At 52.9% G+C, this 57,671-nt stretch carries 44 protein-coding genes and 2 pseudogenes (1 of these 46 running past the window's edge); 21 read left to right on the top strand and 25 right to left on the bottom strand.

The features are described from left to right. The 11 genes from kdnA to L1D47_RS02445 form a co-directional block, all read right to left on the bottom strand. Positions 1–445 carry the 5' end (the start) of an 8-amino-3,8-dideoxy-alpha-D-manno-octulosonate transaminase KdnA gene (gene kdnA, locus L1D47_RS02495; RefSeq protein ID WP_239882423.1) on the bottom strand. The gene continues 743 nt to the left of window position 1, outside the view, so only the first 445 of its 1,188 coding nucleotides appear in the window; the start codon lies at positions 443–445; the stop codon falls past the left edge of the window. Between the two features lie 218 nt (positions 446–663). Further along, positions 664–1,275 (bottom strand): carbonate dehydratase, encoded by a 612-nt coding sequence (gene can / locus L1D47_RS02490; RefSeq protein WP_239882422.1) that lies wholly within the window; start codon positions 1,273–1,275, stop codon positions 664–666. A 106-nt stretch (positions 1,276–1,381) separates the two neighbouring features. Beyond that, on the bottom strand, positions 1,382–2,215 hold the full coding sequence (locus tag L1D47_RS02485) for an alpha/beta hydrolase (RefSeq protein WP_239882421.1): 834 nt from the start codon (positions 2,213–2,215) through the stop codon (positions 1,382–1,384). Positions 2,216–2,221: 6 nt separating this feature from the next. Next, entirely contained in the window at positions 2,222–2,920 is a 699-nt protein-coding gene (locus L1D47_RS02480; protein ID WP_239882420.1) for a M15 family metallopeptidase, read from the bottom strand. Beyond that, positions 2,914–4,044, bottom strand: a complete 1,131-nt coding sequence (gene dapE, locus L1D47_RS02475; RefSeq protein WP_239882419.1) for a succinyl-diaminopimelate desuccinylase — start codon at positions 4,042–4,044, stop codon at positions 2,914–2,916. The genes L1D47_RS02480 and dapE overlap by 7 nt, the downstream gene beginning before the upstream one ends. Next, positions 4,041–4,400 carry an ArsC family reductase gene (locus L1D47_RS02470; protein ID WP_239882418.1) on the bottom strand — a complete coding sequence of 120 codons (360 nt, stop codon included), beginning with the start codon at positions 4,398–4,400 and terminating at the stop codon, positions 4,041–4,043. Before L1D47_RS02470 ends, dapE begins: the two co-directional genes overlap by 4 nt. 262 nt (positions 4,401–4,662) lie before the next feature. Beyond that, a complete protein-coding gene (gene crr, locus L1D47_RS02465) occupies positions 4,663–5,172 on the bottom strand; it encodes a PTS glucose transporter subunit IIA (RefSeq protein ID WP_041511344.1) in 510 nt (169 codons plus the stop codon). A gap of 66 nt (positions 5,173–5,238) precedes the next feature. Further along, the gene (ptsP, locus tag L1D47_RS02460; RefSeq protein ID WP_239882417.1) at positions 5,239–6,945 is read right to left on the bottom strand and encodes a phosphoenolpyruvate--protein phosphotransferase; all 1,707 of its coding nucleotides are present in this window, start codon (positions 6,943–6,945) and stop codon (positions 5,239–5,241) included. A gap of 11 nt (positions 6,946–6,956) precedes the next feature. After that, positions 6,957–7,214, bottom strand: a complete 258-nt coding sequence (locus L1D47_RS02455) for an HPr family phosphocarrier protein (RefSeq protein WP_011865664.1) — start codon at positions 7,212–7,214, stop codon at positions 6,957–6,959. Between the two features lie 32 nt (positions 7,215–7,246). Further along, on the bottom strand, positions 7,247–7,639 hold the full coding sequence (locus L1D47_RS02450; RefSeq protein WP_239882416.1) for an ACT domain-containing protein: 393 nt from the start codon (positions 7,637–7,639) through the stop codon (positions 7,247–7,249). A gap of 203 nt (positions 7,640–7,842) precedes the next feature. Further along, positions 7,843–9,480 carry a methyl-accepting chemotaxis protein gene (locus tag L1D47_RS02445; RefSeq protein WP_239882415.1) on the bottom strand — a complete coding sequence of 546 codons (1,638 nt, stop codon included), beginning with the start codon at positions 9,478–9,480 and terminating at the stop codon, positions 7,843–7,845. A gap of 380 nt (positions 9,481–9,860) precedes the next feature. Here L1D47_RS02445 and L1D47_RS02440 point away from each other — a divergent pair, with 380 nt between their 5' ends. Beyond that, positions 9,861–10,553 (top strand): DUF3334 family protein, encoded by a 693-nt coding sequence (locus L1D47_RS02440; protein WP_239882414.1) that lies wholly within the window; start codon positions 9,861–9,863, stop codon positions 10,551–10,553. Between the two features lie 64 nt (positions 10,554–10,617). Continuing rightward, on the top strand, positions 10,618–11,646 hold the full coding sequence (locus L1D47_RS02435; protein ID WP_239882413.1) for a LacI family DNA-binding transcriptional regulator: 1,029 nt from the start codon (positions 10,618–10,620) through the stop codon (positions 11,644–11,646). On the opposite strand, the gene L1D47_RS02430 is transcribed toward L1D47_RS02435, so the two are convergent. The 6 genes from L1D47_RS02430 to L1D47_RS02405 all read right to left on the bottom strand — a co-directional run bounded on the left by L1D47_RS02430 (position 11,643) and on the right by L1D47_RS02405 (position 23,843). Beyond that, positions 11,643–12,257 (bottom strand): 3'-5' exonuclease, encoded by a 615-nt coding sequence (locus L1D47_RS02430; RefSeq protein ID WP_239882412.1) that lies wholly within the window; start codon positions 12,255–12,257, stop codon positions 11,643–11,645. The two genes, L1D47_RS02435 and L1D47_RS02430, sit on opposite strands and share 4 nt — an antisense overlap. A gap of 95 nt (positions 12,258–12,352) precedes the next feature. Next, on the bottom strand, positions 12,353–14,437 hold the full coding sequence (gene fusA / locus L1D47_RS02425; RefSeq protein WP_239882411.1) for an elongation factor G: 2,085 nt from the start codon (positions 14,435–14,437) through the stop codon (positions 12,353–12,355). Positions 14,438–15,125: 688 nt separating this feature from the next. Then, positions 15,126–17,624, bottom strand: coding sequence for a glucan 1,4-alpha-glucosidase (locus tag L1D47_RS02420; protein WP_239882410.1), 2,499 nt, complete (start codon positions 17,622–17,624; stop codon positions 15,126–15,128). 105 nt (positions 17,625–17,729) lie between these two features. Continuing rightward, positions 17,730–19,274 carry an MFS transporter gene (locus L1D47_RS02415; RefSeq protein ID WP_239882409.1) on the bottom strand — a complete coding sequence of 515 codons (1,545 nt, stop codon included), beginning with the start codon at positions 19,272–19,274 and terminating at the stop codon, positions 17,730–17,732. 889 nt (positions 19,275–20,163) lie between these two features. Continuing rightward, a complete protein-coding gene (locus L1D47_RS02410; RefSeq protein WP_239882408.1) occupies positions 20,164–21,612 on the bottom strand; it encodes a M28 family metallopeptidase in 1,449 nt (482 codons plus the stop codon). A gap of 227 nt (positions 21,613–21,839) precedes the next feature. After that, a complete protein-coding gene (locus L1D47_RS02405) occupies positions 21,840–23,843 on the bottom strand; it encodes a glycoside hydrolase family 97 protein (RefSeq protein WP_239882439.1) in 2,004 nt (667 codons plus the stop codon). Between the two features lie 473 nt (positions 23,844–24,316). On the opposite strand from L1D47_RS02405, the pseudogene L1D47_RS02400 reads away from it, so the two are divergent. From L1D47_RS02400 to L1D47_RS02380, 5 genes and pseudogenes are all read left to right on the top strand, one after another. Next, positions 24,317–24,636, top strand: a pseudogene (locus L1D47_RS02400) (GFA family protein). Positions 24,637–24,721: 85 nt separating this feature from the next. Then, positions 24,722–25,822 carry a nitronate monooxygenase gene (locus L1D47_RS02395; RefSeq protein WP_239882407.1) on the top strand — a complete coding sequence of 367 codons (1,101 nt, stop codon included), beginning with the start codon at positions 24,722–24,724 and terminating at the stop codon, positions 25,820–25,822. Between the two features lie 5 nt (positions 25,823–25,827). Further along, positions 25,828–26,286 (top strand): GNAT family N-acetyltransferase, encoded by a 459-nt coding sequence (locus tag L1D47_RS02390; protein ID WP_239882406.1) that lies wholly within the window; start codon positions 25,828–25,830, stop codon positions 26,284–26,286. Between the two features lie 50 nt (positions 26,287–26,336). Continuing rightward, a complete protein-coding gene (locus L1D47_RS02385) occupies positions 26,337–26,768 on the top strand; it encodes a hypothetical protein (RefSeq protein WP_239882405.1) in 432 nt (143 codons plus the stop codon). A gap of 63 nt (positions 26,769–26,831) precedes the next feature. Beyond that, the gene (locus L1D47_RS02380) at positions 26,832–27,227 is read left to right on the top strand and encodes a DUF3465 domain-containing protein (RefSeq protein ID WP_239882438.1); all 396 of its coding nucleotides are present in this window, start codon (positions 26,832–26,834) and stop codon (positions 27,225–27,227) included. Position 27,228: 1 nt separating this feature from the next. Here the strand turns inward: L1D47_RS02380 and L1D47_RS02375 are convergent, their stop codons facing one another. Then, on the bottom strand, positions 27,229–28,515 hold the full coding sequence (locus tag L1D47_RS02375; protein WP_239882404.1) for an HD domain-containing phosphohydrolase: 1,287 nt from the start codon (positions 28,513–28,515) through the stop codon (positions 27,229–27,231). 488 nt (positions 28,516–29,003) lie between these two features. Here L1D47_RS02375 and L1D47_RS02370 point away from each other — a divergent pair, with 488 nt between their 5' ends. Continuing rightward, a complete protein-coding gene (locus L1D47_RS02370; RefSeq protein ID WP_239882403.1) occupies positions 29,004–30,470 on the top strand; it encodes a DEAD/DEAH box helicase in 1,467 nt (488 codons plus the stop codon). A 723-nt stretch (positions 30,471–31,193) separates the two neighbouring features. Beyond that, positions 31,194–31,721, top strand: a complete 528-nt coding sequence (locus tag L1D47_RS02365; RefSeq protein ID WP_239882402.1) for a hypothetical protein — start codon at positions 31,194–31,196, stop codon at positions 31,719–31,721. A gap of 40 nt (positions 31,722–31,761) precedes the next feature. On the opposite strand, the pseudogene L1D47_RS02360 reads toward L1D47_RS02365, so the two are convergent. From L1D47_RS02360 to L1D47_RS02340, 5 genes and pseudogenes are all read right to left on the bottom strand, one after another. Beyond that, a pseudogene (locus L1D47_RS02360) lies at positions 31,762–32,059 on the bottom strand (transposase); the annotation flags it as partial. A gap of 131 nt (positions 32,060–32,190) precedes the next feature. Further along, positions 32,191–34,053, bottom strand: coding sequence for an alpha-amylase family protein (locus L1D47_RS02355; RefSeq protein ID WP_239882437.1), 1,863 nt, complete (start codon positions 34,051–34,053; stop codon positions 32,191–32,193). 140 nt (positions 34,054–34,193) lie between these two features. After that, positions 34,194–36,125: a glycoside hydrolase family 13 protein gene (locus L1D47_RS02350; protein WP_239882401.1), complete on the bottom strand. Its 1,932-nt coding sequence runs from the start codon at positions 36,123–36,125 to the stop codon at positions 34,194–34,196. A 14-nt stretch (positions 36,126–36,139) separates the two neighbouring features. Continuing rightward, positions 36,140–37,642: a tryptophan halogenase family protein gene (locus tag L1D47_RS02345; protein ID WP_239882400.1), complete on the bottom strand. Its 1,503-nt coding sequence runs from the start codon at positions 37,640–37,642 to the stop codon at positions 36,140–36,142. 134 nt (positions 37,643–37,776) lie between these two features. Beyond that, positions 37,777–40,515: a TonB-dependent receptor gene (locus tag L1D47_RS02340; RefSeq protein WP_239882399.1), complete on the bottom strand. Its 2,739-nt coding sequence runs from the start codon at positions 40,513–40,515 to the stop codon at positions 37,777–37,779. A 486-nt stretch (positions 40,516–41,001) separates the two neighbouring features. On the opposite strand from L1D47_RS02340, the gene L1D47_RS02335 reads away from it, so the two are divergent. From L1D47_RS02335 to L1D47_RS02320, 4 genes are all read left to right on the top strand, one after another. Further along, entirely contained in the window at positions 41,002–42,627 is a 1,626-nt protein-coding gene (locus L1D47_RS02335; protein WP_239882398.1) for an alpha-glucosidase, read from the top strand. A gap of 124 nt (positions 42,628–42,751) precedes the next feature. Continuing rightward, the gene (locus L1D47_RS02330) at positions 42,752–44,017 is read left to right on the top strand and encodes a sugar MFS transporter (RefSeq protein WP_239882397.1); all 1,266 of its coding nucleotides are present in this window, start codon (positions 42,752–42,754) and stop codon (positions 44,015–44,017) included. A 159-nt stretch (positions 44,018–44,176) separates the two neighbouring features. Next, on the top strand, positions 44,177–45,397 hold the full coding sequence (locus L1D47_RS02325; RefSeq protein WP_239882396.1) for an RsmB/NOP family class I SAM-dependent RNA methyltransferase: 1,221 nt from the start codon (positions 44,177–44,179) through the stop codon (positions 45,395–45,397). Positions 45,398–45,559: 162 nt separating this feature from the next. Next, positions 45,560–49,048, top strand: a complete 3,489-nt coding sequence (locus tag L1D47_RS02320) for a DEAD/DEAH box helicase (RefSeq protein WP_239882395.1) — start codon at positions 45,560–45,562, stop codon at positions 49,046–49,048. Positions 49,049–49,096: 48 nt separating this feature from the next. Here the strand turns inward: L1D47_RS02320 and L1D47_RS02315 are convergent, their stop codons facing one another. Beyond that, complete coding sequence (locus L1D47_RS02315; RefSeq protein ID WP_239882394.1) at positions 49,097–49,516, bottom strand: secondary thiamine-phosphate synthase enzyme YjbQ; 420 nt, start codon at positions 49,514–49,516, stop codon at positions 49,097–49,099. Positions 49,517–49,692: 176 nt separating this feature from the next. On the opposite strand from L1D47_RS02315, the gene L1D47_RS02310 reads away from it, so the two are divergent. The 8 genes from L1D47_RS02310 (at position 49,693) to L1D47_RS02275 (ending at position 57,246) form a co-directional block, all read left to right on the top strand. After that, positions 49,693–51,771 carry a VRR-NUC domain-containing protein gene (locus L1D47_RS02310; RefSeq protein WP_239882393.1) on the top strand — a complete coding sequence of 693 codons (2,079 nt, stop codon included), beginning with the start codon at positions 49,693–49,695 and terminating at the stop codon, positions 51,769–51,771. A gap of 274 nt (positions 51,772–52,045) precedes the next feature. Continuing rightward, positions 52,046–52,525, top strand: coding sequence for a TlpA disulfide reductase family protein (locus L1D47_RS02305; RefSeq protein ID WP_239882392.1), 480 nt, complete (start codon positions 52,046–52,048; stop codon positions 52,523–52,525). After that, a complete protein-coding gene (locus L1D47_RS02300; protein WP_239882391.1) occupies positions 52,515–52,748 on the top strand; it encodes a DUF4266 domain-containing protein in 234 nt (77 codons plus the stop codon). Before L1D47_RS02305 ends, L1D47_RS02300 begins: the two co-directional genes overlap by 11 nt. Positions 52,749–52,783: 35 nt before the next feature. Next, positions 52,784–54,367 carry a DUF3570 domain-containing protein gene (locus tag L1D47_RS02295; protein ID WP_239882390.1) on the top strand — a complete coding sequence of 528 codons (1,584 nt, stop codon included), beginning with the start codon at positions 52,784–52,786 and terminating at the stop codon, positions 54,365–54,367. After that, positions 54,364–55,341 carry an FAD:protein FMN transferase gene (locus L1D47_RS02290; RefSeq protein WP_239882389.1) on the top strand — a complete coding sequence of 326 codons (978 nt, stop codon included), beginning with the start codon at positions 54,364–54,366 and terminating at the stop codon, positions 55,339–55,341. Before L1D47_RS02295 ends, L1D47_RS02290 begins: the two co-directional genes overlap by 4 nt. A 256-nt stretch (positions 55,342–55,597) precedes the next feature. Continuing rightward, positions 55,598–56,083 (top strand): hypothetical protein, encoded by a 486-nt coding sequence (locus L1D47_RS02285; protein ID WP_239882388.1) that lies wholly within the window; start codon positions 55,598–55,600, stop codon positions 56,081–56,083. 150 nt (positions 56,084–56,233) lie between these two features. Then, the gene (locus L1D47_RS02280) at positions 56,234–56,644 is read left to right on the top strand and encodes a hypothetical protein (RefSeq protein ID WP_239882387.1); all 411 of its coding nucleotides are present in this window, start codon (positions 56,234–56,236) and stop codon (positions 56,642–56,644) included. 155 nt (positions 56,645–56,799) lie between these two features. Beyond that, complete coding sequence (locus L1D47_RS02275) at positions 56,800–57,246, top strand: DUF2971 domain-containing protein (RefSeq protein WP_239882386.1); 447 nt, start codon at positions 56,800–56,802, stop codon at positions 57,244–57,246. Positions 57,247–57,252: 6 nt separating this feature from the next. On the opposite strand, the gene L1D47_RS02270 is transcribed toward L1D47_RS02275, so the two are convergent. Beyond that, the coding region (locus L1D47_RS02270; protein ID WP_239882385.1) for a transposase at positions 57,253–57,671 on the bottom strand (419 nt) is incomplete at its 5' end.

The following is a 57,671-nucleotide window of genomic DNA, read 5'->3' as shown; positions in this document are numbered from 1 at the left end:
TTTCACAGACAGCCTTGATCTCATCCATCTTAGCCATAGAGCCACACATGTGGACTAGGTTAACGGCTTTGGTGCGTGGCGTGATAGCCGCTTCAATGCCTTCTGGTGACAGACACAGAGTCTCGTCGATCTCGGCAAATACCGGGACGGCACCAGCCATGAACACGGCTTCGACAGAGGCCACGAAGGTAAATGGAGGAACGATCACTTCATCGCCTGCGCCAATGCCTGCGGCGGCTAGCGCGGTTTGCAGTGCAGCGGTGCCGCTCGAGAGCAGGTGGGCGTGTTTGACATTCATCTTCTCACAGAGCAGTTGCTCCATTTCACGCGTCTTCCAGCGGTCATTACGCATGTGATCAAAGTTGTAACGGAAGGTAAAACCGTTTTCCATTACGTCAGCAACTTCCTGTTTCTCTTCAGGACCAAATAATTCAAAACCAGGCATGGAATAGTTCCTTAGCATTCGCTGCGCCCGCGGCGCGAAAAATAAATCAATGCGAATTATAAACGCGATGGGTGTAAAACTGCGATGTTTATTAAGGAATATTTACTGAAATAGGAGGCTTTTTTTTGCTTTTACGTGAGGGGGCCTGACGATAGCGCATGATTTGACCATCATGCGCGCTGTGGCTTGCCTTAAAGGGGAGGTGATGTGTCTGGGAGCTATCTGCTGCGAAAGGTATCTATGTCTACGGTAACGTCGAGATCCGACAGCAGGCCGTTGTCGACGCTGTAGATCCAGCCGTGCACCGCTACCTTATGGCCACGTTCCCAGGCATCTTGCACTATGGTGGTACTGGCAACATTGCCCACCTGTTCGATGACGTTGAGCTCACACAGGCGATCGAAGCGGGTCTTGTTATCAAGTTCGGCGAGTTCCTTGGCGTGTAGACGATGGATGTCGCGAATATGCCCCAGCCAGTTGTCGATCAGTCCCAGGCGCTCCTTACCCATGGAGGCCTTGATACCGCCGCAGCCGTAATGGCCCACCACCATGATATGTTTCACCTTGAGCACCTCGACGGCATATTGCAGCACTGAGAGGCAGTTGAGATCCGTATGGATCACCATGTTGGCGATGTTCCTGTGTACGAATACTTCGCCGGGCATGAGATCGATGATCTGGTTCGACGGTACCCGGCTGTCCGAGCAGCCAATCCACAAATACTCGGGATTTTGCTGTTGGGCCAGTTGTTCGAAGAACTTAGGGTTCTCTTCCAGGATGCGGTTGGCCCAGCGGCGGTTGTTGTCGAACAAAGGTTTAAGTAGTTTCATTTAGTTAACATCATGTCGATGAAGAAGATTTTTGCAGGGCTGCATTCTAGCATCAAAGGTTTGCCCTGCTGGTCTACTCAGTCTAGGCCAGGGTTTCTTTGCTGGCTTAGCTCAAATGTTTGGCGAAAAAATCACTCAGGTGCTGATTGATCCACCCACTCTGTTCCAGGGTTGAGATATGGCCCGCCTCCGGAATATGCAAAAACTCGCTGCCATCGATAGCATCATGCATCAGATAGCCCTCCAGCACGGGTCTGGGCTTGTCCTGGGTGCCTGTCATGATCAGCGTCGGCAGGGTAAACTGCGCGGCATCTTCCATGATGTCACGGCGCCCGAAGATGATGCGGCCGAGGCGAGAGATACTCTCCAGCCGCTCTGGCGCCAAGTTCGCGAGTGAGGTCTTAAAGGCGGCGATGAGATCAGGTTGTTTTTGTTCGACCTTATCGGCAAAGAATAGCGGCGCTATCTGGTCGATCAGCGGCGGCGGTAACTGCCCGGCGGCCATCATGGCATCGAGCATGGCGTAGTATTTGGCGCGGCTTACTTCGGGTTCGAAGCCGAGGAAACAGCCCATCATCACCAGCGTTTTTACGCGGCGTGGCGCCAGCAAGGTTAACTCTGCGCCCCACATGCCACCAACAGATAACCCAAGTATCGAGAATTCATCCACTTCCAGGCTGTCCATCAGCGCCAGATAATGCTCGGCGAGATGCTTAAGTGAACGGCAATTATTTGGTAGCAGATCTGACTGACCATGGCCCCAGAGATCCGGCACTATGCAGCGGTAATGCTGGCTGAGGTGGGCGATTTGCGGCGCCCACATGGCGCTGTCCCAGAGATAGCTGTGGCCGAGCAGTAACACCGGGCCCTGGCCGACATCCAGATAGCTCATCTGGTGGCCGTTGAGATTGAAACTATGACGAAAACTGTAGAGGTTCATGTGAGATCACTCATTGATAATTGGGTTAACCGGCCCGTTGGGCGAAGGGGCAACGAAGTAGACATAGCGTGATACTAGCGCCTCCAGCCGGGCGAGAATAGGGGCCTTTAGCGCGATATCCGCCTGCTCGAGCCGAGTCTTTAATGCCTGGCTATCGAAGCTGGCCAGATGGCTATCGGCCAGTGGGTAATAACTCAGGTGCCAAGGCTCTGGGCTGACGCCGCTGAGACCTGCCTGATAGGGAAAGTAGAAACCAAAGTCAGCCGCGTGTGCCACTAGCCACTGATGCAGCCCATGACAGGGACCACCTAGCTGATACTCGCTGTCGACAAGCTCGAGGGATGCTTGGCTGATGGCGTTTGCGTCGAACAGGTCCAGATCTGTGCCCCAATGATGGCGCGACATGCCGGGCAATGCCGACCAGCGCAGTATGGCATCTAGCAGCTCATTGTCACTTAACGTCTTGATGTCCATTGGCCGAGAGGCTGCGTCCAATACCGGCCGCTTACCGCTCGCCTTGGCATTCCATATCCCGAGCTGGCGATTGAAATCACGATAGCTGGAGCAGATGGCGATGTTAAATCCATCGCCAGCGGCGGCGCCTTGCATCTTAGTAAGCTGCGCGGCGCACTCGGGGGCCAGCCTGTGGCCCTGGTGCTCCCCGAGTGTTGGCTCATCAAAACCATAGATTGCCGGTTCTAGCACAGCAGCTTTTCCAGGATACGTTCATACACCTTGGCGAGCTGCTCGATATCCTCGACCTTGACGCACTCATTGACCTTGTGAATGGTGGCGTTAACCGGGCCAAGCTCGATCACCTGGGCGCCAGTCGGGGCGATGAAACGTCCATCCGAGGTGCCGCCAGAGGTTTGCGGGTCTGTCTCTGTGCCAGTGATCTCATGGATCGCCTCGCGGGTGGCATCCAGCAGCGGGCCCGCATCGGTGAGAAACGGCAGGCCGTTGAAGATCCAGTTGATCTCATAGTCCAGCCCGTGAGCGTCAAGAATATTGAGTACCCGCTGAATTAAGATCTCGGCGGTAACTTCGGTGGAGTAACGGAAGTTAAACATCACCTCCAGGCTGCCCGGGATCACGTTTGAGGCGCCCGTGCCGCCATTGATATTGGCGATTTGAAAACTGGTGGGCGGGAAGAATTCGTTGCCGTTATCCCACTTCATGCGTGCCAGCTCATCGAGCGCAGGCGCCGCCTTGTGGATGGGGTTGTCGGCCAGATGTGGGTAGGCGACATGGCCCTGAATGCCTTTGACGGTGAGGTTACCCGTGAGGCTGCCCCGGCGACCGTTCTTGACGATATCCCCTAGCTTATGGGTAGAGGAGGGCTCGCCAACCAGTGACCAGGTGATCTTTTCGTTTCGGGCCTCAAGGGTGTCGATCACCCGGGTGGTGCCGTTGATGAAGGGGCCTTCCTCGTCGCTGGTGATCAGGAAGGCGATAGAGCCCTTATGATCTGGATGCTTGTCGACGAATCGCTCGGTGGCAACTACCATGGCGGCGAGCGAACCCTTCATGTCGGCGGCGCCGCGGCCGTGAAGATAGCCGTCGATCACCACAGGCTCGAAGGGCGGTGTGTGCCAACGGTTGAGATCGCCAACCGGCACCACATCTGTATGGCCGGCAAAGCAGAATAGCGGACCTTCTGAGCCGCGCCGCGCCCACATGTTGGTGGTATCTTCAAATACCATAGATTCGATATTAAACCCCTTGGCCTTGAGGCGATCGGCCATTAGCGGCTGACAACCTTCGTCTAGCGGGGTGACCGAGGCTCTGGCGATCAGATCCTGTGCCAGTGTGAGGACTTCCTGGCTCATCGGCTGAAGATCTCCTCGTATTGAGCGGGCTTGAAGCCGACGCTTACCTGTCCCTGATGATCCAGCACGGGGCGTTTGATCAGGGTGGGATAGGTGAGCATGAGGGCGATAGCCTTATCCTTGCCGATATCGGCTTTTTCTTCATCGCTCAGGTTGCGAAAACTGGTGCTGCGTTTATTAAACAGGCTTTCCCAGCCGACTTGCTCGACCCAGGCGTTAAGGTGTTCCTCGGTGAGGCCGTCGACGCGAAAGTCGTGAAAGGTCACTGCTTGTTGGTTGGCGTCTAGCCACTTGAGCGCTTTCTTGACTGTGTCGCAATTCTTAATACCGTATAGGGCCAAAATTTGATTCTCCATGTGGGGCAAAGGCCATTTAGCGTAACGTGAGTGCTTCTGTAAATTAGGGCCTTTGTAATACTTTAGCCGCTTCGCTGGCGACCACTTCTACTTGCTGCTCATTGTGGCACCGAGTCGAGTTCGCCTCAAGGGGTAACCACAGGGCAAGTGTCTGTTTGAAAAAAAATCACTCAGCTGATGGTGAGTCTTAGGCTAAGGGTTAACGAGTTGCTGAAGTGATTAAAGGCAACCCGGCACTGAATGCGCCGGGCGATAGTGCGCGTTAGAGCTGAACTGAGAAGATCACGTCTTTCCCGGCTTCGATACTGCCGTGGCGCTTGTCGAGCCCCTGAATATCTTCCATGTTGGCCAGCACCACGGGGGTGAGTAGGCTCTCTACATGCTCCTTAAGATAGTCGAGATCGAACTCGAGTATGGGATCGCCGGCCTTGACCTGCTGACCTTCTTCGGCCAGGCGGGTGAAGCCGTTGCCCCTGAGCTCGACTGTACCGACACCGAAATGCACGAACAGCTCGAGGCCTTGGGGCGACTCTATGCTAAAGGCGTGGTTGGTTTCGAAGATCTTGCCTATGGTGCCATCGACCGGTGCTACTATCTGCTTTCCTTTTGGGGCAATCGCGATGCCGTCGCCGACTATCTTCTCGGCAAAGACCACATCCGGCACTTTTTCGATTGCCACGATCTCGCCCGACACTGGCGCATAAACATCAATGCCGCCCGTGATGGGTGGCTGACCAGAAATTAAACGTCTTATGCGGCTCAAAAATCCCATTAATTTGCCCCTGTGTTAGCACGCTGATGTGTCGTGATGAATTATGCCTAGCATACTCAAAAAATATCAAGAGTGACAGTGTGTTAATAATTGATTTAACGCATCTATGCGTGAAACTTGCAAGGCTTTGGCCGCAAGTTCGACACAATCTGGGTAAGACCAACGACTGAGGGCCTGTTTCACCTCGAGGAGCGAGCCTAGGTTGACGCTAAATTCTTCCAGCCCGAGTCCAATTAACAAGGCGGCGGCATTGGGGTTGCTGGCCAGCTCGCCGCACATGGAGACCCGCACCTTGGCGGCCTTGGCCTTCTCTATGATCTGAGCGATCAGGCGGATGATCACCGGCGAGAGCACGGGGTATTGATCGATCAGCAGCGGATTGGCGCGATCCGCGGCCATGGTATATTGAGTCAAATCGTTAGTGCCTATGCTGACAAAATCCAGCAGGGGCAGCATGGAGTCGAGGTTAAATACCGCCGCCGGGGTTTCAACCACTATGCCAAGCTCGAGTTCGCCAAAGCCTTTCTCGGCCTCGACCAGCTCCTGTTTGCAGCTTTCCAACAGCGCTAGCACGGCTTCGAGCTCCTCTACCTGATTGACCATGGGGAACATGAGACGGATGGGACCATGGTTGGCGGCCCTGAGGATCGCGCTGAGTTGGGCGCTAAACAGCTCTGGATGGGCGAGTGTGTATCTCACCCCTCTGAGCCCCAGCGCCGGATTTTCCTCCACTACCATGGCGAGACTAGGCACTTCCTTGTCGGCGCCAAGGTCCATGCTGCGAATGGTGAGCGGCTTGCCATCTAACAGCTGCAGGGCATCACAGTAGAGTTGATACTGACGGTTTTCGTCTGGCAGTTCATGATTGTTCATGAACAAGAATTCGGTGCGAAACAGGCCAACCCCCTCGGCGCCCACGTCGGCCAGATGATTGATTTCGCTGATGCAGCCCACGTTGGCCAGCAGGGGAATGGTGCGGCCATCCTTTGTCTGGGTCACTTTGCCCTTCAAGGCCTGCAGTGCCGACTTGCGTTCGTCAGCCTGTTGTTTCTGGGCATTGAGATCGCTTATTTGCGCCGCATCAGGCTCAACATAGAGCTCGCCGTTAATGGCATCCACGGCTAGCGTCATGCCATCTGATACCTCTAGGGTATGCCAGGGGCTGCTCATCAGGGTGGGAATGCCGGCGCTGCGGGCCAGAATCGCCGTATGGCTGGTTACGCCGCCGGTTTGCAGTACCAAGGCGCTGACGCGCTCCAGGGGCAGGGTGGCGAACTCCGCCGGGGTGATATCTTTGGCCAGTACGATGGCGTTTTCCGGCAGGCGGCTGAGGTTATCGCAGTGGCCGGTGAGCAGGGTACGGATCAGCCGCTGGCCCAGGCTTAACACATCTTCGGCGCGCCGGGCCAGGTAGGGCGAGTCGGCTTCTTGCATCGCCTGTGCCTGCTTGGCGAAGCTGTGCTCCACCGCCAGGGCCGCGGAAAACTGGCGCTTGCCTATGGTGTCGCTGAGTTCGGCCAGTAGCTCCTCATCTTCTAACAGCAGGAGATCGGCCTCGATCAGCTGATAGTTGTCGGAGTCGGGGTCGAGCTTGGCGGCGCAGGCCTGACTCTGCTTGATCAGGGTCTTGAGGGCGCGATTGAGTCTTTGTTGCTCGCGGGCGAGTTGGGCTGGAGGCAGGAGATGATAGTCGAGTTTACTTTCGTAGCTGCGTAGTACTTTTGCCTGTCCGAAGGCGATGCCCGCCGCTACCGCTATGCCTCTAATCGTCATCCTGACTCCTGTTAACTTAAGGTGATAAGCAGCTCGGCGACGGTATCCACCGCCGGTTTTGCCTGCTCGCCATCGGCGCTGACCTTGACCTCGACGCCTTTATACAGGCCCAAGGTCTGCAGCTTGAACAGGCTCTTGGCGCTGGCCTGTTTGCCCTGACATTCCACTATGATGTCACAATCATAGGCCTTGGCTGCCTTAACAAGCAGGGCCGCAGGCCGGGTATGAATGCCGTGTTCGGCCATGATGGTGACTGTCTTTTGGTACATAACACTTGCTCTTTGGAAATGACGCTCTGGCGCTAGGCCTGATAATGAATGATCTGATAGTTGGTCTTCTTCAGCGCCTGTATCGTTTGCTGCAGTTTATCCTTCTTCACCAGAATATAATCGGTATCGAAGGTAGAGATGGCGAAGATGCTGATCTTGGCTTCGGCCAGGGTGCCAGAGACGCTGGCGAGGATCCCCGTCATGGAGAAGCCCAGGGGACCGACGACTTCGAGGCAGCGCCAGTCGCTCTCCTCTTCGAGGCTGTCGAGTTGCAGTTCGGCGGGCACCACCACAGAGAGTTCATCTTTGGTCTTGCCGATAAAAAACATGGGCTGACGAAACACCTCGGGAATTAATTCACTGTCCGGGCTGAAGCTGTGAATACTGTATAGCTGAGGATGAACCGCTAACGTCATTCGGGCCATGGTTATGTGATCCCACCGATGCAGAAAAATGTGATGTCGTTAAGCTTATCACAGTTTTAATATCAGCTGTCGAGCTTTGGCGGGGGATTTTTTTATGTGCTTGTAGGGGTTGTGACTCGCTCTTGTCTTGCCCTGTAAGCGTTAATAACAAGGGAGCCAATTGGCTCCCTGTCTGTTTCGCTATCTGTTTGAATATCTGTGTTTTACACCTTGAACTGGCCTAATATCTTGGCGCTGGTCTGACTTATCTGACGCAGCGACTCGGCGGCCATACGGTTACTCTCATTGGCCTTAACCGACACCTCCGAGAGTTCGGTGATGCTACAGATGTTACGGTTGATCTCCTCGGTAACCAGAGACTGCTCCTCGGTGGCGCTGGCCAGCTGGGTATTCATGTCGCTGATATGAGCGATCAGCTCTAAGATAGTATTGAGTGAATCACCCACGGCCTGGGCCTGTTGCTGCAGCTCTACCGACTGACTCTGGGTATCGCTGTTGCTGTGCATCACATTGGTCACGCCATTTTGAATGTCTGTGATGATCTTCTGGATCTCATTGGTGGAGTCCTGGGTGCGGTTAGCCAGGGCTCTGACCTCGTCGGCGACCACGGCGAAACCACGGCCATGAGCGCCGGCGCGGGCAGCCTCGATGGCGGCATTAAGCGCAAGCAGGTTGGTTTGATCGGCGATACCGCGGATCACATCTAGGATGCTGCCAATCTGCTCGGAGGAGACCCCAAGATGTTGGGTGATGCTCTCGGCGTTCTTCAGTTCTTGCACCAACTTATGGGTGTTCTCTACCGTGCCATCCATCTGCTGCTTGCTGTCCTGGGCCTGCTGCTTGACGCTGTTGGCCGCATCTGCCGCCTGCTGGGTGCTGCTGGCCATCTCATGGGTGGTCGATAGCATCTGATTGATGGCGGTGGCGACGCTGCTGGTTTCCTGGTGCAGATGATCTACGCTGGCGTTGGACTCGGCGACGGCATTGAACAGGCGATCGGCATCTTGGTTAAGATCTTGTCCCACCGGCTGGAGATCGGCAACCATCTTGTTTATCTTACCTACGAAGTTATTAAAGGCGATGGCGAGGGCCACCACTTCATCTCTACCCTTAGTCGGTAGACGTTTGGTGAGATCGCCTTCGCCTTCTGCAATATCTTTCATTGCATCGATCGCCTGGTTGAGGGGGGAACTGATGGAGTGATTGAGGACTAAGAAGAAGGCGAAGATAGGCACGGAAATAAGCAGCATGATGCCGAGGTAGTTGTACATCACGCTGATGGTGGTGTCGTTGACGTCACTCATGTAAGAGGTGGTCACCAGCGTCCACTGCCAGGCCGGGAAGGTGCGGGCTTCCATCAAGGCTTCTTCACGCTCGCCGGTAAGGGGATTTCTCATCTCCATGCGTGCCTTGGCAATACCGGACGCTGCTGCGTTATCGAGCAACTTGTCCAGACCGTTGTTGCCCATTTGACTGGTTAGGGCTGAGGGCTTGATGCCAAGCTTATCTGGGGCGGCGCCGTTGGCCAGCAGTGTGTGGTCTCGGTCAAACAGCAGGAAGAAGCCACTCTTGCCATATTGGATCTGATTGACCAGATTTGCCGCCGCTCGTTTGGCGTCTTCCGGCGTCAATTCATTCTGCTGGGTCTGGCGATAATGTGTGTCGACGACACTGAGGAGGGTGGATAACTGCGCATCGTTTTGTAGCCACTTCTGCTTAATCAGGCTGTTGCGCTGCTCGTTGATCGAAAAACTGGCGAAGACAAAGGTGCCGATGGCGGCAAGCACCAGCATAAAAATGAGGCGTTGAAGAATGGTGAACCTTCTGAGGATCGCAAGCATGTTATGTCCTTAATAGCCCGGTTAAATGCCGCTAATATACAGGCTAACGTGTTGCCTGAGAATGCGGTTATAACGAATAGTCAATCGATTGACTGTATATTGTTAATTAATTGAACGTGGCTCACGTTGGCGATGGAGCGTTTTGGCATTTTTACGCAATCGAACAATGAATCTTATATGTACTGTGAGGCAGCTAACGGCGTCTTACTTAGATTTTTGATAGGTAGAGTGGGTGTGATGAGTACTGAGTTTGCTAACGTCAAATTTGCTCGAGAATTAGCCGCTGAATGAGAATTAACTAATCCCCTGTTTTGATTTTGATTTTTATCGAAATAGCGCGCAGAATGGAGTATGACTCTTTTTTGACATGTGATGAGACTATGACCTCGCAAGTGATCAGTTCCGACGATATTCTTCTTAAACTCTGCCATTCGGTGTGCCATGTGCTCTCGAGCACCACGGCCAGTCAGGTGAGGCATGCGGCCATGGTGCAGAGCATCACCAAGACTTGCCTCAAGCCAGATCTGGGCTGTTTCTCCATCTTCGATGGCGGATTTTCGGGCCTGGTGGTGATCAACTTCTCGGCACCGGCGGCGGTGGAAATTTATCAGGCCTATATGAAGCAGATGGGCATGCCCGAATCTGAGCTGGCCTTCTCCCACACCTCGGATGAGGTGGGAGACGTGATGGGCGAGTTGATGAACCAGATCTTGGGTGATTTTATCGTCAAGGTAAACAAGGAGCTGCAGACCTCTATTAATCAGAGTCAGCCTAAGATGCTGACGATTAATAAGGAACTGACCATCTCAATCGACACCAACTTAGATGAGGCGGTGGCGCGCCGTGTGGCCTTCAAGACTGCCAGAAACCATATCTTCTATCTCGAATACGCCATGGATAAGACGGAGTTTATCAAGCTGGCAGAGTTCGAACACGAAGAAGACGATCCCGATGCCCTGCTGGCTCAGCACGGCCAGGGCAGTCAGGCGGCGGACCCATCTTGGTCTGCGGCGGTCAATAGTGCCGTCGTGGTGGATGATTCAGATGATCTGATGAAGGAGCTTGGGATATAATCGTGTTCCTTAAGGGGCGGGCGCTGGCTCGCCCTGTTCGTGTATAACAAGGTCGCCCATAATTATGACAACGAAAGCTACCTCTATCGATATCGCTTACCGCGCCGGGGTGTCGCAATCCACGGTATCACGCGCGTTGCGAAACAGCCCGCTCGTCAATGAAGAGACGCGCTTGAGAGTTCAGGCAATCGCCAAGGAACTTAATTATAAGGTCGATAAAAACGCCAGCAACCTGCGCACCCAAAGCAGTCTGACCCTGGCGCTGTTATTGTGTGAAGATCCCACCAATGACGATTCGTTGATCAACCCCTTCTTCCTCTCCATGCTGGGCTCTATCACCCGGGCAACGGCGCAGCAGGGCTATGATCTCCTGGTATCCTTTCAGCAGCTTAGCAGCGACTGGCACGCCGACTATGAAGACAGTAATAAGGCAGATGGCATTATTCTGCTCGGTTATGGCGATTACATGGATTACGAGGAGAAGCTGAATAAACTGGCGGCGCAAAATACCCATCTGGTGATCTGGGGGCCGGCGCAGCACAAATCTTCTGTGCTCTCCATTGGCTGTGACAATCGTCAGGGAGGCGTGCTTGCCACAGAACATCTGCTGGCTAAGGGGCGTCGTCATATCGCGTTTCTCGGCGATGCCTCCAGCCATAGCCCGGAATTTCAGGCGCGCTATCTGGGCCATCAACAGGCGCTTAAGGCGGCGGGCGTACCCTTGCAGAAGGGGCTGCAGGTGGATGCCATCAGCACGGAAAGCTCGGGATTTGAGGCGGCCAGCCAACTGCTGGCGCAGAAACGCCCCTTCGATGCCATCTTTGCCGCGAGCGATCTCATTGCTATCGGCGCCATGCGGGCGCTAAAAGAGCAGGGGATCAAGGTTCCCGAGGATGTGGCCATCGTCGGTTATGATGACATTCCCGTCGCGAGTTTTGCCAACCCGCCGCTGACGACTATCAAGCAAAATACTAAGTTGGCGGGCGAGATCTTGGTAGAGAGTCTGTTGAAACAGATCAAGGGGCAGGAGTTGAGTAATCAGTTGATCCCCACCAGCCTGATAGAGCGTGAATCCTGCGGCAAAGCCCTTTAGGCCAGCTGCTTTTTCATAAACCTTTCTAACTGATGCTTGGGCTGGCGTTGCAGCTTGAGCATCAACTCAAAACTCGGGGCTGGACAGGCCCATCTTTGCGTGACGGCGGCGGTGAGCTCGAGCCAGAGCGAGGCTGTCACCTCGGCATCATTGAGCGCCCGGTGAAACACGCCATCGTTTTCAATTCCGAGATAACTGACTAAGGTGCTCAGCTGATGATTGGGCGCATCCTGAAACAGACGCCTCGCCAGCAATAGCGAACAGGCAAACGGCTGGGATTGCGGAACATCAATTCGAGCAAGCTCAGCGGCCAAAAACTTCTGATCGAAACTGGCGTTGTGAGCCACTAGCTGACAGCCTTCGATAAAGGCGGCGAAATCTGTCATGACAGTTTCACAACTTGGAGCCTGCCTGAGCATCTCATTGGTGATCCCTGTGTAGCCGGCGATGAAACTGTTGACGGCGAAGCCTGGATTCATTAGCTGCTGAAACCTATCGACCGCCACGCCTTGCTTGAGTTTTACCGCACCTATCTCGATGGCGCGATCGCCTTGTGCGGGGGAGAGGCCTGTGGTTTCAAAATCCAATACCACTATGGCATCTTGGGACATAGAGACTCCTGTGAGGGAAATTCGGCCAAAGAAAAAACCCTAACAACATACATTGTTAGGGTTTTTAGTAAAGAAACTTTCGTTAAGAAGTCAGATTACTTCTTAGCTTCTCTTTCTTTAACTTCAGCGATAACTTTTTCAGCAACACTGTTTGGACATGGTGCGTAGTGTGAGAACTCCATAGAGAACTGACCACGACCTGAAGTCATTGTACGTAGTGAACCGATGTAACCGAACATTTCTGAAAGCGGTACGTCAGCCTTAATACGAACACCAGTCACACCAGCTTGCTGATCTTTGATCATGCCGCGACGACGGTTAAGGTCACCAATTACGTCACCTACGTTGTCTTCTGGGCTGAATACGTCAACCTTCATGATAGGCTCAAGAAGTTGCGCGCCAGCTTTTGGCATAGATTGACGGAATGCGCCTTTAGCAGCGATTTCGAACGCGATAGCTGATGAGTCAACTGCGTGGAAAGCACCGTCAGTCAGTTCTAGTTCAACGTCTAGTACTGGGAAGCCAGCAACGGTACCAGTCTGCATCATGCTCTCGAAACCTTTCTCAACAGCAGGCCAGAATTCTTTAGGTACGTTACCACCAACAACTGAAGAGCTGAAGGTAAAGCCAGAGTTTTGCTCACCAGGACGGATGATGTAGTCGATCTTACCGAACTGACCAGAACCACCAGACTGCTTCTTGTGAGTGTAGCTATCAGCAACTTCTTGAGTGATAGTTTCACGGTATGCAACTTGTGGCTCACCAACGATTAGGTCAACGCCGTAAGTACGCTTAAGGATGTCTACCTTAATATCTAGGTGAAGTTCACCCATACCCTTAAGAATGGTTTCGCCTGAATCTTCGTCAGTCTCAACGCGGAATGATGGATCTTCAGCGATCATCTTACCGATAGCGATACCCATCTTCTCGCTGCCGCCCTTGTCTTTTGGTGCAACGGCGATAGAGATAACTGGCTCTGGGAACACCATGGCTTCAAGCGTACATGGGTGCTTAACATCACACAGAGTGTGACCAGTTTGAACGTTCTTCATACCCACGATAGCGATGATGTCACCAGCTTGTGCGGTTTCAAGTTCGTTACGCTCGTCAGCCTGCATTTCACACATACGACCGATACGCTCAGTCTTACCTGTAGCAGAGTTCAGGATGGTGTCACCCTTGTTGATGCGGCCTGAGTAGATACGTACGAAGGTCAGGGCACCGAAACGGTCATCCATGATCTTGAACGCAAGTGCTTTCAGAGGTGCATCGGCGTCAACGATAGCGTGTTCGCCAGTTTCGTTACCTTCTTCGTCAGTCAGAGGCTGTGGATCAACTTCTTGTGGAGCAGGTAGGTAGTCAACTACCGCGTCTAGAAGAAGCTGCATACCTTTGTTCTTGAACGCGCTGCCACAGTATGTTGGGAAGAAGTGCATGGTGCGAGTACCTTCACGGATACAACGCTTGATGTCTTCCATAGATGGCTCTTCACCTTCCATGTAAGCTTCCATCAGATCGTCGTCCATCTCAACGGCAGACTCGATCAGTTGCTCACGGTATTCTTCAACCATGTCAACCATGTCAGCTGGTACATCTTCGATGCTGTAGTTTTCAGCTTGTCCAGTTTCGTCCCAAACCCATGCTTTACGGGTTAGTAGATCGACAACGCCCTTGAACTCATCTTCGATACCGATAGGCAGTACCATAACGAGTGGGTTAGCCGCAAGAACGTCTTTAGTTTGCTTAACAACGCGCAAGAAGTCTGCACCCATACGGTCCAGCTTGTTTACGAAGATGATACGCGCAACTTCAGATTCGTTTGCATAACGCCAGTTGGTTTCTGATTGTGGCTCAACACCACCAGAACCACAGAATACACCGATACCACCGTCTAGTACTTTTAGAGAACGATAAACTTCAACTGTGAAGTCAACGTGGCCAGGGGTGTCGATGACGTTGAAACGGTGATCGTTCCAGAAGCAACTTACAGCAGCAGACTGAATGGTAATACCACGCTCAGCTTCCTGTTCCATGAAGTCGGTTGTAGATTCACCATCATGAACTTCACCCAGCTTATGAATCTTGCCGGTTAGCTTTAGGATACGCTCTGTTGTGGTGGTCTTACCCGCATCAACGTGAGCGAAGATACCAATGTTTCTGTACTTTGATAAATCAGTCATTTTTCTACTCTATTGGAGTTACGTTCTAAAATTCGGGGGGAAGTATATCAATACTTTTCAAATTTTTTTATTCATTTTTATCAATTTTGCTGAAATATCATCTTTATCGCGAGAAATTCCCCACTCTGTCTTCCCTAATATAGGGGGCAAACCCATAGCCGGTGCGGATTTCGCTCATAAAAAGAACATGATGTTATAACCCGAAAATTCGTTATATCTTTTTATATGGGGATGTGTTGGGCTACCACAGGCATGTTACAGCCATTGTGGGCGAGGGGTGTTTCAGGCCAGCTCCCATGGCAATGGATTAAGTTTGATAAGCGTTTCTTTCGGCGGTCATTGTTGGCGGTCACTGTTGAGTTAGGGTAAATTTAGCAAGCAGCAAGCAGCAAGCAGCAAGCAGCAAGCAGCAAGCAGCAAGCAGCAAGCAGCAAGCAGCAAGCAGCAAGCAGTGAACAGGTTGCCCCTGAAATGTATTAGGGAGCGGCCGATGGGGAGGGGCTGATGAGGTGGGGTTTATGAGGATTGGCATCTAAATTCAACATCATGTGTCCATGTTTCATTCTCTAACACCCATTAAAAAGCCAGTCACTAGGACTGGCTTTATATTGCGGCTTTGAGATTAAACCCTGTCGGGTATTTCGCGCTTAACGGGGTTATCTAATAAGCGCGTTAGTCATTTTAGTCATTATAGGGCTTTGGTGACTTCCTCATAGCTATCCCATACCTTAGCCTCTGTAACAGAGCGAACCATCTTCACATATTCTGCATGAGTCCAGGCAAGTGGGGTTGCCGAGTTAGTGCCTTGGCCAAGCTGATAGTTAAAGCGGGTCTTGTTACCCACGCCATCCCATACCTGTTCTGGGAGCATCAGGCCGTCGTTGGCGAAGGCTTCCATTCCCTTAACATAGGTCTGTACCAATTGTGCCTTGCTCGTCTCATTTAGGGTGCCGTTGGCGATCGCCTTAGCTAACTCGAAATGGGCGCGCTCACCGGTAAAGAAAGGCCAGACTCTGCCACGTTGTCCCGGGGTGTTGCTGCCATTCTCGGCATAGTTGGCGCCGGTATCGGTATCTTCGCCATAGCCGTCATTGCCGTAGCGTCTAAAGCCGGGGAATTGTGTGCCATCTTTTGCGGTGAACTCATACCGGACCCTAAGGTTATCCTCCAAAGTCTGGTTATCCACCAGCGCCAGGGTGTCATTTACCGCCTTGTCGTTGGCGCTCTTCACGCCGTAGCGCACCAGCTCCAGGAAACCTGCATCCAATACCTGGCGCTGATCAAGCCCGGCGCGGCCATTATTATCGGCAAGCTTATCATCGCTGTCGGGTGTGCCATTGGGGGCAAGACGCAGGTAGTAGGGGGCTTGTGTTCCATCGACTGCGCTTAGCAGCCCCTTGTGGGTCACCACGAGTGAGTCGAGCTTTTCAGCCATGGTCTTGGCATTGGCCAGATACTTTTCGCTCGACGCTAAATCGCCGGCCTGTTTGGCGATATCGCTGGCGGTGATAAGCCCCGTGATGACGGCGGCTGCGGTAGAAGGCGAGTAGCCTGCTTGCTCTTCCCAGCGCTCTTGTTGTGTCTTCAGCGGCGTGATTTGGGTGTGGTTCCAGTCGAGATTAACCTCGCCGCCGCTCACCAAAAAGTCGGCCGCGGGTTTTAGCATGGTCTGATACCAGTGTTCTATTTCAGTATCGCTCAGTACACCGGCCTGCCAGAGTTTCCAGCCGAGCATGATAGGCATGGCGGTCTGATCGAGCTGTACGCCCACCCATTCAATCTGTCCATCGACATGGGTTTTCTGCAGGAACCATCCCGGGACGCCGCTGTATCCAGGCGTTGCTGCCGTTACCTGAACCTTTTTGAGGTACTCGAAGGCGACCTTAGGGGTTTGTGTGTCGCCCATGGCCAGAAATGCCATGGCACACTGGTAAAAATCTCTCGGCCACACCGCCTTGTAGCCGGTCGAGCCCTTGATGGCCGACACGCTGTCGCCCCAGGGGTTAGATAGCGAGGCGATAAGGGCGCCGGCGTGGGTCTTGTCTTCCTGGGCTTTGAGCACCATGGCGCTGGTATAGAGCAGCTTACCCTCATCGGCGGTATTGGCCGTCATGGCGCTAAGGCTAGAGAGGGACTGCAGATAGTCTTGCCAGCCGATGGCCTCTCCTTCGCCATTGTAGGCGGCGAGCACCTTGGCATAGCCTTCCGATAACGTGGTTTTGGCACTTTGCTCGCTGCTGGCCTTATCGGCGCCGAAGCCAAACACCAAGGTCGTGGTTAGACTTGGCTTAGCGGCACTGCCGACCTCAAGGGTGGGCAATGCTGCCGTCATGGCCACGTTACCGACACCTTGGGTATCATCACTGGTCGTGGTGTAATGCCAGTTCAGCTCGCCGTTAGCCTTCAGATCCGTAAGACCGTCAGACTCGCCGATGAAGCCCACGCTGGCAGCTGTAAAGGGAATGTCACCGCGCACGGTCAGCACGCTCGAATCGTCATTGCCCGTATAAGCATAGAGGCTGTTGCCATCTTGGCCGATGCTGGCGATGTCATTGGCGCCGCTGTTATCGATGTGAGGGTTAACATAGAGATAGGGGGTGATCCCTGGCTCGAAGGCGGTAAAGAAGACCTGCATCACCAGGCTGTCGCGATCGGGGTCGGTAAAGAAGTGCTTCTCTATCTGATACTTGCCTTCGATATCTTTGTTAATCACCTTGTAGGCGAGCGACAGCGGACGCCCCGCCGCATCCTTATGCAGGTAATCTATGCTGGTGAGGGTATTGTCCTTTTCGGTGTCGACGAAGCCATTACCACTGATGATGAACTGCGCCTCTTTGAGCTGGGCATTATGGATAAGGCCATACATGGTCTCGGTAAGAATACCTTGGGCCAGGGAGAACCATACCCGGCTGACCGGATTGGCTTGGTTGCTCAGGTATTGGGCCGCACCTTGTTCGTTGGTCACATAGGGTTCAAACGAGGTGCCTATCCCTGTCTTACCGGAAAAAGCCCAGGTGGGCGAGGCGCCGGGTGCGCCAGGGGCAACGGTTATCTGTTGCGCCGCTATGCTGGCGGTTTGTGCTGGCGCTGTGTCCGTGTCGCTCTTGGCGCCGCCACAGGCGCTAAGCAGGGCGCCCAGGGAGAGGGCAAGCAGTGAGCGCGTAAAAGGTACTTGCTTAGACGTCATGTTAAGGCTCTCATTAATTATTTGTTTGTTATTCGTTTATTAGGGGGGGCGTTTAAGTCTGTGTATTGTCGCAGGGGCTAGTGCCGTCTCTAGCCCTGTTACTACTTAGTCTTGCTCGTTTCGATTGCTGACAAACAGCACGCTGATCCCGGCCAAGATCATAAAGCTGCCACCCAGGATGAGGGCAAAGATCGGCTTGCCGTCGAAGAAGGCATTGAGCAGCACACCCAGTACGCTGGCGGCCAACAGTTGGGGGATCACGATGAAGAAGTTAAAGATCCCTATGTAGACGCCCATCTTAGCCGCAGGCAAGGCGTTAGAGAGCAGGGCATAGGGGATAGAGAGGATAGAGGCCCAGGCGATACCCACCCCTATCATAGGCAGCCATAACAGGTTCGGGTCTTGAATAAAGTAGAAGCTGATCAAGCCAATGCCGCCGCAGCATAGGTTGATCAGGTGAGTCACCTTGAGACCAACCGCCATGGCCAGCAGGGGGATGAATATCGCCGCCACGGCGGCAAAGCCATTGTAGGAGGCAAACAGCATACCCACCCAGTCGGCACCATCGTTATAGGCCTTTGAGAGCACATCCTGGGTGCCATAGTGATGATCTGTGACCGCCGCCGTGGTGTAGATCCACATAGAGAAGAGGGCGAACCAGGAGAAGAACTGCACCACAGCCAGCTGGCGCATCGCCTTCGGCATATGGAATAGTGAATCGACGACGCTGAACACCATGCCTTGCTGATGACGCGCTTCGCCGCGGATCTGCTTTAAGGTCTTGGCGCAGAACCATTGCAGCGGGCAGAAGGCAAACACGCCTATGGCCAGCAGGTAAAGCTGTTTGTCGAGCGATTGCAGGTAGATGATAGTGATTAACAGGGCACCAATAAGGCCCCAGGTGATGGCGCCTTTCTTATAGGCCTGCCAGCTGCGATCATGATGCAGTGTCACTTGCTCGCTGCTTTCCTGTTCGAAGCGCGAAAGCTCCTCGGGAGAGTATTCTTTGCTGGTAAACACTGTCCAGCTAACGGCCAGCAGCAGCACCGCGCCGCCGAAATAGAAGGCGTAGCGCACCGAATCGGCGATCTCGCCTTCTGGCGCCGTATTGGCGACATCGAAATAGTTAGTGAGCAGATAAGGCAAGGCCGAGGCGACCACGGCGCCGACGCCGATGAAGAAGCTCTGCATGGCATAGCCCAGTGGGCGCTGCTTACTCGGCAGGTTGTCGCCGACAAAGGCGCGAAACGGCTCCATGGCGATATTGATCGAGGCGTCCATGATCCACAGCATACCGGCCGCGACCCAGAGCACAGGCGAGTGCGGCATGATGAAGATAGCCAGCGTGGTAAAGATAGCGCCAATGAGGAAGTAGGGGCGGCGACGACCGAGTCGGCCCCAGGTGTTGTCACTCATGTAGCCGATGATAGGCTGCACCAGCAGTCCCGTGAGCGGCGCCGCTATCCAGAGAATAGGGATGTCATCGATCGCTGCGCCTAAGGTCTGAAAGATACGGCTGACATTGGCATTTTGCAGGGCAAAGCCAAACTGGATCCCCAGAAAACCAAAACACATGTTGAAGATCTGCCAGAAGCTTAAAGCGGGCTTGACGTTTGGGGTGCCTTGGGCGGATAGGGTGTTGTGTGACATCCGATGCTTCTCTTTATCATTATTTGTTATCGTCGCGCGGGGCTAAAGGGGCGCGATCACTATTTTATGGAAGTCGGTCGAGTGAAAAAAGGGGCGAATACACGCTTCCCTCAAACGGGTATTCGCCAAAAGCTAGGGTTCTACTTCTCTAGGCTTAATCACTAGGCTTAAGCCCTGATGAGTAGATAGAGACTCTAGTGCTCGCCTTTCATGCCTTCAGTGCCTGATAAGGTGAGCATCGACCTGGCCAATTTCATAGGAGTTACACATGAAATTAAACACCAAGGCATGTTAACCCTGAGCCGAAACTGCCGACAACCGATTACATACGTATTCATCATCGGGCGTTAACCTTTATGTAGCCTGCTGTTAACCTGCCTGACTTAGATGTCTTACGGGTTATTTTGATTTAAAACAGCGCCTTAAATGGTGACCGCTTTAGCCTGAGGTTTTCAGTTGTTGGCGTTTGTAACAATGAGCAAGATGCCCTAGGTCGTAGGCTTTTTAGGCCTTATCAAGGAAAAAGCGCCAGTCGTCACTCGCGCAATTAGCCGGGCAAGTAGCTGGGCAATCAGATGGGCAAACAGTAGGTTAGTGGAGTCGACTTATGCGATGTTAGCCATGTATCAGGTCAAAATTAGAGTTTGCGATGAAATGTTTTGTTGAAAGATTTACCAAATAAAATCAGTGTCAGCGAAAGATGTGACACACTTAGGCGTGCTGTAAGATGATGTTTAGCTGTTATTTATGGATATTTTTCTGAGCGATTGATTTGCATTTTTTAGATTCGCTAACAATATTCAGGCTGCGAAGGCGGCCTGGGTTGAAACCTGGGTCACATTTACGTTCAGATAATTTAACTCATAATGATGAGCATCTGGCTCGTTAATTAGTGCTGCTTTGCAGCCTTGTCGGCTGAGTCTAGCGTCCCAGGAAAGAAGTTGCCTGCCGCGCCAGGGAACACTACCGGGCTGGTGTTGCCGTTATAGCCCACGGCAGCGACGCCATACAGATAGTTGTCGATCACCATGTTACGCAGGGTGAAGCTGTTGACCTTGCCCACATAGCGGCTGTGGGTCCACTCTGGCGCTGTGGTCTTGCGCCAATAGATGCGATAACCAGCCACCTCTGCCGTGGCATCTGCCAGCCAGTTTAGCTGGGTATCGGCCGATACCTGCCCCGAGATGCTTACCTGAGTCGGCGGCGCGGGGGCCCAGGCCATAGAGGCCAGGCTGATGGCGTTGAGGGCCGTTAGTTTGGCGGCGAAGGCTTCATCGACACCTTCTATCACGTCGCCATAGGCGATGCCATCTTCGGAGCGAATATCCTGATGCTGGCGATGGTAGTTTTCGTTAGTCTCCATCACACGCACCGCAGGAAAGCCCGCCTTGTTAAACGGCAGGTGATGGCCGCCGCGCCCGAAGCGATCGAGACGATAGATGAGCTGCACGTCCAGGTTGGTCATGTATTGGTCGACAAGCTGCTTGATGTGCCTGGCCAGATTGCGTGAGGCTGAATCATTCTCGCCGCCGCTGAAATAGCGCTCCTTGGCCTCGGCTGGCGTCTCGGCGATACGCACGCCCTCTGAGAACACGCGCACCGTATGGTTGCTCACCACGCCGTTGATCCCTTGTATGTTGCCTATCATGTCGTTATTGAGCACGGCCTCGACCTGCCAGCCCTGCTTCTTAGCAAAATCGGCCAGTCCGGTGCCGCCATACAGGCCTTGCTCTTCACCCGATAGAGCCGCGTAGACTATGGTGCCGCCAAACTGATACTGGCTCAGGATACGGGCGGCTTCCAATGCGCCAGCCACGCCCGAGGCGTTATCGTTGGCGCCGGGGGAGAATGAGTTAGCGTCCATCACGTCACTGACCCGAGAGTCGATATCGCCGCTCATCATCACCACACGGTTGGGATCTAAGGTGCCGCGCTGAATGGCGATGATATTCACGACTCTGGTCGGCTCGGGAATGCGCTTACCCGACACAGTGTCAGCCACCTCGATCACCTCGAGGCATCCTCCGCAGGCAGCAGAAATGCGTTCAAACTCGGCTTTAATCCAATTTCTGGCTGCGCCTATGCCGCGCTGCTTATCTGTCTGGCTCGATAGGGTATGGCGGGTGCCGAAGTCAACCAGGGTCTGTATGTCGCGCAAAATGCGCGCTGGCTGGGGGGCATCGGCTATCTCATACAGGCGAAGATCTTCTGCTGAGGGCGCGGTATAGGGATTATGTGCCTCTGGTGCCGTGGCGGCATGAACAGTCGTGGGTTGGAGTGTAGCGGCGCACAAGGCCGTTAACAGCAGTGTCTTGCCGATAAATGGATTGATTGTCATGTTCTGCTCTTCATTCTTGTTATTGTTCGGTGCTTCTTTGCGCATAAAAGTGATGCACAAACTACCTTAGCAGAATAACCCTGATGCTTGGGGGAGGGAGCGCGGCTTTAGTCGTAGAAATGTGGGGGAAATCGCCGGAAAAAGGTAAACAAATGTTGCGAAAGAGACATGATGACAAGCCTGTTGGTGCAGACTTGCCATCTTTTTCTGTGGTTGGAAACGAGCGGTTAAATCGCCTTGAAGCGGATGGCAACGCCGCCGCTGCTGGCAAGCCTTAAGGTGAGAGCCTGCTTGCTATCGACCAGCTTGGTCTCAATCACATAGTCATAGGGATTGGTACGCCAATCTGCTTTTTCACCGTCGCGGTAGATCTGCGCTTCATAACGCAGCTTTGGGTCGAGGAAGTCGAGATCTATGCTGATCTCGCGTGGCGCATCGTCTGTGATGGCGCCCAGGTACCAGTCCTTGCCTTGGCTGTTACCGCCACGTTCCTGACGGGCAAAGGCTACGTATTCGCCTACCTCGCCGGCCAGGGCGATACTCTGGGCCCAGTCGGTGGGCACATCCTGAATAAACCTAAAGGCATCGGGGTGCAGCTTATAGTTGCGGGGCAGATCGGCGGCCATCTGAATCGGACTGTAGAGCACCACATAGAGGGCTAACTGTTTGGTCAGCGTGGTCTGCACCCGGTTGACTGCGTCCAGGCCCTTAGGGGCCAGATCGAAGATCCCCGGCGTGAAATCCATGGGGCCAGCCAGCATGCGGGTGTAGGCCAGGGTAGTGGTGTGCGACGGATTGTTGGGCGGCGTGCCCCAGGCATTAAACTCCTGACCGCGCGCGCCCTCGCGGCTGATCCAGTTGGGGTAGGTACGACGCAGGCCGGTGTCTTTAATCGGCTCATGGGTGTTGATGCTGATGTGGCGCTTGGCGGCCTCGGTGACGCTGTGTAGGTATTCGTTCACCATAAACTGGCCGTCATGCCATTCGTGACGCACTATGCCTTGCTCGTCGACACGTTTGATGTCGCCGCCGTCGGCCACATAGCCAGTTTTCACCTGAGTGACCCCATATTTCTCATAGAGATCATAGGCATCGCTCATCTGATTACGGTAGTTGCTGACAGAGCCTGAGGTCTCGTGGTGGCCGATCAGGCGTACCCCCTTGCTGGCACCATAGGCTGAGATCTCGGGCAGATCGAAGTCGGGATAGGCCTGGGTGAAGCTAAAGACATCGCCGTTATGGAACCAGCTGCCGTCCCAGCCGACGTTCCAGCCTTCCACCAGTACACCGGCGAAGCCGTTATCGGCGGCAAAATCCATGTAGCGCTTGGTCTCGGAGGTGGTGGCGCCGTGCTTGTCACCCGATCCCCAGGTGTTCTCGTTGAGGTGCATGCCCCACCAGATCCCGACATATTTGCCTGGCTCGACCCAATCGACATCACCCAGCTTGTTCGGCTCGTTAAGATTTAGGATGAGATCTGAGTTCAGCAGGCCGGTAGCCCTGTCGGCGATCTGAATCGTGCGCCATGGCGTGCTAAAGCCCGCCCTTGTCTTGACGCGAACGCCATCAGACCAGGGCGTGAGATCGGCGCGTAATGTGCCGTCTCTGCGCTGATCCAGTGTCATGGCGGCGTAATCCACCAGCGCCGCCTCGTGAATGCTCATGTGAACGCCGTCCCCAAGGGTGAAGGTAAAGGGGGTGTGAACCCTGTCCACCTGCTTGAGTGGCGTCTTCTGATACAGGTATTCGTAGCGGTTCCAGCCGCGCGCCGGGATCCACCAGGCGGTGACTTTCTCTGGCTGGGGCAGGCTAAACTCGGTGAGCTCGGCGGTGATGTTTAGCTTGTCCAGCTTGCCTTGCTTTGGCACCTGGTAGCGAAAGCCGACACCATCATCGAAAACCTTGAATTCGACGACCAAGCTGTACTGGCCATTGCTGAGGGTGGCAGACAGACCGTTATGCTTGTCGCTCACCCATTCGCGCTCACCCCAAGGCTGTTGCCAGCGCTCATCAATCTGGCTGCGCTTGATATCTTTGATGGCAAAGTCATTGCCAAATTCCCCGAGAGAGTCAAACACCAAGCCGAGTTTAGAAGGTTCGATCACCTTCTTGCCATGAAAGCTAACGCTATATTCAGGTGTCTGGCTATCGTCGCTGAGGCTGACCACTATCTGCTTGTCCGGCGAGGCCAGAGAGACAGTCTTAGCCAGGCTAGCGCCGGGCAGCATCATGCCTGTAGCAGCGATGGCAAGGGTAAGGGCCGACAAAGCCGTGACTGGTCGTGATGGTGCGTTGCTGCGCGCGCTGGCTGCAGGGCGAGCCGATGGTATCTGTGTGCAAGACATTCCGTGTACCTTTTTATTGTCGTTTTTTATTTAGGGTGAGGGGAGTTACTGCTTGCCATGTTAGAAGGGAAGGCTCGAGCGGAGCAATCGACTGCATACGTATTCACCGGGAGTGCTCGCAGGATCCGCGAACCTTAACGAAGAAGCCCTATGGCATGAACTGGATGCAAGGAGGGGATTTGGCTGACTGGCTTAGTGTGTTACCAAGGAGATACGCCGGCGCGTTTGGCGATCAATTTATGTTTGCCACATTTAGTTACGCAATTTAACGATTTAGTGCAGAAATTTATACTGAATTGATGCCGCAAGTTATGGCAGCATAAGCGCTTGTTGTCATTGTGAGTTGGATCAGCAAACCCATGTATCAAGGAAGTTGTCTATGTGGTGGCATTAAAGTCGCCATCAGCGGACCCATAAGTCAGATCATTCATTGTCACTGTTCCCTGTGTCGTAAATCGATCGGTACGGCATTTGCCACCAATGGTTTTGTCGTCGCTGCGCCTCGCCCATCTACAGTGTCAATGAGCAGGACAGCAAGCGAATTCGCCTGCGACTCGGTATCTTAGACTCGGCGATCAACGAACGCCCCATGTCCCACAATTTTGTTACCTCTAAGGCCAATTGGGAGGAGATGGATGCCAAGTTACCTTGGTATGAAGGCCATGAGCCCGGCAGGTAATCGTTGAGTAAAGTGGGCCATGCTTATATCTACTAAGGGCATTTATTAGGGTTCTCTACTAAGGGCATTCACTAAGGATATGGTGATGGGTAACAAGCATTTTAAGGCCCTGCTGGGCACTGAGCTGCCAATTATTCAGGCGCCTATGGCAGGCGTGCAAGACAGCAAACTTGCCATTGCCGTGGCGAAGGTCGGTGGGCTAGGTTCCATCCCCTGCGGCATGTTGAGTAAGGCGCAGATCATAGATGAGATTAAGGCATTTCGTTCGGCGACTAACGCGCCGCTCAATCTTAATTTCTTCTGTCATCAACTCCCTCCATTTGATCCCAAGGCGCAGGCGCAATGGCATGAGGCACTTATCCCTTATTTCGATGAGCTTGGGATAGAGGCCGATCTCGGCCAAGGCGGCGCCAGTCGTATGCCCTTTAATCATGCGATCGCCGATGAGATAGCGCCCTATAAACCCGAGGTGATTAGTTTTCATTTCGGGTTACCCGATACCGAGCTGCTGGCGCGAGTAAAATCCTGGGGTAGCAGGGTGATCGCCAGTGCCACCACCTTAGCCGAGGCTGAGTATCTCACCGCGCGAGGCGTCGATGGCATAATCGCACAGGGGATCGAGGCGGGCGGCCACAGAGGCATGTTTCTCAGCGAGGATCTCAACACCCAGCTTGAGTTGCCAAGCCTGCTCACCCAGATAGTCAAAGGTGTCGCCCTGCCCGTGATTGCCGCCGGTGGTATAGGCGATAGCCAGGCGGTAAGAGCCGCCATGGACCAAGGCGCCTGCGCCGTACAGGTGGGCAGCGCCTATCTCTTGTGTGATGAGGCCAACACCTCGCAGCTACACAGAGCGGCGATCGAGCGCTCGGCCAAAATGAACACTTCAAACGCTGATGGGGCTGGAGGCAGCACCGCCTTGACCAATATCTTCTCTGGCAGGCCAGCAAGAGGCATAGTAAACCGCGCCATGACTGAGTTAGGGGCGATGAATTCTCGGGCACCGGCCTTTCCCTACGCCACAAACCTGATGGCGCAACTGCGAAAGGCGAGCGAGGCCCTCGACAGGAGTGATTTCTCGCCGCTTTGGTGTGGCGCAAATCTCACAGCCTGCAGAAAGATCTCAGCCGCTGAGATGACTTTGGCGCTAATGGAAAGTGCGCGGCATGACAATAATAAATATGAGTAGCAGCTATGCAGACAATTATTAAGCGAAACCAGTTAACCATTAGTCAGGCAGAGGGAGAGAACAGTGAACTCGTCGATGCCCTGGTCGATGGGGTACGCCAGTTTAATTTCGACAAGATGGGCCTGGAGACGAGTGAGCCACTCACCGTACTGGCCCACAATGACTTGGATAAGTTAATCGGTGGCGTCTATGGCCGAACCATTTATAAAAATTTTCTTATTCATGTGGTCTGGGTGGATGAAACGGCCCGCGGCACAGGTCTTGGGCGTGAGTTGATGTTAGCTGCTGAGCATTTAGCCGTCGGTCGTGGCTGCCTGCAGGCCCAGGTGGATACCCTAGATTTTCAGGCGCCGGATTTTTACCAAAAGCTGGGATTTACCCTAGCAGGGACCGTGCCTGCGTTCGAGGGCAGCCCGGCGCGCTACTTTTTAATGAAGCGCTATTGTGATAGTGTGGTTCGTTAATCTTTTTAACAATAAAATCATTAAATTAACCTATTATTCAAGGATGAAAAATGGCTAAAAAATTGATTGCCAAGGTCATATTAACTCTGGCACTAACGGCCTGTGGTACCTCTCAAGCGCCCTCAAGTGCATCGAATTCTGGCGATAGCGCCGTACTCAATAACCTGCTTGAAGTCAGTGCGGCAGACTTAGATAACTATTGGCAGGCCAAACCGGTAAAACCTTTTATGTTGAAGTCGCGCCCCAATTGGATCCCTAAGGGGGCCGGCAAGTTTAGCTATTTTGTGGTTATCGATAGTCAGGGCAATGAGGTGAGTAAGACACTGGTAGGCTCTACGCCCGAAGGTTGGATGACTCAGGCCCGCCTCAATAAGATGCCTAAGGTCAGTTATCTTGTGAGTGAAAATAACCCAGAACATCAGCCGATAAAGGTGTTGCTGACTTCAGAAGTGATGCCTCGTCGCATGATAGAAAGCAATTGAGTCTGTGGTACTTGAGTCATTCACGCAGTCTTAGTAGAACGCAATGAGGTTTGAAAAATGAAGATGATCTATCGCGGGTTATTAGCCATTGTCTTGGCTTTTGCATCGAGTCTGCCTCTGCTCGCCAACGACGGCTTGTTGGCTCAGGCGTTTGAACAAAAGCAAAGTGGGCTGCAGATCCAGGGAGAAGGGAAAGTGATACGCCTGCTCGGTGACGACACCAAGGGGAGTCGTCATCAGCGTTTCATTGTGCGCCTGGCCAGCGGCCAGACCCTGTTAGTGGCCCATAATATCGATCTTGCGCCGCGTATCGCTGATCTTAAGGTTGGCGACAGGGTTGGCTTCTTCGGGCAGTATGAATGGAATAATCGCGGCGGCGTGATCCATTGGACACACAAGGATCCTAATGGTCGTCATACGGCGGGCTGGTTAAGTCATGATGGGCAAAAATACCAATAACTTACTGGCTGGTTTCTAATTCTGAGTTAGTCAACGCGGCGGGCTGCCCCTTCAGTGGCTGTTTGAGTGGTTGTTCGAACAGGGAGGCGCGCGACAGCAGTTCGAATCTGTGGTTAATGGCCATGAAGCTGTCGACCAGCTTAGGGTCGAAGTGGGTTCCCTTATCTTGGCAGATTAAGTCCATCGCCTCTTGGTGGCTAAAGGGGCGTTTATAACAGCGCGGCGAGGTGAGGGCGTCATACACATCCACCAGGGCGACGATGCGGGCAGAAAGTGGAATCGCTTCGCCTTTTAGCCCCGCCGGATAGCCACTACCATCCCACCATTCATGGTGACCGCCAGCGATATCACGTCCCATCTTGATAAAGGCGCATTCGGGGGCATAGCTGAGCAGGCTCTCCAATACCTGGGCGCCGATTACGGGATGGGCCTTTATCTGTTCAAACTCCTCAGGGGTGAGCCTGCCTGGTTTCAACAAGATGGCATCGGCAATCCCCACCTTGCCAATGTCGTGCAAAATGGATGACAGGGTGATCTCCTGAATAAAATCATCGGTTAACTCAATTGGCGCATCTTTATCCGCCTGACGCTGGGTGGCCAGCATCTTGGCATAGTGCTGCATGCGGATAAGGTGGGAGCCGGTTTCGTTGTCCCGATATTCTGCCAGCTTTGCTAGCCCCATCACGGTCGCCCTTCGGGATGCCGTGGTCGAGCGCAGCGAATGGGTCAACTTACCCAGCAGGAAGGCGGCTGACTGAGTGACCATGGCGTTGGTGACGACAAAGTTTATCGCCACTACTGACCAGATAAAGCCGTTATAGCCTTGGGTCTCGGGCCATTGAAACCACTGGCTATGGTAGGCGACGCCGATGGAGATGAGGGCGGCTGCGTTGAGCAGTTGAGCCCATAGACTGGCTTTTTTGCCAATTAATATGCTGGTGAGCGGCGCAAACACAAACAGCCAGAAGAAGCCGGCACCGGTTGGCCCTATGGTGATGAGAAAGGCCACGCCGATGGCGAAAAACATCAAACAACCGATACAGTAGCGTAGGCTCTGCCTGAGTCCCCGGGCCAATAAGATGTAGAGCAGCAGAAGATAGGCTAGCGTATCGAAGGCGGCCATGCCGATCAGCCCCATCTGAATACAGAGATAAACGCTGGTGATATAGACTGGCACACACAAGATGGCGAGCAGGCCAAATAGGCGCTTGAAGATCAGTTCTCGCCAGATAGGCAAGGTGTCGTGAAGATCATGGGAGGTCGATGGGGCGAAATAGAGATCACTCATTGTCAATCCTTTGCGCTGCCAGAGCGGAAATTTACCGGCACAGCTTCTCTGGCGAGATCCTAACTACTGTGTATCAGTTTGTGTTAAAACCCTGTGCCAAGCAAACTTTATGTGTTAGTCATGCCGGCGCATGTTTTTTCACCACTCCTTCATTATTACTCATAACACCGCTCGCGGGTTAATTTACCTTTCGCTAAATCATTTCTTTTGTATAAAAATGTGAATAAGACGCCGTTATGGCATAGGATTGCCTAGCTTGTGATGTCAGGGGACTAACTCAGCTCCCTGTTTCTGTTTTCTTATTCCTGCTTTGTTATTCCGTCCCTGGTGTACTTTGACTAATCTGCGCTAGTCTTAGCAGGTGGCTCTGTTATACTAGCGCGCTTCGTTTTACCAGCCGATTGATTGGCTGGCGATTTTTGCCTTTTCTGCCCTAATTTTTGCCTTTTCTGCCCTAATTTTCGCCTTTTGGCACTAAGAGAGAATTCATGACCTTTGCAAATCTTGGCCTGCCCACAGCCCTGTTGGCTAACCTTGAACAACTCGGTTATCACAAGCCAACGCCGATCCAACAAGAAGCCATTCCCTTAGCGCTTAAGGGCAAGAACCTGATCGCGGCGGCCCAAACCGGCAGTGGTAAGACGGCGACTTTCGTGTTGCCTATGCTGGCTAAATTGATGCAGGGCCAGACTCAGCGCAAGAAGCGGGCGAGGGCGATCATTTTGGCGCCTACCCGAGAGCTGGTATTGCAGGTAAACGACCGCATCTGCGAGTACGGTAAAGGCGTGGGGCTAGCGTCTATGGCCGTCTATGGCGGGGTAGATGTGCAGGCGCAGAAGCTGCAACTGATCCAGGGCGTGGATATTGTGGTGGCCACGCCGGGTCGCCTGCGGGATCTCTATACCCAGAGGGCCATTCGCTTCGATGAGGTCGAGTTGCTGGTGCTCGATGAAGCCGATCGCATGCTCGATATGGGCTTTATCGAGGATATCACCAAGATCTTAGATACACTGCCGCAAGACAGGCAGAACCTGCTGTTTTCCGCCACCTTGTCTCGTCCGGTTCGCGAGCTGGCCAAACAGGCACTACCTAAGGCGATCCACCTGTCGGTGACCAAGAATGAGGAGAGTAGGCCCGATATCGAGCAGTGGATCACCACTGTGGATAAGGATAAGAAGTCTGCGCTGCTCAGTCATCTCATAAAAGAAAATGCCTGGCAACAGGCGCTTATCTTCATCGAGACCAAACATGGCGCCGCCAAGCTGGTAAGCCAACTCGAGAAGCGGGGTATTGAGGCCGAGTGCATTCACAGCGGTCGTACCCAGGCGGTGCGTGAGCAGATCCTGGCGGATTTCAAGGCGGGCAAGATAGCCTATCTTATCTCCACCGGCATCTCGGCGCGCGGGATCGATATCGATAACCTGCCGCTGGTGATCAACTATGATCTGCCATTTCCCGCCGACGAATATGTGCATCGCATCGGGCGTACCGGCCGTGCCGGAGCCAAAGGCGAGGCGATCTCCTTGGTATCCAAGGACGACTTTAAGAATCTCTGCATGATCGAGAGCCGTCTCGATCACCTGCTTGAGCGCCGCGAGATCGAAGGCTTTGCGCCGAGAAAGCCTGTACCTGTCTCGATTCTCAATTATGTGCCTAAGGCCAAGCGTGAGCAGGCGCAGGGTGAGAAGGGCGGTGAAACGTCGACTAGCCAAGCCGAGAAAGGGCCTAAGGGCGCTAAGGAAAAGCGCAGAGAAGATAAGCCTAGAGGACAGTCTAAGTCCCATGAAAAAGCTTCACCTTATAAAGGTAACTCCGCCGATAAGATGGCTAGGCCTGCTAAAGCTAAATCAGCAGCGCTTGGTGATCGCGGTGGTAAAGATCAAAGCTCGGAGCATAAAGCTGAACAAAAGCCAGCCTTTAACCCCTGGACAGATAGCCGACCGGGTAAGAAATAAGGTTTAAAGGTAGAAAAGTTAGCAGCCCTCAGATTGAGGGCTTTTTTGTGGCTGGTGGTTTTATCCTTTGATTTGTTTGGTTGTTGCAGAGGGAATTTAAGGTCGTACCTTCACGGCAACCTATCACCTGCGGTGTGCTTATGTGCAGATACGCCTGTGACACGCTATGCGTCTTCTGACCTGAATGGATGTTGTGGAGGCTATTGAAGGTCATACCTTCATTGCAACCTAACGCCTGCCCGGCGGGGGAATGTGCAAGCACTCTTTTGGCACGCCGAGGTTCCGTCCCTGGAGGCTTCACGRCGGCACTGACCTACATGGATGTAGGGAATGCCAAAAGATGTAGGGAACATATTTGGCCATGCCGCCGAGAGCCAARAGCGTGCWTACACTGGTATCTAAATGTCTCTTCGATTTGACCACTTTTGATGACTCTTAGGGTGACTAGTTGATCGTTCAGAAGGTTGCCAACCTTTACTCGCTATACTGCTGATCTATACGGATATAATGGGATATTGCCAAAAAGCCCCACTTTCACTTCCTATTATGTAATCTTGCGATTCTCGCTTTGTTTTCGGGCAGCTCACTTTCCCCTTGTTATGTAATGCCATTATTGGTATAAATTTCAGATGTTTAAAAAAATTCGCCGTGATGTATATTAGGTGGTAGTGATTTACATGGGCGGCATTCTCGCTAAATAAGCGTTATGTGCTTAGAGGAAAAATGAACAAAATCATCTTAATTTTACTGTTGGTGTCGTCTTCAGTGTTTGCGGATAGCGAGAGCTTTTTCAATCGGTTATTTTTTGAAAATGTTTCGTACTCAGAACTTGTCACGCCAGAAAATAAAGACGTAGTAAGACCAATATTTCAGCAAATTGATGCCAGCTTAGCCTCAGAGGAATGGAGCAATGCAGATAAGTTAGACGTATTGCGTAGCATATTAGCAATTTATTTGTCTGAAGTTGCATCAGTAAAATTGATGTCCTTTGAGCAAACCTTGTCTAAATTCAAAGCTGGCAAACTAAACTCTAACATTACTAAAGCCTATGCTGATGAACATAATTCAAAAGTAGTTAGTAGAGAACTCGATAAGGTCGTTAATGCACGAAACTACGAAGAGACTCAACAGACAGTTAAAGAACAGCGAAGGCTAAAGTTGTTAAAATGTATCATTGATAATATGAAAAACTTACCAGCCAATATGAAAGAAGTAGTTGGCGCATATTGCAAATTAGAGCAGAAAGTTTAGTACGCACATAACAAGTGACTGTGGTGTTTAGTCAATATATTTATCCGTTTTTTGCGCACCACAGCTCCTCGCTTTTAAGCATGGTATTCAAGATCACGATGAGCTTTTGCATGCAGGCGATCAGTGCTATTTTCGGCATTTTGCCAGCCGCTTTGAGGCGCTGGTAATAGCGCTTAAAAACAGGCTTACACTGTATTGGCTGACATCATCGCCATAAGTATGACTGTGCGTATTCTATGGCGACCACCACGGATCCTGCGTTTGCCCTTGTAAGAGCCACTTTCGCGGTTCATTTAAAAGGACAAAAAGGAGTTGGATTTTGCTCCTTCGTCGCTAATTTTAGCCAATCATTTATGGGCCTCTTAGTAAGGCGGTAAATCTGACAGGATGAGTTGAAATCAAAAGCGAGTAGCCCGAGTGTGGCACTAATATTCAATCTACTCGCTTTGATATCTTGAAGGGACAGGGCTTATTTCTCTCCTACCACCAGCACCTTCGACTCAAGTGGTGCCAGTTCGAGTGTGACTTGGCCTCCCTTGGCCGTTAGTGTGAGGGGCGTGTTGGGCATGTTATCACTCAGCACTTCTTTAAGCGGGTAAGTGCCTGGTGCGAGTTGCCAGCGTTTTATGAGTGCGGCGGGAAGTTTTAGGGTCACCTGCTTACTCTTGTCTTTGGCGAAGTTGCTGATGATGATGACCTTCTGCTTGTCGTCGAAGCGGCTGAAGGCGAATAGCGCTTCATCATAGCCCTTACCTAGATCGATATTCGCCCTGTGCAGATCGCCATATTCGCCGCTTAGGGCGCTCAGGCTATGGCTGAGGTTCAACAACTTGGCGTAGTAGGCTCGCAGACTCAGCTCATCGGGTGATGACTGACCGCCGTCAAACTTGCCCTGGTTCATGAAGCGCTGGTGGGCCGGCACACCTATATAATCGAAGATGCTGGTGCGACTCGGCTTACCAAAGCCAGCCTCTTCGCTGCCATCTTCGCCCACTTCCTGACCGAAATAGAACAGGGTGGGCGCCTCACTCAATGTTGTCGATATCACCATGGCGGGCAGGGCGCTTTTGGGATCTCCGGCAAATTCAGGGCTGGCGATACGCTGCTCGTCATGGTTCTCCAGAAAATGCAGCATGTGCCCGGCGATGTCAGCAACGCTTTTGCGATCGCGCTCGATTGCTGGTGTGCCCGCCTTACCCTGGATGATCGCCTTGAGGCTGTCGTAGAGTCCGACTTTGTCGTAGAGGTAATCCATCTTGCCCAGATGAATGTAGTCACGGTAGCGACTTGGGGTATAGACCTCGGCGAGCAGCAGGGCATCAGGGTTCGTCTGTTTAATATTGCTGTTTAAGTAACTCCAGAAGGCGACTGGCACCATCTCGGCCATGTCATAGCGAAAACCGTCGACGCCCTTGGCTAGCCAGTACTGGGTAATCTGGTTGAACTTATGCCAGGAGCTGGGGATGCTTTGCTTGGGTACCTGTTGCCAGAAGGCGTAATGCTCGGCAACAGATTTGCTGTCAAAGCCCTTAGGCAACTGCGGATGATCTATGCTGCCATCTGGCTTGATGCCATAGTTGATCTTGACCGTCTCATACCAGTCATTCTGATCTGGCTTGGCCGCGCGGGCGCCATTACCCGTCCATTTGGCGGGGAACTCCTCGAACTTGCCATCGACGAGGGGATGGGCCTGGCCGCCGAGGGGCTTAAGGTCCTGGCTAAGATCTGGCACCTCGAAGGGGGTTCCCACCACATAATAGAAGTCGTTGTCTCTGGCGTAGGCTAGCCGAGTGTTGTCATCAGCGCCGAAGTCGCTCACCCCATGCGGGGCCGAAAGTGAGTGATAGCCGCGCGCCACATGGTTGGGCACTATGTCTATCACTACCTTCATCCCCGCGGCATGGGTGCGGGCGATCAACGCCTCGAACTCCTCAAGGCGCTTGGCGGGATCGTCTGCCAGATCCGGGTTAACGTTATAGTAATCTTTCACCGCATAGGGCGAGCCCGCACGGCCCTTGACCACATCGGGATCGTCCAATCCTATGTCATAGGTCTGATAGTCGCCCACCAGCGCGTGATGAGGAACCCCGGTATACCAGATATGGCTGACGCCGAGGGACTTGATGCTTTCGAGCGCCTTGGGCGTAAAGTCGCTGAACTTGCCTACGCCATTTTGCGCCTTGGTGCCCCAGGGGACATTGGCGGTCTGGGTGTTACCAAACAAGCGGGTGAACACCTGATAGATAACGGGTTTATCTACGTTTGCAACTTGCGTTTGGCTCACTTTGTTTGTGGCATTTTCATGCAGGCTCGCGCTGGAGCGAATCTCCATCTGCGGCAAGGCGATGGCCTGCGCCGATAGCAGCAGGGTAAAACCGCTAATGGTGGCTAAGCGAACCATGGGGTCTAAGGTCTTAAGCCTCTGACGTACTGGGCGAGCGCCCATAGGTTGTACTGATTTTGCTTTTAGCATCAATTGGCTTCCTCGATGGCGAGTAGGGTAACGCCTTGCTCCTTGAGGGAGAGGGTTTCATCAAGTATCACGCTTTCGCCTGTTATCACATTGCGCGCCTTGCGGGCATTGCCCAGTAGATCGCGATAGCGCTCGAGTAACAGTTCGACCGGCTTGTCGTTCTTGTTGAAGATGCTCATGAGACGTGCCTTGTCGCCGCAATCTTGCTGGCTACAGCGCATCTGCACGTAAACGCCATCTTTAGGCACATAGTGGCGAAGGCCGCCGTTGTGGATATAGCTCGCCGTCTTACGGAAGTTGAGCAGGGTACGGGTAAAGCTCAGCATGGATGCTTGATCCGCATTTAGCCCTTTGTTATCAAAAACGGAGATGGCATCACCCTCCCAACCGCCTGGGAAATCAGAGCGAGTAATACCGTCATTACGATCTTTGGTTGGACTTTGCATCAAAATTTCTGAGCCATAGAAGATCTGTGGTATGCGGTTACTGGTCAGCACATAGGCCAGCGCCATCTTAGTCAGTGCCAGGTTGTCACCCAGCAGGCTATAGATCCTATTGGTGTCGTGGTTGCCCTCGAAAAGAACCAGCTGTGTCGGGTCGGCATAGACCATGTCATTACCCAAAAATTCGAACAGGCGGATTAGACCATCACTCCAGCTCTCTTTCTCACTCAGCGCCTTTAATAGGGTCTCGTAGAGGGGGAAGTCCATCAGACTCGGCAGCGCCGATCGGTAGCCATCCTTGTTTACCTTGTCTTTCTGCCAATAGGCCACTGTGATGGGGTTACCTGTCCACTCTTCACCGACGATATTGAACTTAGGGTATTCGGCCATGATGGCCTTGGTCCAATCGACCAGGAAGTCCTTATCGGCATAGGAGTAGGTGTCTTCGCGAATGCCGCTGAGCTGGGCATATTCGACCCACCAGATGCTGTTTTGGATCAGGTAGTTGGCAAGCAGTGGCTGCTGCTGGTTTAGATCCGGCATCGACTCGACAAACCAGCCATGACTGAACTCTTGCTTGTCTTGCTCAGTAGCATAGGGGTCTTGCATCGTGGTGCGTCTGTGGCTGGTAAAGATAGGCTTAAGCGTCTTAACTTTCTCGGTTGCCGGGGCAAGGTTGAGCCAGTCCTGGCTGGGTAGATCCTGCATCCACCAGTGATTGGCACCGATATGATTGACCACCACATCGGCGATGATGCCAATGCCATGCTCTTTGGCCTTCACGGCAAGCTGACGGTAATCCTGGTTGCTGCCAAATCGGGGATCGATACGGTAGTGGTCGGTGACCGAGTAGCCGTGATAGGAGTACTCGGCCATATTGTTTTCGGTGAGCGGGTTGATCCACAGCTGAGTTACGCCGAGATCGGCCAGATAATCTAGGCTGTTGATGATCCCCTGAATATCACCGCCATGGCGGCCGCCGGGATTGCTGCGATCGGCGCGCTCTAGCATATCGCTCTGGTTGTCGTTACTTGGATCGCCGTTGGCGAAGCGATCCGGCGTGATGAGATAGATGACATCCTGGTTGCCAAAGCCCTGGCGGGCCGCGCTGGCGTTATCGCGCTTGAGTAGCTCATAGCTAACATGCATCGCCTCACGATCGGTTTGCTTGAAAGTGAGCTCAAGGGTCTGCGCCTTGGCGCCTTGGGTGTCCAGGTTCACAAACAGGTAGTTGGGGTTCTCGGTGGTCTCAACGCCTTTAAGGGTCACGCCGTCAGCCTTAATGCTGACCTTGGCCTTGGTGATATCTTTGCCGTGAACCATCAGCTGCAGCTGGCTGTGGTGCATGCCCGCCCACCAGTTGAGCGGCTCGATACGAAGAGATGCATTGTTGTTGGTGGCCTGAGCTGAAAAAGTGGTGCCACCCAGTGCAATGACAGCACCTAAAGCACCTAAAGCTATGCTTCGAGAGAGGTAAGAGAGTTTCATCTGGTTATCCTTTTTTACTCTGACTGCGCGGCGCAGTGTTGTTTGAGGTAGTCATCATGACTCGCCATGGCGTCAGTCGTCTTGGTGATGATTCTGTTTAGATTACGGAGTAGTTCTGTGGTTTGTTCTGTTGTCAGTGCGCTAGCGAGGGGATGGGCACTCGCAGGCATGAGGCCTTGCCCCAGCATCACCTGGGTCCAGGCATTTTCGCTAAAGAGGGATTCCTGGGGGCAATCTATTACGCCCGAGGCGGAGAATAATGCCATCTTGGCGGTTAAGGTATCTGGCACCGACATCTCGCGGCAATGTTGCCAAAATTCGTCATTATCCCTCTGATTTAATTTGTAATGTAAGATAATAAAGTCTCGTATCTGTTCAAACTCTTCAGCCGATTGGCGGTTATATTCATCCCTCAGTGCACCCATATTCAGCGGGTTAGGGAAAAGCTTTAACAGGCGTATGATACCGCTTTGAATGAGATGCAGACTGGTGGACTCCAGAGGTTCTAAGAAGCCACTTGAGAGCCCCAGTGAGACACAGTTCTTATGCCACTGCTTGGCGACGCGTCCCGGGATGAACTGAATCTTTCTCGGCTCGCCAATGGGCGCGCCGTCTACCTGTTTTTCCAGCAGTGATAAGGCCTCATCGTCACTCATGTATTGGCTCGAGTAGACGATGCCATTACCGGTCCTGTGTTGTAGTGGGATCTGCCAGCACCAGCCGGCCTTATGGGCGCTGGCCCGGGTATAGGGGCGCCTTGGCCGAGTTGCCATCGTCGGCATGGCGATGGCGCGGTCACACAGGAGCCATTCGCGGTAATCCAGGTACTCGACGTTAAGCGCCTGTTTGATGAGGAGGCCGTGAAATCCCGAGCAATCCAGATAGAGATCGCCGCGGATCCTTTCGCCGTTTTCGAGTTCGAGACAGTCGATATCACCGCTGTCGCCATCTAATAGGACTCGGGTTATCTTGCCTTCTTTACGGTTAACGCCGTTTTGCTGGCTGTAGTGTGCCAGCAGCTTACCATAGAGGCCTGCATCGAAATGGTAAGCATGATTGATCCCAGGAAGATCTGTGCCAGGAAGTTGAGCTAAGGGTTGAAACCGATTGGCCTTAGCAGCTTGATAGTTAAGGGAGTATCGCCAATAGTCACTTGCCGACTCAGGCTTCGACTTTAGCCAGAGGTGGCGAAAGGGGGTGAGCGCAAGATCTTTGCCCTGAGTGCCGAAGGCGTGCATGTACGCCTGATCCTGTTTGAGCCAATGCTCAAATTCGATCCCCAGCTTGTAGGTGCCCTGAGTCGCCCTAAGAAAGTCGTGTTCGTTAATGCCTAATGCGCGGTTGAAGAGCTGCAGAGGGGGGATGCTGGCTTCGCCAACACCGACGGTGGCGATTTGATCTGACTCGATCAGGGTGATCTTAAGTTGCCGGCCCATCATGCGACTAAGCATGGCTGCCGCCATCCAACCTGCGCTGCCGCCACCTACGATGACCAGGTGTTTAATCTCTGATGTCATGGCTTGCTCCTTAACTTACACCTTAAAAACCTACGCTTTAAAAACTTGTGCTTTAACAACTAGGACAATAATAGTCACCTTAAAAAAAAGCCCCCGTAACAGGGTTACAGAGGCTAATTTAAAGGCGTGTTAGCTTAGAACTTGTAGTTCAAACCTAACATATAGTTGCGACCATAGTTTTGGAAGTCACGCACTTCGCGCTTGTCATCACCAAAGTAAGAGGTGAATGGCTCGTTGGTCAGGTTGTTCACCTGGAAGAGCACCGACAGACCGTAAAGGGCGTCAATTCCACTCTCAGAGAAGTCATAACCAATCTGCGCGTCGACAACCGTCTCCGCCTTGATGTTCACGTTTTCACGCTGCAGGCTGATCTTGGTGACTTCACCCAGGAAGTCACTACGGTAGCGAGAGCTGACGCGAGCACTGAAGCCTGCGTTTTCGTAGTAAACCGTGGCGTTAAAGGTCTTCTCAGACAGACCCGGTAGCGTTGTTGGTTCACTATCTGGCGTTTCTTTTACTTCGCTATCGTTGTAGGTACCGCTTAGGATGGTACCAAAACCTTCCAAGCTGTCGGCAAACAGACCGAAGTCCAATGACAGTGATGCCTCAATACCGCGAACATAACCGCCTTGACCATTCTGTGGCTGAGTCACTCTGCCGATAGGGTTGCCCGTTTGCTCAGGGAACAGCTCACCAAAGTTGAAGTTGGATTGCTGATCATAGATATAGTTTTCCAGATCCTTGTAGAACACAGCCAGGGCGAAGTAGCCTTGATCGCTGAAGTAGTTCTCGTAGCTGATATCGTACTGACGGGCCAACCAAGGACGCAGATAAGGGTTACCTGCACCACCGGACCAGTTAACACCATCTGTTGGATTGGCGTTATAGCTGAAGTTAACGTTGGCGTTCATCTTATCCATGCGTGCACGGGTAAGGGTACGTGCAGCGGCAACGCGAACCATCTGACCTTCGGCGACTTCGAAGCCAAGGTTGATGCTAGGTAGCCATTCAGTGTAAGTATCACCTGCGGTGATAGGGGTTTTGACAACAGTCCCACTATCTGCCGTCGCTACCGTGCCGTCTGAGCTTTGGTCTGTGTAGACAGCCTGTAAACCAAGGTTACCTGTGACCGGGATATCATAGAGTTCGGTTTCAAGGTTTACCTTAACGAATGCCGTAGTCACCTCTTCCGATACATCCCACGAGTTGGTGGCACGTCCAAGATCCACCGAATCGGCGTTGGTTTCTATGTAGTTACCGTCGTTGTAGAAGGCGAGTGAGTCGTAGCTCAGCATGTCACCCATGCCAAAGAAAGCCAGCGATGTTGGGTCTAACAGGTACTTTTCTGGTACGGTCAGCATATCTGGGTAGTCTTTAAGCGTCAGATAGTAGCCGTTGTCGCGCTTGCTCTTTTCACGGTCGGTGCGATTCACACCAAACTGGATGCTGCTGATAGCGCCGTCATCGAAGATATACTCAGCCGCAAGGCGCAGTGACTTAAGCTCATCTTCAATCTCTGGCTTGTTGATGAAGCCATCCTGACTGTCGTTGTTATCATTGTTTAACGGATCGCCCCAGCTAAAGCCGCCGCCTAGCTTGATCAGATCGGGATCTGCGTAATTTAGGTTATGGGTGAAGTCATATCCGCCCTGACCGTCATATTCGAAACCTAAGCTGTCGGTGGTACCGTTGCCGTTACCACGGCCTGTTCCCGCATAACTTTCCATACCCAGATCGGTACGGCTTGCCTTAGAGAGGGCGACATCGGCTTCGATATTCCAGTTATCGTTGATGGCGTATTTGTTGTTCCAACCAATCGACAGTGACTCGGCGTCACGCACGTTGATGTCGTTACGTACGAGTACTGCTGCGTCGTTGATCACACCTTTGGTTACCAGACCGTCTTGGGTTTCCAGCGCGGTGATGCCTGAGTTTGCCCAGCCGCCACCCCATTGACCTGGGATCTCGATGCCGCGAAGACGCTGTTCATCTTTAAACTTGGTGTAGTAGAGGTCGATAACAGACTTAAAGCTGTCGTTTGGCTGATACTCGAATACGGCGAGTACGCCGTCGCGTTCAAGTTCGCTCGAGCGAACGAATGGCTTGGCACCGCCTAATACCTTAGGGTTTTCGGGGTTGTAATCTAGCTCTGGGTACCCCCAGGCCTGCCAGCGTTCTTCCTGGTTAGGCGATTGCATACGGGCGTAGCCCAGCGCAATACCTATGGTTTCATCGGCGAATTGGTCGATGTATGAGATGCTGCTGCGGTATCCCTTGTCGGTTGAATCGCTGTTAAGTGCACCAAGATCGTTCATTTCACCGCGAAGTGAGACAGCGACTGTCTGTTCACCATGAATTAGGGGGCTAATGGTCTGCATATCGACGGTACCGCCGATAGCTTGTGCCATCACAGAGGCATCCGGTGTCTTGTAAACCACAACGCGGTTTAGCAGCTCGGAAGGGTATTGGTCGAACTCAACACCACGGTTGTCGTTAACCGAGGCCTGTTCGCGGCCGTTTAAGGTGGCGGTCGTAAAGTCTGGGCCCAGACCGCGAATCGAAATAACGTTCGCGCGGCCATCGAGACGCTGCGCGGCAACACCCGGCAGGCGAGCTAACGACTCGGCGATACTCACGTCTGGCAACTTACCTATGTCTTCAGCCGAAATGGCTTCGACCACAGATGATGAGGACATCTTGAGTGATTGAGACTCTTGCAAGCTGCGACGGATCCCGGTGACTTCAATCACTTCGATCGACTGCTGGGCTTGCGCTTGGTCTTCTGTCTCTACCGCGTCTGCTGCAAAACCCTGCACACTGACACCGGCGGTAAGCAGGGCTAGCGTGAGTAGGTTAGGTTTAAATTGAAACATCCATCTTCCCCTTTTTTCACTCTATTCATTCTGTATTACTTCTTATGTGTGAAATTAAGGGGGGACCCTTGTTCACAGCTATATAGGTGAATGAGAGTGCTTGTTATTGTACTTGTTTCTAAGTTGTTATGTAGCAGACCCGATACTACTCTCGCATTCGTCGCGGTCACAATATTATGCATACGTATTCAAAAGTGACCCAAGCCTCATAAAGGCCGCCATTTGGGGTGCGCAAGGTCACAAAATAGCCCGCCAAAATCAGATTAACTCTATGTTTTTATTTGCCTTTACTCTAGGTGCCTAGAAGGTGCTTCACGCCTGTCTGTTTTGCATACGTATGCAGTGGTGTTGAACCCGATTTCCCGGATGACGTATGCTCGTTTCATTCTAATAACAATTGTTCGTCGACAACGATTGGGTGACAGGTATGCAACCCGAAGGCAGGCAGCTGCCTTTAATATAGTCGTTGGTGACATAGGGGCGATAATGAACCAACTCTACTGGTGGCGCGGCGCCGTCATCTATCAGATCTATCCTCGCAGCTTAATGGATTCCAATGGCGACGGTGTCGGGGACCTACAGGGCATTATCAGTAAACTCGATTATATTGCGAGCCTGAATGTCGATGCCATCTGGATCTCGCCTTTCTTCAAGTCACCGATGAAAGACTTCGGTTATGACATCAGTGATTACCTGGCTATCGATCCGCTGTTTGGCACCATGGACGACTTCGACGAGCTGATCGACAAGGCCCATCGTCTGGGGATCAAGGTGATTATCGATCAGGTGTTGAGTCATACCTCAGATCAACACGCCTGGTTTAGCGAGAGCCGTCAGAGCCGCGACAATGCCAAGCAAGACTGGTATGTCTGGGCCGATCCTAAGCCCGACGGGACGGCGCCGAACAACTGGCTGGCGATCTTCGGTGGCTGCGCCTGGGAGTGGGAGCCACGTCGTCAACAATATTATCTGCACAACTTCCTAACCAGTCAGCCGGATCTCAACTTCCACAACCCTGATGTACGCCGCGCGGTGCTGCAGAACGTCAAGTTCTGGCTCGATAAGGGAGTGGATGGCTTTCGCCTCGATGCGATCACCTTCTGCTATCACGACGAGCAGCTCAGAGACAATCCGGCCAAGCCCGCAGACAAGCGTCAGGGCAGGGGCTTTAGCGAAGATAACCCCTACGCCTACCAGTATCACTACTTCAATAACACCCGCCCGCAGACCGTCGGCTTTATCGAGGAGCTGCGCGCGCTTATCGACCAATATCCCGGCGTGGTTACCCTGGGCGAGGTCTCATCGGAAGACTCGCTGGCCACCATGGCCGAATATACCCAGGGTGAGGATCGCCTGCATATGGCCTACAGCTTCGAGCTGCTCACCGATGACTTTAGCCCGGCTTATATTCGCCAAACTGTCGAGGCCCTTGAGCAGAGCATAGGTGATGGCTGGCCCTGTTGGGCGATAGGTAATCACGACGTGCAGCGTGTCGCGACCCGCTGGGGCCGAGAAGCCTTCAATGCGGACATGGGCAAGATGCTCAATGCTTTGCTCTGTTCCCTCAGGGGCAGCGTCTGTATCTATCAGGGAGAAGAGCTGGGTCTGGGTGAGGTAGAGATCGCCTATGAACAGCTACAAGACCCCTTTGGCATCACCTTCTGGCCTATGTTCAAGGGGCGTGACGGTTGCCGAACGCCTATGCCTTGGCGTCATGACGCTAACCATGGCGGCTTCAGTGACAATAGCCCCTGGCTGCCTGTACCGGCAGCTCACAAGGCGATGGCGGTCGACGTTCAAGAGGCCGATCCCGCATCGATTCTGAATCACTACCGCCATATGCTGACCTGGCGTAAGCAGCACCCCGTGTTGATCTCGGGTGATATCAAATTTATTGAGTCAACTGGCGCACTCTTGGTGTTTGAACGACGCCTAGGTGAGCAGAGCTTATTAGTGGCCTTTAACTTGAGCGGTGAGCCACAAAGCTACAGCCTTGCAGGCGAGGGGATGACCAGCTTGACGCCGTTGGCCGGGCACGGTCTGCCTAAGGCTGAGCTGTCGGGTGATTCGATACAATTTGCTCCCTTTGGCTGTTTCTACGCCGTTAACTAGAGGCTTGGCTATCTAGGTCTCCAGAAATCAGGGCTCAAAACAATCTATTTGCGTGAAAATTTTTAACAGCACAATCAGTTAACAGCACAATCAGAAAGATAAAATAACAAAAGAGAACTTAACCATGGCAATGATGCAACAAAGTAGCACAGCTACCGGGGTCGGTGGCGAGCAGGAGAACTATCGTTTCGCGTTAGTCTCCCTGACTTCGCTGTTTTTCATGTGGGGCTTTATCACCTGTCTAAACGACATATTGATCCCCCACCTTAAGGCGGCGTTTTCGCTGAACTATGCCGAGGCGATGCTGATCCAGTTCTGCTTCTTCGGCGCCTACTTCCTGGTCTCTATGCCGGCCGGTAAGCTGGTGAGGGCCCTTGGCTATCAGAAAGGGATAGTCACAGGCTTGCTGATCGCGGCGCTGGGCTGCGCGCTCTTCTATCCTGCGGCGGCGCTGGCGACTTACGGTCTCTTCTTGGGCGCACTGTTTGTGCTGGCCTCTGGGATCACTATCTTGCAGGTGGCGGCAAACCCCTATGTTAACGCCCTGGGCAGCGTCGAAACCGCCTCTAGCCGTCTAAACCTGACCCAGGCCTTTAACGCCTTGGGCACCACAGTTGCGCCTTACTTTGGCGCCGTGCTAATTCTCTCGGTTGCCGTTGAAGCCAGCGAGACCCTGACCCAGGCACAGGCCGAGGCGGAAGTGGTTAAGCTGCCTTATCTGATCCTCGCCAGTGCCCTTGGTATTCTGGCGTTGGTATTTGCCAAGCTGGATCTGCCGCAGATCAAAGAGCATTGCCAAAGCGGTGAGCAAGGCGAGCTGGTGCATAATGGCAAGACCAGCGCGCTGCAATCTGTTCACTTAGTACTGGGCGCCGTGGGTATCTTCGTCTACGTGGGCGCCGAGGTCTCTATCGGTAGCTTCCTGGTTAACTTCTTGGCCCAGGATGACATTGCCGGACTCAGTGAGGCCAGCGCCGCGAGTTACATCACCTATTACTGGGGCGGTGCCATGGTGGGTCGCTTCATCGGTAGTGCCGTGATGCAGAAGGTGCCTGCCGGTACCGTACTTGGTTTCAACGCCCTGATGGCGGCGCTCTTGGTTGCGCTGGCCATGACCAGTAAGGGTAACGTCGCCATGTGGGCGATTCTGGCGGTTGGCCTGTTTAACTCCATCATGTTCCCAACCATCTTCAGTCTGGCACTTAGGGATCTTGGCCCTCACACCTCACAAGGTTCTGGTGTGCTGTGCTTGGCCATCGTGGGCGGCGCGATCCTGCCGCTGCTGCAGGGTGTGCTTGCCGATAATATTGGTATCCAGCAGGCCTTCTTCCTGCCAATCATCTGTTACCTGTTTATTATGTTTTATGGCGTGAAAGGGTCTAAGCTTTAAGGCATAATGCGTTTACCGTAATGCCATTAGTAAGAGGCAAGCAGCAATGCTTGCCTTTTTTATTGCCAGAATGGCTGCTAGCGCTTGCCTAATAGGGGCTTAACTCCTATGATCGCCAGCGATTTTTATTATCTAGGCTCTGCTACTTTAGGCTCTACTATGTTAAATGCGTCGCTATCTCCAAGTTCAACCGAATTAGTTATCAATGTGCTGGCCATGGTGCTGGAAGAGGGCAAACCGCTGGACAGAGCCTATTCCCATCACTTCTCTGGACTGAAGTTAGCACCGTCCGAGCAGGCGCGTATCACCTATGTGACCGGCGATCTGCTGCGTCGTCTCAACTTCTACTGTCATCTGGCCGATATCTCAACCGATGAGATAACCCGTATGGGATCACGCCTGCTCAATGCCTGGCACATGGCTAACGAGCTGCCTATACCTAAGTTGCAGTACACCCTGGCGATCGAAGAAGCCGATTTTAACCAGCGTTTAGCCGATGCCAAGCAGCAGGAAGCCCTGTTCGATGGCTGCCCCGAATGGCTCGATACCTTGGGCCAGCAGCAGTTGGGCGATGACTGGGCCAAGGAGCGCGCCGCGCTGGCACAGGCGCCTAAGCGCTATCTGCGCGTCAACCCGCTCAAGACAGATCGTGAGGATCTGGTCAAGCGCCTGGCAAAGGAAGGGGTCGAGACCCGTGAGGTGCCGGGTGTGCCGAGCGCGCTCGAGGTTATCTCTGATGCGGCGCTGTTTCGCACCGAGAGCTTTAAGCAGGGGCTGTTTGAGCAGCAGGACGCTGGTTCTCAGCATGTCGCGGCGGCCGTAGGCGCAGAGCCTGGCATGCGAGTTATCGATGCCTGCGCCGGCGCCGGCGGTAAGACGCTCGCCATTGCCGCGCAGATGCAGGGTAAGGGCAGACTGCTTGCCATGGATGTGGAGCAGTGGAAACTGGACAACTTGAAACAGCGAGCGCGCCGCGCCGCAGCCCATAACGTCGAGACCCGCATCATTGCCAGCAGCAAGACCATCAAGCGTCTTAAACTGAGCGCCGACAGGGTGCTGCTGGACGTGCCTTGTTCTGGCCTTGGGGTTCTCAAGCGTAATCCCGATGCCAAGTGGCGTGATACGCCGGAGCGTCTGCCGGTATTGGTCGAGCTGCAAAAGGAGATCCTGCAGAGCTATAGCCGCATGGTGAAGGTCGACGGCATCTTGATCTACGCCACTTGCTCCATCATGCCACAGGAGAATCGCCAGCAGGTAGATGCCTTCCTGTCTGCCAATCCACACTTTAGCTTCATCGACGATGAAACCGTTAGCGTGGCCGACAGCGGCTTCGACGGCTTCTACTTGGCGCGCATGAAACGCACCGCGATCTCTGCTTAATCTGCATTCAGTGATCTGGGTCACAGGTGTCGGCTCAGGGCGTGGGCAACTGCGCAGTAAGCCGACACTTGCCTCCTTTCGGGCTACAACAGGCCCAACAAATAGTGATATCATCTCTCCTTTCAATCGCTGATCTTGGTCTATCTGCTTTTTTCTCGGACGATGTTACTACAAACGGCTGTACAAGAGTTTTCACATCAAGAAAGGTTTTCTGCGCTGCAAGCCCTATTGGACGGTCGGCTGCTGGAGTGTCAGCGCCGCGCCCATATTATTCGTGGTGTCTTCGCGGGCGAGCCTAAGTTATCTTGCCAAGTCTCCCTTAACGATCAGGGTAAGGTGAGCGGTCGTTGTGACTGCGGTCAGCCACGCTGTCTGCATCAGGCGGCCTTGGTGATCGAGCTGGCGGCTCATAGCGCACTCGAAGAGCAGGGACGTTCCAGACGCTCAGATACGGCGATTCGCCTGTTTCGCAGCGATCTCAAGGAGCGTTTCGATCCTTTCCCCACCATGGCGCGCCATCGCATCCTTTACCTGTTAAGCCCGAGCGAGACAGGTTTGCAGCTCAAGGTGTTAAAAGGCTATCTCAACAAGAATGGCCGCTATCAGCTCAAGGGACCTTTAGGCTTCGAGCTGCTGCAGAGCCAGCCTGTGCCCAAGTATGTCAGTCAGACAGATCTCAAGTTACTGCACCTACTCAGAGAGGTTGCGGGCCAAGTCACGGGTGAGACTTTTAGATCCGAAACTAGCCCCGAAACCAGCAGTGAAAATTTGCGTGCCGATAGCACTCTATCACAGCTACCCGAGTACCTAAGCCCTGCGGTGTCACGCCTGGATGCACTGGCAGAGCAACAACAGGTGTCGCAGGCAGGAGCCTCGCTTGAGCAGGCGATCCTTATCGATCTCAAGTGTTCGCTCGCTAATGACGCCTTTTGCTCCTCACGGCCTCTTTCCAGTGAACATTCAGCCACACTCGACAGTGATTTTTATCGCTTGCTGTTTGCTAGCGGACGCTGTTTCTTTGGCAAGGTGGCGGGTGAGCCCGTGCGTCTGGCGACCCACTATGATGAAGATTATCTGGACGAAGAGTTCATGTTGCCGCTTTGCGCCGGGGTCTGGCTAGATACCTGCTCGGGCACGGGGATCCTAGATAAACGCCAGGATCAGCGGATTAATCAACAGCTGTTAGAGGGTGTGGATCTGGACGGTGACTGGCTGCCACGCCTTGAGATCGCCCGCGAGAGCCTGGAGCAGCACTGGCACGAGCCTATGTTGTCGCCCATAGATGTCGCGAAATTTTCTATGGTCCATCGCGGAAGGCTATATGATTTCGAAGCGTTAAGTTACCTGGGCGCCGGGCATAAGGCCTTTATGGCGCAGTTTGCCAAGTGTCAGCTGATGCTCAACCCCTTACCCTTACTTACTAGCCAATTTGAAACTGCGGTCACCGAAACCCTCAACTATGGCCTACGATTGGTACCGGACGAGGTGAGTGAGCATGTGATCTTGCTGCGCACCCTGTCGCTTAAGGGCTGGCAGATTGAACTGGTGGCCAAACAGCGTTTCGTTCAGGTGGCGGCCAATGCCTGGTATGGCGAGGTAAACAGCACCGACAAGGATTGGTTCGAGCTTAGCCTGGGGGTCGAGGTCGAGGGGAAACGGGTTAACCTCTTGCCTCTGCTGGTTAACCTGATTCGACAGGGCAAGCTAAGCCGGGATTTCACGACCAGCCCTGATCTAAGCACTAGCCCACATATAGGCACTAGCCCGGCGTTAAACAGCGGTGCTGCGCAGTCTGATAAACAGGGGAGCGAGCAGCAGCTACAGGAGGTGGCGCTCGAGCTAGAATCTGGCGCGATCCTGACGCTGCCGGCGAGCCGCGTGCAGCGAATACTTGCTGTGCTGGACGAACTCTTTACCCAGCAGCCCCTAAACGATCAGGAGAAGTTGGTGCTGGCCAGGCATCACCTCGGCCGCATCCCGCTGCTCGATGACGCCTTGAGTCAGTCAAAGCAGGCGCTCACCTGGTCGGGCGAGGCCAAGCTCAGGCAACATGCCAAGGCGCTAGGCCGTTATCTCAATGAGTCGCAAACCCAGCGAGGCGACCGGCTAGGTACCGCGGACTTTGTCGCGCCCAATGGGCTCAACGCCGAGCTGCGCCCCTACCAGGTAGAAGGGGTCGCCTGGCTACAATTTATCAAGCAACATGGCTTTGGCGCCATACTGGCAGACGACATGGGCCTGGGTAAGACGCTGCAGACCCTTTGTAGCATCTTATTGGATAAACAGGCCGGTGTGTGTAAGGCGCCGGTGCTGGTTGTGGCGCCCACCAGTTTGCTCAGCAACTGGCAGCGAGAGATCGCGCAGTTTACCCCTAGCCTGACGAGTTTCATCTGGAGCGGCCGTGCCCGTCACGATAATGAGCAGGCGCTGACCCATGTCGATGTGCTGATCACCAGCTACGGCATCTTGGCTCAGGATGCCGAGCGGCTGACCAAGCTTAACTGGCATCAGGTGATCTTAGATGAGGCACAGACCATCAAAAACAGCCGCAGCCGCATCACTAAGTTGGTGAACCGCCTGCAGACCAAGCATCGTCTCTGTTTGACGGGGACGCCGATGGAGAATCATCTGGGTGAACTCTGGTCGCTGTTTCATTTCCTGATGCCAGGCTTTCTCGGCACGGCGACCCAGTTTCAGCGCCAGTTTAAACAGCCGATAGAGAAAGATCATTGCGACACCAGCCGCCAACGACTAGCTCAGCGTCTGGCGCCCTTTATGCTCAGGCGCACCAAGCGTCAGGTGGCGACCGAACTGCCGACCAAGACGGTGATCAACACCTTGATTGAGCTGAGCCAGAGTCAGTCGGATCTCTATGAGACCATACGCCTGACGGTGGCGGAGCAGGTGCAGCTGGCGCTGCGGCAAACCGGTGCCAAGGCGAACCGCCTGATGATCAGCAACGCACTGCTTAAGCTTCGCCAGGTCTGCTGTCACCCGTCGATGCTCAATCTGGCTCAGGCTGGCGAGCGCGCGGATCTTGCCGAGGCCAGCTCAGAGGGCGCAGAAACAAACGCGAAGAATACCGCCTACGACGGCGGCCAGGATGAGGCTAACGTCGAGTCTTCCAAGCTAGCCTGGTTAGAGAACAAGTTGCCGAACATGATTGAAGATGGCCGCAACATTCTCATCTTCTCCTCCTTTACCAGTATGCTGGATCTGATCGCCGAGCAATTGGATTGCCAGCAGATAGGCTATGAGATGCTAACCGGGCGAAGCCGCCATCGCGATCGCATCATAGAGCGTTTTCGTCGCGGCGAGGTCAATGTGTTTCTCATCAGCCTAAAGGCCGGTGGGTCTGGACTCAATCTGACCGAGGCGGATGTGGTGATCCATGTGGATCCCTGGTGGAATCCCGCTGCCGAAGAGCAGGCCAGCGACAGGGCCTATCGTATAGGGCAGGACAAGCCGGTATTCGTCTATAAGCTTATCTGTCAGAACACGGTTGAGGAGCGCATTCAGCAGCTGCAGCAGAGCAAACAGGCGCTAGCCCAAAGCATGTATCAGACCGAGAGCCTAACGGCCGCGGAGATGGATAAGGATGATTGGCTGGCTCTGCTTCAACCTCTCACAGAGCAGCCAGTCGCAGATTGATAGGGGCCACTTGCCCTAAATTAGTTGTTCGAGATTAGTTGTTCGAGATTACTCGCCCTGGATGGTGAGTAACAGGGTACGGCCCCCGGCGCGGTTGCGTGCCTCGCACAGGTAGATCCCTTGCCAGGTACCCAGATTGAACTCTCCGTCGGTGATAGGTAGGGTAAGTTCCGCCCCCAGAATCGACGACTTCAGATGGGCCGGCATGTCGTCGTCCCCCTCATAGGTATGGGTATAATAGGGCTCATTCTCCGGGACCAAACGGTTAAAGAAGCGCTCAAAGTCTTCCCGCACACTGGGGTCGGCATTTTCGTTGAGCGTGACTCCCGCCGAGGTATGTTGTAACAACAGATGGGCGAGACCTATCTTAATCTTGCTAAGCTCTGGGGCGGCGCGATAGATCTCTTCGGTGATCAGGTGATACCCGCGTTGTTTCGGGGGCAGATTTATCTCGACTTGAATCCACATGATGATTTTTCCTACGCTGTTTTATCGCCAAATGCTGGCACTTTTTGTTATTTTGCTAAGAGTGCGCCAACTCCCTAAGCTTGTAAAGCCTGCCGTAGAGTCTGTTTGATGGGATTTGCCGCTTAGCGTTTAAAGCGGCGAAGATGAAGAGAAAAATACAGGGATAGAAAACGTTAATGGTTAAGCAAAGACTGGAGCCAGTAGAGGGGCATGTTCAAGGTAAAATCGTGCAATCGGCGCCGCTAATGCCAGCGCCGCTAACCACGTCATCATCATCACCGTCGTCATCGTCGCCAGCGCTAGCGCCGTCAAAGCAAGCCGCCAAGATGCCACCTGCATTGCCAGTTTATTACTACCTTAATAATTTCAACACCATGCTCCAAGGTGTTGAGCATCGCTATGGCGATCTGCTCGATGAGGTTGAGCTGGGCTTTATTAGCACTTTTTCGGCGTTGGGACAGGATGCTCAGTGTCTGCTGGTGAGACTCATCTCGCGTAAGGGGCCCTGGTTCTGCTTGCCACAGCTTAGCTACATTGAAATCACAGATATCTCGGCGGCCATCTCGCAGCTGCATGCTCACGAACTGATCGACTATGAGCGGCCCGAAACGAGCTGGCTGCTGCAAAAGAGCACCAAGGCGGAGCTTATTAAGGCCTTGTTAGCGCAAGATTCCAGTCAATCAGCGCCTGGCAATCCAGAGGCTTCGAACCTCGGTTGCGCGGCGATTAAGCGGCTGAAGAAGAGCGAGCTTATCGAGTATGCCCAAAACGCGGGCCTATTGGCGCGACTGCTTGCGGGGCTGGCGCCCGAGTGGCATTGGTTCTGCCTGAGTCCCAAGGCCGTCTATCGACGTTTCGAGCTACTCTATTTCGAGCGTATGAGTCAGTCCCTGAGTCAGTTTATCTTGGCCGATCTTGGCATTCATAATTTTGAAGCATATTCGGTGAGCATCGCCTGTCGCAGCTTTAATACGCGAGCCGAGTTAGAAGGCTTGTATACGTTATCTAGTCTATACCGGGAGTTTGAAGAGGGTGGGTTGGGTGGTAAGCCATGTGACCTTGATGTCAAAAAAATTGATTCATTTTGCCAGAGTCTCACCGAGCTGCCCGATTTCTCTAAAGAGGCTGACAATCTATCTAAAGAGGCTAACAATGAAAAGCTGAACCGCATGACCCAGGTACTCTGGCTAATGGCGGCGCGCCAATTGGAGCGCTTAGGCCTTTTTGAGCGCGCATTAGCCCTTTATGCTAACACAGAGAGACCGCCGAGCCGGGAACGCCGGACTCGCTGCCTGAATAAGCTTGGCCGCGATGATGAAGCGCTAAGGCTAGTTGAGCTGATGTTAGCAGAACCTTTGGAGGAGAGTGAGCGTCTGGTCGCAAGGCGTTTGCAGAAAAGCCTTCATCGCAGCCTGAGAAGGGCGGCGCCCAAGTCTTGGCAAGGGGAGTTTGATACCTTCAAACTTGAGTGTCAGCGCACAGCTACCGATGAGAGCCAGGAAGATAGAGCCTTAAACGCAGAGCGTGTCGAGCAAAGCGCTGCTAGGCATCTGACTCGTGTGCAGGAAAGGCAGATGCATCTTTGTGTCGAGGTAGAGAACCGTCTGTTCGCTAGCCTGTTTGGCCTGGCCTTTTGGGACATTATCTTCGCCGATGTGCGTGGCGCCTTTGCCAATCCCTACCAGAGCAGGCCGAGTGATATGTACCACAGCGCCTTCTATCCACGGCGCAAGCGTGCCATAGATGCGCGCCTTGCGGCGTTGGCATCCGGCGATATCGAGGTGATCGTCAGTCATTTTCACGCCAAACGCGGGATCACCAACGACTGGGTACATTGGCCCTTGTTTGAAGAGTTAAGCCTCGATGACCTAGGGTTGGAATCAGCCCAAAGCCGCGAAAAGGATCAGACACCGTTGTTACTGGAGCTGGCACTGGCAGCATTCAGCGGTGCTTTTCTGGCAAACCTATTTCGACATATGCTGTTCGATCTCCGCTACTATCGTGCTGGCTTTCCCGATCTCATCTGTTTTCATCTAGACCTAGAGCTAGACCTAGAGCGTCCTAGCAATGAAGATAGCAGGGAAGACGGCTTACCAAACTTTCAACATAAAGGGGTATCCGCCGAGCTTATCGAGGTAAAAGGGCCGGGAGATAGCCTAAGAGACAATCAGACCATCTGGCTGGACTGGTTTAATCGTCACGGCGTTAAAGCCAGTGTCTGTTATCTCTCCTGGGCAGAATCTTCAGTGGAATAATACTGCTCAGCATGTTTTGGGTTAACGTCGCCTAGTTTATGTTACGCGATTTGGATCTTTAGCTGTTCCCATCAGCTGTATTTTTGCTAACCTCGCATAATAAGATACAAGATTGATAACACCTTGAAGTCATTTAGAGACAGTGCGTAGATACAGTTTGTAGAGATAGCGCTTAGTGATAGTGTCCCTCTGGTGGCAACAAATGGAATGATGCGAGGAGATAGCGATGCAAATTGCCGGGCGCATTAAAAGTGTAGCGGGGAGACGCCTATCTATGGCGCTGCTGCTATGTCTGTCGAGCTTGCCCCTGTGTCACGGCGCGCCGCGATTAGATCTCAGTGCGAGCACCTTGAGCGGCGAGCAGGTCTCACTCGAGGCCTACAAGGGCAAGGTGGTCTATGTGGATTTTTGGGCCTCCTGGTGTGCGCCCTGTCGCGACTCTTTTCCCTGGATGGAGCTGATGCATCAGCGCTATGGCGATAAGGGGCTGGCGATCGTTGCGATCAATCTCGATGAAAAGCGTGAGATGGCGGGGCCATTTCTGGCGGACTTCAAGACCAGTTTCGATATCCTCTACGATCCCAAGGGCGAGGTGGCGAGCCACTTTAATCTGCAGGGGATGCCCAGTAGTTACCTGTTTGATAGCGAAGGGCAGCTGGTCAGCGAGCATCTAGGATTCTTTAAGTCGAAGCAACTCGCCGTCGAGCAGGAGATCCAATCGCTATTGATGAAGAGGGCAAAGAATGAAAACTAGTGCAAGCCGCGTGAGCATTCTGTTGGCCCTGTTGCTCACCCCCTTAATTACTGGCTGTGCCAACCTTGGGGTAAAACCTTGGGAGCGGGGCCAATTTGCCCGCCAAGATATGCAGCTTGAAGCCGACGAGATGGATATGGCGATAGAAGATCATATCTATTTCAGTAAGGAGGGCGCCAGCGGCGGTCGTACACTCGCCGGTGGTGGTTGTGGTTGTAACTAGGTTGTTTTAGAGATAACAGGGAAAAGGAAGATCGCGTGAGCGACAAGAAGGACAGATTGACTCCCAATCGGATCGCAATTTCAAATCACTCTGCAAGCAAGGTGGCTGTTGAGTTACCAAAGCCGCCAAAGCTGCTAGAGTCGCTAGAGTCGCTAGAGTCGCTAGAGTCGCTAGAGTCGGCAGAAAGTGCATGGGCGAAGGCAGGTCAGTTTAAAACCCGACAAGAGCCTCAGCTACAAGCCCAAATCTCTGACCATGATTCTGTGATGGCATCGCTACTGATGGCCAGCAGTCTGTTTCTCGGTGTCGGCGGGGCAACCTTGAGTCAGCAGGCGATGGCCAATGACCAAGCCAGCACCAATTCTGGTGCAGTCACTCAGACGAGTGAGAGTGCCACAGAGCAAGACGAAACCGATCTTCTCGCCGGGGCGACCATCGATGCCGCACTGGTTTACTATCAGGAGCAGGACAGGGTCACGGCGGCAGAAGGCATTATCAACTACCGTCAGGCACTGGACGATACCAATATCATTCGTGGCAAGATCGCCTTAGATGCGTTAACCGGCGCCTCGGCAAATGGGGCTGTTATTCAGGCGCGGCCCCAAAGCTTTACCCGTCCCTCGGGCACCGGCGTCTATCAGGCCAGCAGCGGCGAACTGCCGCTGGATGATACCTTCAAGGATACCCGACTACAGCTGAGTGCCAACTGGCAGCATCTCTTCTCCGCCAAATGGCAGACGAGTCTCGGCGGGTATCTCTCTCGCGAGTATGACTACACCTCGCTGGGGCTGAACGCCGGTGTCGAGCATTCCCTTAACCAGAGCAATACCCAGGTGTTTGCCGGCGCGGCCTACTATTTCGATATCGTTAATCCTGTGGGGGGGCGACCTGTTGGGCTGAGTGAGATGGTGTTTCGAGAGGACTTTGCCAGCGAGGCCGAGTTTAGGCAGGCGTTCGATGCCACCCGCTATTACGATACCGCGCTCAAACGCACGCTCGACCTGAATGTCGGGGTGACCCAGACCCTTAATCGTCGCTGGCAGGCTCAGCTAAGCTACGGCCTCTCCAGTGTCAATGGCTACCTTAATGACGCCTATAAGGTCGTTAGCCGAGTCGACACTAGTGGACGGGCACTTGGCTATCATTATGAGCAGCGCCCCGATGAGCGGCTCAAACATAACCTCTACCTGATGACCAAGGGCGCCTTAGATAGCGGCACGCTCACCTTTTCCTATCGCTACAGTGACGATGATTGGTCGCTTCAGGCCCACACCTTGGACGCGCGTTATCGCTATAACCTGAGTGCCGGCGCCTTTGTGCAGTGGCAATTCAGGGCCTATCGGCAGCAGGCCGCCGAGTTTTACCATCTCTATTTGACCGAGAGCGAGCCCTTGCCCGAATTCGCCTCGGCAGATCACCGTCTGGGTAAGATGCAGACCTATACCCTTGGCGTCAAATACGGTCAAAGGCTAGAGCAGGGGATGCTTGCCAGTGTGCGGCTCGCCTACTATCAGCAGCGGCCGCAGAATCCCAGTGTTGAACTCCCTGGTGAGTTGGCTGACTTCGATCAGTTTCCTAGGGTCGATGCCATAGTACTGCAATTTGGGATGAGATTTTGAGCCCAGACTTTGTTGAGGGTTTTAGCCTGTCACCACTGCTTGATGACGACGCAGCTGAGGTGCCCGGCTGCGAAGGACTCAAGGGCGAATTCAAAGCCATGGCCAGTCGCTGTGAGCTGCTGGTTCGGCCTAAACAAGACCCTAAGCGCAATGTGCGCCAAGAAGGTCTTGGTGATGACCAGCGGGTTGCTGATGCGCTAGTGCGCGCCATGACCGAGGTCAAACGCATCGAGACCAAGTACAACCGTTTTAGCGATAGCAGCGAGCTTACCCAGATCAATCGCGGCGCCGGGGGCTGGCAAACCATAGACGACGAAACCCTGGGGCTGCTCAAATTTGCCGAGCACTGTTATCGGCTCAGTCAGGGCAAGTTTGATATTACCGCCGAGCCTGTATTAGCCCTCTGGCCATTCGGCGCGGCTCACGGCGCAGGTCTGCCTTGTGATGACAAGGTTAGGGCGGCGCTTACTCAGGTAGGCTTTGAGCGCCTCGTTATCGAAGATCAGCGCCTCTATCTACCCGAGGGCATGGGGATAGATCTTGGCGGGATCGCCAAGGAGTACGCCGCTGATAAAGCCATGGCTATCATGACCAGCGGGCTGCCTGATCACGATCTGTTAGTGAATCTAGGCGGCGATATGCTTGCCTCGCCAGGCTGCGAGCGGCCCTGGCTGATAGGTATAGAAGATCCCCATGCACTCGATTCGGCGGCCAGGGGGGTGACACTTAAGAGCGGTGCACTGGCTACCAGCGGTCATTCGCGCCGCTATCTGCTATGTGGAGGCAAGCGCTATGGTCACATTATTGACTCATGCACTGGCTATCCCATTGAAGGCGCGCCAATGTCAGTCAGCGTATTTGCACCTTCCTGTGTGGTGGCGGGCATGTTGGCGACCCTGGCCATGTTACAGGGGGAGATGGCTGAAGACTTCCTTTCTCGTCAGGGCGTCGTTCATCACATTATCCGAGGCTAGCTTTTCATGGCTAATTTTTCATGATTAGCTTTTCATAAATAGCTTTCAGGTATTTAAGTCGCGGGAGCGAGTCAATATCAACGCTCATTTTGCTCATTCTGGTGCTCGTTTATCCGGCAGGATTTTGCTAGAGTGGTTATAAATCAATGACTTTAGATTAGTAAGTCATCAATAATAGATTCGTTAAATGTGCATGCGCGTTTTGCCAAATAGATGCGCATGCGCACTAATAGAATGTTATGTAGCAGGAGGGAACTTGCAAGATATAAAGAACATATTCGTTTACAAGCGAACTCACGTTGGTGATCCCAATGTGGAGGGGGAGTTTGGTATCAACGACTGTATGGGGGAAATCCGTGACTATGATTTTGATGCTGTAATAGGTGTTGGAGGTTTAGGTGATGAGCCCTGCAGTTATGGAATCGATCGAAAGATCAATTGGATTGGTATCAAGCCGACGAGAATAAAAGGTTCCGAAGTTCATCGTGCAGATATACTGAAGTTCGAAAAATTTGTTTTGTTAGAGTCAACTGGTCCTATTTTTGAGCAAAGGGCTCCATTACTCGCAAAGCGTTTATATCAAGAAGGCGCTAGATTTGTATTCACAAGTATGACTGGTAAAGAACGAGAAGAAGCCATAAATATCTTAGCTTCTTGTTTGTCGTTACCTTCGATTGAATCAATAAAGATACCTGAAAAATGTAACCTAAGCTCTTCAAACCCCTGTATATCAAAGTGTTAAAGCTATATACCAATCCGTTTAAGAGTTATTCGCAACACGTGACATTTTCACTCTGCGTTGCTTTAAGTGATTAAGGTTGTTTGCAGAGGCATCGGTATTGTGTTGCTAATAGCTTAACAGAACGTTATGTTTTCCGAGGTAAATTAAGCAATGGCTGATCTTAGAGTTTCCATAAATCAAGGTCGATACGATGATGACTCAAAAAAGCTATTGGTCATTCGCGATAATGCCATTAGAAAGGGCAATTTAGATATTCAGGATTCAGTTGAGCAGCGGTTAAAGAAATGTCATCCCAATATCTACCAGAGAAAAATTGGTCAGCTACATCGGCGCGAGCGAGATCCTAAATTCAACTGTTACTGCAATAACCCAAAGAGCTTAGATGAAGTTTGTAAAGATATTCTCCAAAACAGAGTTCCTACTCAGGCTTTAACTTGTGACACTTGCTGGCAAGATGACCTCTCTACGACATGGGGGTATTATGGCTACTCTAAAAAAATAATTTCCAAGGTAATTTGGCAGGAGCTTTGTGACTTAAGAGCTTACGTTAAATTTGTGTAGCAACGAACAAAAAGTGCATCAAGTCTCTCGAAGGCTGGCTGGGATATCAAAACAACGCGGCGATTTAGCATTGGTGCTTTGCAAGTTTAAACTAATCGCCGCTTAAGTGTTGCTGGCTTTTATGTGGGTGTTAAGAGCCTTTTTCTGGATATCGTATGGTTAAACAACAAGTTTTCTACAAATATAAATCTCTTGATAATTTTGAATTTTTGCTCGACTTAATTCTTAGGGAAAGGTTATATGCCGCTCAACATCATGAGTTAAATGATCCGATGGAGGGGGTTGTTAAGATTGACGGAACAATACCTAAGGATAAAGAACAAGAGTGGGATGAACTACTTAAAACTTTTCGGATAGCCTGTTTTAGTCGGGACAAAGATCATCCTCTAATGTGGTCTCATTATGCAAATGGAGCAAGAGGTTGTGTTATTGAGTTTCAGTTAATGGATGACCGACAAGTTCATAGAGTTTTATACCTTAAAAAGCCAATTATTACAGAGCGCCATATTACTAGAGAAAAGGCAGAAGAAATCCTTGTACATAAAGATAAGCCATGGAAATATGAGTCAGAGAGTCGCTGTTTACTTGTAAGCGTCCGGTGATCCCACCTAGCGTTTAGCAAACTGCCATGGTAGTAGCTGCTCGATATCGACTTCGGGTTTGCTGAGCTGCTCTAGGCTAACCATGACATACTCGAACACATTGAGGTCGTTAGCCTTGGCCGTTTCAATGATGCTGTAGAGGATAGCACTCGCGTTAGCGCCGGTGGCAGTCTGGCTAAACAACCAGTTTTTTCTGCCTATGACGAACGGTTTGATTGCTCGTTCTGCACGATTGTTATCGATGGCGAGATGACCATCGAGTGTGTAACGAACCAGCTTATGCCATTGGTTGAGGCAATACTGTATTGCTTCTCCGAGTTTGGTTTTCGGTAACACCTGTTGGGCTGATTTTATCAGCCAGGTCTCAAGCTGATTCAGCAGTGGCAGGCTTTTTTCTTGTCGTTGCACATAACGTGTTACCGCTG

It is taken from the genome of Shewanella sp. Isolate7 (genome assembly GCF_022398425.1).
Taxonomy (GTDB): Bacteria; Pseudomonadota; Gammaproteobacteria; order Enterobacterales; family Shewanellaceae; genus Shewanella.
Note: the sequence above shows the minus strand (reverse complement) of the source record. Positions and strands in the feature narration are given on the sequence as shown.

Bases quoted from the DNA above. Each gene is read 5' to 3' on its own strand.
- can (WP_239882422.1), bottom strand. From the start codon at position 1,275: ATGAAACTACTTAAACCTTTGTTCGACAACAACCGCCGCTGGGCCAAC.
- L1D47_RS02485 (WP_239882421.1), bottom strand. From the start codon at position 2,215: ATGAACCTCTACAGTTTTCGTCATAGTTTCAATCTCAACGGCCACCAG.
- dapE (WP_239882419.1), bottom strand. From the start codon at position 4,044: ATGAGCCAGGAAGTCCTCACACTGGCACAGGATCTGATCGCCAGAGCC.
- L1D47_RS02470 (WP_239882418.1), bottom strand. From the start codon at position 4,400: ATGGAGAATCAAATTTTGGCCCTATACGGTATTAAGAATTGCGACACA.
- crr (WP_041511344.1), bottom strand. From the start codon at position 5,172: ATGGGATTTTTGAGCCGCATAAGACGTTTAATTTCTGGTCAGCCACCC.
- ptsP (WP_239882417.1), bottom strand. From the start codon at position 6,945: ATGACGATTAGAGGCATAGCGGTAGCGGCGGGCATCGCCTTCGGACAG.
- L1D47_RS02455 (WP_011865664.1), bottom strand. From the start codon at position 7,214: ATGTACCAAAAGACAGTCACCATCATGGCCGAACACGGCATTCATACC.
- L1D47_RS02450 (WP_239882416.1), bottom strand. From the start codon at position 7,639: ATGGCCCGAATGACGTTAGCGGTTCATCCTCAGCTATACAGTATTCAC.
- L1D47_RS02445 (WP_239882415.1), bottom strand. From the start codon at position 9,480: ATGCTTGCGATCCTCAGAAGGTTCACCATTCTTCAACGCCTCATTTTT.
- L1D47_RS02440 (WP_239882414.1), top strand. From the start codon at position 9,861: ATGACCTCGCAAGTGATCAGTTCCGACGATATTCTTCTTAAACTCTGC.
- L1D47_RS02435 (WP_239882413.1), top strand. From the start codon at position 10,618: ATGACAACGAAAGCTACCTCTATCGATATCGCTTACCGCGCCGGGGTG.
- L1D47_RS02430 (WP_239882412.1), bottom strand. From the start codon at position 12,257: ATGTCCCAAGATGCCATAGTGGTATTGGATTTTGAAACCACAGGCCTC.
- fusA (WP_239882411.1), bottom strand. From the start codon at position 14,437: ATGACTGATTTATCAAAGTACAGAAACATTGGTATCTTCGCTCACGTT.
- L1D47_RS02420 (WP_239882410.1), bottom strand. From the start codon at position 17,624: ATGACGTCTAAGCAAGTACCTTTTACGCGCTCACTGCTTGCCCTCTCC.
- L1D47_RS02415 (WP_239882409.1), bottom strand. From the start codon at position 19,274: ATGTCACACAACACCCTATCCGCCCAAGGCACCCCAAACGTCAAGCCC.
- L1D47_RS02410 (WP_239882408.1), bottom strand. From the start codon at position 21,612: ATGACAATCAATCCATTTATCGGCAAGACACTGCTGTTAACGGCCTTG.
- L1D47_RS02405 (WP_239882439.1), bottom strand. From the start codon at position 23,843: ATGATGCTGCCCGGCGCTAGCCTGGCTAAGACTGTCTCTCTGGCCTCG.
- L1D47_RS02395 (WP_239882407.1), top strand. From the start codon at position 24,722: ATGGGTAACAAGCATTTTAAGGCCCTGCTGGGCACTGAGCTGCCAATT.
- L1D47_RS02390 (WP_239882406.1), top strand. From the start codon at position 25,828: ATGCAGACAATTATTAAGCGAAACCAGTTAACCATTAGTCAGGCAGAG.
- L1D47_RS02385 (WP_239882405.1), top strand. From the start codon at position 26,337: ATGGCTAAAAAATTGATTGCCAAGGTCATATTAACTCTGGCACTAACG.
- L1D47_RS02380 (WP_239882438.1), top strand. From the start codon at position 26,832: ATGATCTATCGCGGGTTATTAGCCATTGTCTTGGCTTTTGCATCGAGT.
- L1D47_RS02375 (WP_239882404.1), bottom strand. From the start codon at position 28,515: ATGAGTGATCTCTATTTCGCCCCATCGACCTCCCATGATCTTCACGAC.
- L1D47_RS02370 (WP_239882403.1), top strand. From the start codon at position 29,004: ATGACCTTTGCAAATCTTGGCCTGCCCACAGCCCTGTTGGCTAACCTT.
- L1D47_RS02365 (WP_239882402.1), top strand. From the start codon at position 31,194: ATGAACAAAATCATCTTAATTTTACTGTTGGTGTCGTCTTCAGTGTTT.
- L1D47_RS02355 (WP_239882437.1), bottom strand. From the start codon at position 34,053: ATGGAGATTCGCTCCAGCGCGAGCCTGCATGAAAATGCCACAAACAAA.
- L1D47_RS02350 (WP_239882401.1), bottom strand. From the start codon at position 36,125: ATGAAACTCTCTTACCTCTCTCGAAGCATAGCTTTAGGTGCTTTAGGT.
- L1D47_RS02345 (WP_239882400.1), bottom strand. From the start codon at position 37,642: ATGACATCAGAGATTAAACACCTGGTCATCGTAGGTGGCGGCAGCGCA.
- L1D47_RS02340 (WP_239882399.1), bottom strand. From the start codon at position 40,515: ATGTTTCAATTTAAACCTAACCTACTCACGCTAGCCCTGCTTACCGCC.
- L1D47_RS02335 (WP_239882398.1), top strand. From the start codon at position 41,002: ATGAACCAACTCTACTGGTGGCGCGGCGCCGTCATCTATCAGATCTAT.
- L1D47_RS02330 (WP_239882397.1), top strand. From the start codon at position 42,752: ATGGCAATGATGCAACAAAGTAGCACAGCTACCGGGGTCGGTGGCGAG.
- L1D47_RS02325 (WP_239882396.1), top strand. From the start codon at position 44,177: ATGTTAAATGCGTCGCTATCTCCAAGTTCAACCGAATTAGTTATCAAT.
- L1D47_RS02320 (WP_239882395.1), top strand. From the start codon at position 45,560: ATGTTACTACAAACGGCTGTACAAGAGTTTTCACATCAAGAAAGGTTT.
- L1D47_RS02315 (WP_239882394.1), bottom strand. From the start codon at position 49,516: ATGTGGATTCAAGTCGAGATAAATCTGCCCCCGAAACAACGCGGGTAT.
- L1D47_RS02310 (WP_239882393.1), top strand. From the start codon at position 49,693: ATGGTTAAGCAAAGACTGGAGCCAGTAGAGGGGCATGTTCAAGGTAAA.
- L1D47_RS02305 (WP_239882392.1), top strand. From the start codon at position 52,046: ATGGCGCTGCTGCTATGTCTGTCGAGCTTGCCCCTGTGTCACGGCGCG.
- L1D47_RS02300 (WP_239882391.1), top strand. From the start codon at position 52,515: ATGAAAACTAGTGCAAGCCGCGTGAGCATTCTGTTGGCCCTGTTGCTC.
- L1D47_RS02280 (WP_239882387.1), top strand. From the start codon at position 56,234: ATGGCTGATCTTAGAGTTTCCATAAATCAAGGTCGATACGATGATGAC.
- L1D47_RS02275 (WP_239882386.1), top strand. From the start codon at position 56,800: ATGGTTAAACAACAAGTTTTCTACAAATATAAATCTCTTGATAATTTT.